This is a genomic window from Chitinophaga silvatica, assembly GCF_003419895.1.
GTDB lineage: Bacteria > Bacteroidota > Bacteroidia > Chitinophagales > Chitinophagaceae > Chitinophaga > Chitinophaga silvatica.
Map to the genome: position 1 here is coordinate 57,672 of NZ_QPMM01000002.1, position 57,671 is coordinate 115,342.

Annotated in this window: 54 protein-coding genes (2 of these 54 cut by a window edge); 38 read left to right on the forward strand and 16 right to left on the reverse strand. The window is 41.0% G+C overall.

Annotated features, from left to right (window positions below; all coding sequences use genetic code 11):
• Positions 1-242, forward strand: partial view of a lipid-A-disaccharide synthase gene (gene lpxB, locus DVR12_RS04550; protein ID WP_116974294.1) — the final stretch only. It extends 862 nt beyond the left edge of the window; the window shows 242 of its 1,104 coding nt (coding positions 863-1,104); the start codon falls outside the window, past its left edge; the stop codon is at positions 240-242.
• Here the strand turns inward: lpxB and DVR12_RS28055 are convergent.
• A complete protein-coding gene (locus tag DVR12_RS28055) occupies positions 239-409 on the reverse strand; it encodes a DUF6728 family protein (protein WP_317126735.1) in 171 nt (56 codons plus the stop codon). The genes lpxB and DVR12_RS28055 overlap by 4 nt on opposite strands.
• Before the next feature lie 61 nt (positions 410-470).
• On the opposite strand from DVR12_RS28055, the gene DVR12_RS04555 reads away from it, so the two are divergent.
• The 6 genes from DVR12_RS04555 to DVR12_RS04580 all read left to right on the forward strand — a co-directional run bounded on the left by DVR12_RS04555 (position 471) and on the right by DVR12_RS04580 (position 8,554).
• On the forward strand, positions 471-1,823 hold the full coding sequence (locus DVR12_RS04555; protein WP_116974295.1) for a hypothetical protein: 1,353 nt from the start codon (positions 471-473) through the stop codon (positions 1,821-1,823).
• Between the two features lie 286 nt (positions 1,824-2,109).
• Entirely contained in the window at positions 2,110-2,853 is a 744-nt protein-coding gene (locus DVR12_RS04560; protein WP_158563199.1) for a response regulator transcription factor, read from the forward strand.
• A gap of 165 nt (positions 2,854-3,018) precedes the next feature.
• A complete protein-coding gene (locus tag DVR12_RS04565) occupies positions 3,019-5,265 on the forward strand; it encodes a RelA/SpoT family protein (RefSeq protein WP_116974297.1) in 2,247 nt (748 codons plus the stop codon).
• A 166-nt stretch (positions 5,266-5,431) separates the two neighbouring features.
• Positions 5,432-6,703, forward strand: a complete 1,272-nt coding sequence (locus DVR12_RS04570; protein ID WP_116974298.1) for an adenylosuccinate synthase — start codon at positions 5,432-5,434, stop codon at positions 6,701-6,703.
• Positions 6,704-6,796: 93 nt separating this feature from the next.
• Entirely contained in the window at positions 6,797-7,240 is a 444-nt protein-coding gene (locus DVR12_RS04575; RefSeq protein ID WP_116974299.1) for a hypothetical protein, read from the forward strand.
• A 72-nt stretch (positions 7,241-7,312) separates the two neighbouring features.
• A complete protein-coding gene (locus DVR12_RS04580) occupies positions 7,313-8,554 on the forward strand; it encodes an anthranilate synthase component I family protein (protein ID WP_116974300.1) in 1,242 nt (413 codons plus the stop codon).
• On the opposite strand, the gene DVR12_RS04585 is transcribed toward DVR12_RS04580, so the two are convergent.
• Positions 8,544-9,458, reverse strand: a complete 915-nt coding sequence (locus DVR12_RS04585; RefSeq protein ID WP_116974301.1) for a TIGR01777 family oxidoreductase — start codon at positions 9,456-9,458, stop codon at positions 8,544-8,546. The genes DVR12_RS04580 and DVR12_RS04585 overlap by 11 nt on opposite strands.
• Positions 9,459-9,637: 179 nt before the next feature.
• Between DVR12_RS04585 and DVR12_RS04590 the strand changes: the two genes are divergently transcribed.
• The 5 genes from DVR12_RS04590 (at position 9,638) to DVR12_RS04610 (ending at position 15,628) form a co-directional block, all read left to right on the forward strand.
• Positions 9,638-11,161 carry a hypothetical protein gene (locus DVR12_RS04590; protein WP_116974302.1) on the forward strand — a complete coding sequence of 508 codons (1,524 nt, stop codon included), beginning with the start codon at positions 9,638-9,640 and terminating at the stop codon, positions 11,159-11,161.
• A gap of 15 nt (positions 11,162-11,176) precedes the next feature.
• A complete protein-coding gene (locus DVR12_RS04595) occupies positions 11,177-12,154 on the forward strand; it encodes a hypothetical protein (protein WP_116974303.1) in 978 nt (325 codons plus the stop codon).
• A 179-nt stretch (positions 12,155-12,333) separates the two neighbouring features.
• Entirely contained in the window at positions 12,334-13,026 is a 693-nt protein-coding gene (gene purQ, locus DVR12_RS04600; protein WP_116974304.1) for a phosphoribosylformylglycinamidine synthase subunit PurQ, read from the forward strand.
• A gap of 41 nt (positions 13,027-13,067) precedes the next feature.
• Positions 13,068-13,523 (forward strand): protein-disulfide reductase DsbD domain-containing protein, encoded by a 456-nt coding sequence (locus DVR12_RS04605; RefSeq protein WP_116974305.1) that lies wholly within the window; start codon positions 13,068-13,070, stop codon positions 13,521-13,523.
• Between the two features lie 104 nt (positions 13,524-13,627).
• Positions 13,628-15,628 (forward strand): protein-disulfide reductase DsbD family protein, encoded by a 2,001-nt coding sequence (locus DVR12_RS04610; protein WP_116974306.1) that lies wholly within the window; start codon positions 13,628-13,630, stop codon positions 15,626-15,628.
• A gap of 61 nt (positions 15,629-15,689) precedes the next feature.
• Here DVR12_RS04610 and DVR12_RS04615 read toward each other — a convergent pair whose 3' ends face one another.
• Genes DVR12_RS04615 through DVR12_RS04625 form a run of 3 tightly spaced genes read right to left on the reverse strand, consistent with a single transcriptional unit; the run spans position 15,690 to position 17,589 of the window.
• Complete coding sequence (locus DVR12_RS04615) at positions 15,690-16,085, reverse strand: DUF1634 domain-containing protein (protein WP_116974307.1); 396 nt, start codon at positions 16,083-16,085, stop codon at positions 15,690-15,692.
• Positions 16,086-16,091: 6 nt separating this feature from the next.
• Positions 16,092-16,925, reverse strand: a complete 834-nt coding sequence (locus tag DVR12_RS04620; RefSeq protein WP_116974308.1) for a sulfite exporter TauE/SafE family protein — start codon at positions 16,923-16,925, stop codon at positions 16,092-16,094.
• A gap of 10 nt (positions 16,926-16,935) precedes the next feature.
• Complete coding sequence (locus DVR12_RS04625; RefSeq protein ID WP_116975104.1) at positions 16,936-17,589, reverse strand: FadR/GntR family transcriptional regulator; 654 nt, start codon at positions 17,587-17,589, stop codon at positions 16,936-16,938.
• Between the two features lie 543 nt (positions 17,590-18,132).
• On the opposite strand from DVR12_RS04625, the gene DVR12_RS04630 reads away from it, so the two are divergent.
• The 3 genes from DVR12_RS04630 to DVR12_RS04640 are packed head-to-tail and all read left to right on the forward strand — an operon-like array spanning position 18,133 to position 23,509.
• Positions 18,133-21,213 carry a SusC/RagA family TonB-linked outer membrane protein gene (locus DVR12_RS04630; RefSeq protein WP_199417042.1) on the forward strand — a complete coding sequence of 1,027 codons (3,081 nt, stop codon included), beginning with the start codon at positions 18,133-18,135 and terminating at the stop codon, positions 21,211-21,213.
• Between the two features lie 11 nt (positions 21,214-21,224).
• Positions 21,225-22,559 (forward strand): RagB/SusD family nutrient uptake outer membrane protein, encoded by a 1,335-nt coding sequence (locus DVR12_RS04635; RefSeq protein ID WP_116974310.1) that lies wholly within the window; start codon positions 21,225-21,227, stop codon positions 22,557-22,559.
• Between the two features lie 26 nt (positions 22,560-22,585).
• The gene (locus DVR12_RS04640; RefSeq protein ID WP_116974311.1) at positions 22,586-23,509 is read left to right on the forward strand and encodes a cyanophycinase; all 924 of its coding nucleotides are present in this window, start codon (positions 22,586-22,588) and stop codon (positions 23,507-23,509) included.
• A gap of 134 nt (positions 23,510-23,643) precedes the next feature.
• Here DVR12_RS04640 and hisS read toward each other — a convergent pair whose 3' ends face one another.
• Both hisS and DVR12_RS04650 read right to left on the reverse strand, forming a co-directional pair.
• Entirely contained in the window at positions 23,644-24,993 is a 1,350-nt protein-coding gene (gene hisS / locus DVR12_RS04645) for a histidine--tRNA ligase (RefSeq protein ID WP_199417043.1), read from the reverse strand.
• An 18-nt stretch (positions 24,994-25,011) separates the two neighbouring features.
• Positions 25,012-25,449 carry a low molecular weight protein-tyrosine-phosphatase gene (locus DVR12_RS04650; protein ID WP_116974313.1) on the reverse strand — a complete coding sequence of 146 codons (438 nt, stop codon included), beginning with the start codon at positions 25,447-25,449 and terminating at the stop codon, positions 25,012-25,014.
• Between the two features lie 563 nt (positions 25,450-26,012).
• Between DVR12_RS04650 and DVR12_RS04660 the strand changes: the two genes are divergently transcribed.
• The 21 genes from DVR12_RS04660 (at position 26,013) to DVR12_RS04760 (ending at position 46,796) form a co-directional block, all read left to right on the forward strand.
• Complete coding sequence (locus DVR12_RS04660) at positions 26,013-26,927, forward strand: substrate-binding domain-containing protein (protein ID WP_116974315.1); 915 nt, start codon at positions 26,013-26,015, stop codon at positions 26,925-26,927.
• A 37-nt stretch (positions 26,928-26,964) separates the two neighbouring features.
• Entirely contained in the window at positions 26,965-28,713 is a 1,749-nt protein-coding gene (locus tag DVR12_RS04665; protein ID WP_116974316.1) for a tetratricopeptide repeat protein, read from the forward strand.
• 164 nt (positions 28,714-28,877) lie between these two features.
• Complete coding sequence (locus tag DVR12_RS04670) at positions 28,878-29,273, forward strand: NADH-quinone oxidoreductase subunit A (protein ID WP_116975105.1); 396 nt, start codon at positions 28,878-28,880, stop codon at positions 29,271-29,273.
• Positions 29,274-29,299: 26 nt separating this feature from the next.
• Positions 29,300-29,863, forward strand: a complete 564-nt coding sequence (locus tag DVR12_RS04675; RefSeq protein ID WP_116974317.1) for an NADH-quinone oxidoreductase subunit B — start codon at positions 29,300-29,302, stop codon at positions 29,861-29,863.
• A gap of 44 nt (positions 29,864-29,907) precedes the next feature.
• Entirely contained in the window at positions 29,908-30,423 is a 516-nt protein-coding gene (locus tag DVR12_RS04680) for an NADH-quinone oxidoreductase subunit C (RefSeq protein WP_116974318.1), read from the forward strand.
• Between the two features lie 12 nt (positions 30,424-30,435).
• Positions 30,436-31,656 carry an NADH-quinone oxidoreductase subunit D gene (locus tag DVR12_RS04685; RefSeq protein WP_116974319.1) on the forward strand — a complete coding sequence of 407 codons (1,221 nt, stop codon included), beginning with the start codon at positions 30,436-30,438 and terminating at the stop codon, positions 31,654-31,656.
• 41 nt (positions 31,657-31,697) lie between these two features.
• A complete protein-coding gene (locus tag DVR12_RS04690) occupies positions 31,698-32,201 on the forward strand; it encodes an NADH-quinone oxidoreductase subunit NuoE family protein (RefSeq protein WP_116974320.1) in 504 nt (167 codons plus the stop codon).
• Positions 32,201-32,413 carry a hypothetical protein gene (locus tag DVR12_RS04695; protein WP_116974321.1) on the forward strand — a complete coding sequence of 71 codons (213 nt, stop codon included), beginning with the start codon at positions 32,201-32,203 and terminating at the stop codon, positions 32,411-32,413. The genes DVR12_RS04690 and DVR12_RS04695 overlap by 1 nt, the downstream gene beginning before the upstream one ends.
• 65 nt (positions 32,414-32,478) lie before the next feature.
• A complete protein-coding gene (nuoF, locus tag DVR12_RS04700) occupies positions 32,479-33,837 on the forward strand; it encodes an NADH-quinone oxidoreductase subunit NuoF (protein ID WP_116974322.1) in 1,359 nt (452 codons plus the stop codon).
• 78 nt (positions 33,838-33,915) lie between these two features.
• Positions 33,916-34,293 (forward strand): GxxExxY protein, encoded by a 378-nt coding sequence (locus tag DVR12_RS04705; RefSeq protein WP_116974323.1) that lies wholly within the window; start codon positions 33,916-33,918, stop codon positions 34,291-34,293.
• Between the two features lie 66 nt (positions 34,294-34,359).
• Complete coding sequence (locus DVR12_RS04710; protein WP_116974324.1) at positions 34,360-35,457, forward strand: 2Fe-2S iron-sulfur cluster-binding protein; 1,098 nt, start codon at positions 34,360-34,362, stop codon at positions 35,455-35,457.
• A 27-nt stretch (positions 35,458-35,484) separates the two neighbouring features.
• Complete coding sequence (gene nuoH, locus DVR12_RS04715; protein WP_199417045.1) at positions 35,485-36,540, forward strand: NADH-quinone oxidoreductase subunit NuoH; 1,056 nt, start codon at positions 35,485-35,487, stop codon at positions 36,538-36,540.
• A gap of 46 nt (positions 36,541-36,586) precedes the next feature.
• A complete protein-coding gene (gene nuoI / locus DVR12_RS04720; RefSeq protein WP_116974325.1) occupies positions 36,587-37,093 on the forward strand; it encodes an NADH-quinone oxidoreductase subunit NuoI in 507 nt (168 codons plus the stop codon).
• A gap of 18 nt (positions 37,094-37,111) precedes the next feature.
• Positions 37,112-37,609 (forward strand): NADH-quinone oxidoreductase subunit J family protein, encoded by a 498-nt coding sequence (locus tag DVR12_RS04725; protein ID WP_116974326.1) that lies wholly within the window; start codon positions 37,112-37,114, stop codon positions 37,607-37,609.
• A gap of 41 nt (positions 37,610-37,650) precedes the next feature.
• The gene (nuoK, locus tag DVR12_RS04730; protein ID WP_116974327.1) at positions 37,651-37,968 is read left to right on the forward strand and encodes an NADH-quinone oxidoreductase subunit NuoK; all 318 of its coding nucleotides are present in this window, start codon (positions 37,651-37,653) and stop codon (positions 37,966-37,968) included.
• Positions 37,969-38,021: 53 nt separating this feature from the next.
• Positions 38,022-39,917 carry an NADH-quinone oxidoreductase subunit L gene (nuoL, locus tag DVR12_RS04735; protein WP_116974328.1) on the forward strand — a complete coding sequence of 632 codons (1,896 nt, stop codon included), beginning with the start codon at positions 38,022-38,024 and terminating at the stop codon, positions 39,915-39,917.
• Between the two features lie 33 nt (positions 39,918-39,950).
• Complete coding sequence (locus DVR12_RS04740) at positions 39,951-41,387, forward strand: complex I subunit 4 family protein (protein WP_116974329.1); 1,437 nt, start codon at positions 39,951-39,953, stop codon at positions 41,385-41,387.
• Positions 41,388-41,456: 69 nt separating this feature from the next.
• On the forward strand, positions 41,457-42,830 hold the full coding sequence (locus DVR12_RS04745) for an NADH-quinone oxidoreductase subunit N (protein ID WP_116974330.1): 1,374 nt from the start codon (positions 41,457-41,459) through the stop codon (positions 42,828-42,830).
• A gap of 206 nt (positions 42,831-43,036) precedes the next feature.
• Positions 43,037-44,311, forward strand: a complete 1,275-nt coding sequence (locus DVR12_RS04750; RefSeq protein ID WP_116974331.1) for an ABC transporter permease — start codon at positions 43,037-43,039, stop codon at positions 44,309-44,311.
• A gap of 57 nt (positions 44,312-44,368) precedes the next feature.
• Positions 44,369-45,682: a gluconate:H+ symporter gene (locus DVR12_RS04755; protein ID WP_116974332.1), complete on the forward strand. Its 1,314-nt coding sequence runs from the start codon at positions 44,369-44,371 to the stop codon at positions 45,680-45,682.
• A gap of 13 nt (positions 45,683-45,695) precedes the next feature.
• Positions 45,696-46,796 carry a D-TA family PLP-dependent enzyme gene (locus tag DVR12_RS04760; RefSeq protein WP_116974333.1) on the forward strand — a complete coding sequence of 367 codons (1,101 nt, stop codon included), beginning with the start codon at positions 45,696-45,698 and terminating at the stop codon, positions 46,794-46,796.
• Here the strand turns inward: DVR12_RS04760 and DVR12_RS04765 are convergent.
• The 8 genes from DVR12_RS04765 to DVR12_RS04800 all read right to left on the reverse strand — a co-directional run bounded on the left by DVR12_RS04765 (position 46,793) and on the right by DVR12_RS04800 (position 54,039).
• A complete protein-coding gene (locus DVR12_RS04765) occupies positions 46,793-47,182 on the reverse strand; it encodes a hypothetical protein (RefSeq protein WP_116974334.1) in 390 nt (129 codons plus the stop codon). The genes DVR12_RS04760 and DVR12_RS04765 overlap by 4 nt on opposite strands.
• Before the next feature lie 47 nt (positions 47,183-47,229).
• Positions 47,230-47,949 carry a hypothetical protein gene (locus tag DVR12_RS04770; protein WP_116974335.1) on the reverse strand — a complete coding sequence of 240 codons (720 nt, stop codon included), beginning with the start codon at positions 47,947-47,949 and terminating at the stop codon, positions 47,230-47,232.
• 45 nt (positions 47,950-47,994) lie between these two features.
• Positions 47,995-48,618 (reverse strand): rhomboid family intramembrane serine protease, encoded by a 624-nt coding sequence (locus DVR12_RS04775; protein WP_116974336.1) that lies wholly within the window; start codon positions 48,616-48,618, stop codon positions 47,995-47,997.
• A gap of 33 nt (positions 48,619-48,651) precedes the next feature.
• Positions 48,652-49,500, reverse strand: a complete 849-nt coding sequence (locus DVR12_RS04780; protein ID WP_116974337.1) for a hypothetical protein — start codon at positions 49,498-49,500, stop codon at positions 48,652-48,654.
• A gap of 133 nt (positions 49,501-49,633) precedes the next feature.
• Complete coding sequence (gene rplI, locus DVR12_RS04785) at positions 49,634-50,080, reverse strand: 50S ribosomal protein L9 (RefSeq protein ID WP_116974338.1); 447 nt, start codon at positions 50,078-50,080, stop codon at positions 49,634-49,636.
• A gap of 6 nt (positions 50,081-50,086) precedes the next feature.
• Positions 50,087-50,359 (reverse strand): 30S ribosomal protein S18, encoded by a 273-nt coding sequence (rpsR, locus tag DVR12_RS04790; protein WP_073077706.1) that lies wholly within the window; start codon positions 50,357-50,359, stop codon positions 50,087-50,089.
• A gap of 4 nt (positions 50,360-50,363) precedes the next feature.
• Complete coding sequence (gene rpsF, locus DVR12_RS04795) at positions 50,364-50,714, reverse strand: 30S ribosomal protein S6 (RefSeq protein ID WP_233522128.1); 351 nt, start codon at positions 50,712-50,714, stop codon at positions 50,364-50,366.
• A gap of 208 nt (positions 50,715-50,922) precedes the next feature.
• Positions 50,923-54,039 (reverse strand): endonuclease/exonuclease/phosphatase family protein, encoded by a 3,117-nt coding sequence (locus tag DVR12_RS04800; protein WP_116974340.1) that lies wholly within the window; start codon positions 54,037-54,039, stop codon positions 50,923-50,925.
• A 128-nt stretch (positions 54,040-54,167) separates the two neighbouring features.
• Between DVR12_RS04800 and htpG the strand changes: the two genes are divergently transcribed.
• Positions 54,168-56,000 carry a molecular chaperone HtpG gene (gene htpG, locus DVR12_RS04805; RefSeq protein ID WP_116975107.1) on the forward strand — a complete coding sequence of 611 codons (1,833 nt, stop codon included), beginning with the start codon at positions 54,168-54,170 and terminating at the stop codon, positions 55,998-56,000.
• Positions 56,001-56,130: 130 nt separating this feature from the next.
• Positions 56,131-56,907, forward strand: a complete 777-nt coding sequence (locus DVR12_RS04810) for a carboxylesterase family protein (protein WP_116974341.1) — start codon at positions 56,131-56,133, stop codon at positions 56,905-56,907.
• Position 56,908: 1 nt separating this feature from the next.
• Here DVR12_RS04810 and recJ read toward each other — a convergent pair whose 3' ends face one another.
• Positions 56,909-57,671 carry the final stretch of a single-stranded-DNA-specific exonuclease RecJ gene (gene recJ / locus DVR12_RS04815; RefSeq protein WP_116975108.1) on the reverse strand. 947 nt of this gene lie beyond the right edge of the window, so the window shows 763 of its 1,710 coding nt (coding positions 948-1,710); the start codon falls outside the window, past its right edge — the gene reads right to left on this strand; its stop codon occupies positions 56,909-56,911.

Below are 57,671 nucleotides of genomic sequence, written 5' to 3' on the forward strand. Positions count from 1 at the left end.
ATCTTATCAAGGTAAAGTATATCTCACTTGTTAACCTGGTAATGGATAAATTAGTTGTGAAAGAACTTATTCAACATGATCTTACTGAAGAGAATTTGTTGAAGGAATTGGGACTTTTATTGAAAGATGAAGCTGTGAGAAACAGGGTAAAGAAAGATTATGCAGAGTTATGGCATAAATTAGGAGAAAAAGATGCCTCCCGCAGAGCTGCCGACATTATTTACGAATATGCAATCAGTTAATGATGCTTTATAAATCTTACCAGCATTAGTATTAGAGCCAGCAAAAAAAGAATTATTGATATCCTGTTCATGCCATGCATCATCGACAAATATGTTGATTTTGGGGCATTAGGATCTTTTTTACCTATATAAAAGTATCGTAGTATTTGTTTGAATATACTTTTCATTTTGTAAAGATAAGTTATCCCTATCTTGATTATTAATCAATCTAAATATTCCATTTGTTTTATGCGTTACCTATTATTATCCCTATTGTGTGCTGTTTCAGTTACAGTTTGTGCCTATGCCCCGGGCGATTGGCAGCTTCTTGGCTCTACTCATGCCGCTTCTGCACCCAACGATTTTTACTACTACAAAGTAGCACAGATCAATAATGCATCAGATACCTATGCTTCAATACTGGAAATAAGTATACAGGGAGATCCTAAATTTTATGAGCAGCAGGGTACTTTTGTTGTGCGTATTGATAAAGCGGCTGCAACAACTACCCGGTTCGATGGACTGGAAGTCAGGTGTACTTCAGGAAATGCTGCTGCTGCATCTTTCTATATTTACAATAATGCGCTTTGGTTAAGAGCGAATTATAAAGGTGGAAATATTTACTACCGTTCGGCGGCCGATTTTAATAACTCTCCGGTTACCGCATCGCCATTTAGTCAGACAACTACTGCACCTACAGGGTTTGTTAAATCTATAAATGGATTTGGGATGAAATGCGATTTTATTAACAGTGTTTATTATCCGTTGCCGTATGTCGATAAACAGGGAAATTATTATGTTGGAGGGAAACTGGGAGTAGGGATGGATACGGCTACGGCCCCGGTTCATATAATAAATGGGAAACAGGAAATTCGCCTGGGTACAGGTACCAGTACATCTGGTTACAAACTGGATATCGGAGTGAATGATGATGGCGTCAATTTCTTTAATAATTCAATAGTAAGAGGCTATAACTTTAAAGGTAATACTTCGACACTTTTTTCAATAAATGAATATGGAAATATATCTATTGGGAAACCATCTACAAGAGCTTTAAGATTGGATATGGACGGGATTTTACGAAATACAGGGCCTGTAACCTTTTTTGGGCCCGGAACTGTTAATGATTCTACCGGCGGCACACTGAAAAGAGGATTGCATGTAGATAATGGAGCCAATACCAGTTGGGATTTACTGACACTAAAAAATAATACCAGTACGATGTTGAGAGTGGATGGAGCCGGAAATGTTAGTATAGGTGCCGGCAATAGTAAAGCTTATAAACTGGCGGTGGATGGAACTTTGGGGGCAAGAAGGATTAAAGTTGAGCAGGTTAGCTGGGCAGATTTTGTATTTGATGAAGATTATGTTTTGCCTTCATTGCAGGAAGTATCTGCATTTATTAAGCAGCATAAGCATCTTCCCGGAATTCCCGCTGCTGAGGAGGTAAAGAAGGAAGGGGTGGATCTTGGAGAAATGAATAAAAAATTATTACAAAAAGTAGAAGAATTGACCTTATATCTGATAGAATTAAAAAATGAAAATCGTCAGCAACAGGAAGATCTGAATAAGTTAAAAGAGCAACTGAAAAATGGCAAATAAAGCCCCTGGATGCGCTATTCCGGCATTCAATTTTCGATAAAAAAAATATGTTCAGTTAAATGTGGATAACTGAAGGTTTTGTTCACTGTTTATCACTTGTCTAATTGTTTGTGGTAAAGGGTTTTGTATGGATGATTATGAGGTTGTTGGCCTGTGGAAAAGCATGTGGATATTGATGAGTTTGTGTGGATTGATGTTAGTAACAAAAAAAAGTTCGGAGCACATTACCCCGCACCGCTTTTTTTCAGGTTTATATATTCATCACCGTCACACAAATGGCCGCATTATGAATAGGAACCCAAGAGTATTGCTTGTTGAAGATGATAAGGTTTTCGGAGGAACAGTAAAACATTATCTGGAAAATTCCGGTTTTAATGTGGAACATAGCCTCGATGGCTTGGATGCCTGGAACCTATACGATAGGAACAAATATGATATTTGTCTTATCGACATTGTAATTCCTAAGAAAAACGGATATGACCTCGCAAAGGAGATCCGTCAGAAAAACATGGTAACGCCCATTTTCTTTCTGTCTTCTGAAAAAATAGGGGATGAAGACAGAATTACCGGCTTTAGCGCCGGGGGAGATGGTTATCTGGTGAAACCTTTCAGTTTCGAAGAACTGATCAAAAGGATGCAGGTAATCCTGAAATGGACCCGTCCTAACAGAACTGAGCTGCTGATTGGTCACGAAATCGGGAAATATACTTTCCATTACAGAAAGCTGAAGATTTATGAAACGGAAACAAAAATGGTAAAAGGGAAAATCTCCCCTATCGAATCCAAAATGTTACGTCATTTCTTTAGCAGACCTAACGTAATTGTCCAGAAAGAAGAAGTACTGTTGCGAATTTGGCACAAGGATGACTTTTATGCCAGCCGTAGTATGGATGTCTTTATCGGCCGTATCAGGAAGTTGCTCAAACAACTTACCCCCCACGTTGAACTGGAAACCGTTTATAATGTCGGCTTACGCCTGAATGTACCTGAAGAGCTATTGCCAGTCAAACTCACAGTGCCTTTAAGCTAATTTGCTGTCAAATATTCTTTTATTTTAATGTGCCCCTGCGATTTAGTTGCCTGAACCGTAGCGCAACTCCGCTTGTTCCGCCCCAAAAGCGCGGTACAGGCGGTTTTGTGCTTCCTACCCTTTCGTTATTTTATTCAGATTAGATAAAATCGTAACTTTATACCGATGGAAACAGTGGTTGTTCAAAAATATAATTTAGACGAAGAGCAGGAAAAGAAAGAAATCGTTCGGCACTATCGCGCTTTACTACGAGCATTAAAACCCCGTTTGAAAAAAGGCGACAGAGAGTTGGTACGTACTGCATTCGAAATGGCAGCTGATGCTCATAAGGAAATGCGCCGCAAATCAGGTGAACCTTACATCTTGCATCCGCTGGCCGTAGCACAGATATGCGTGGAAGAAATCGGACTCGGTGTCCGTTCCGCTATCTGCGCCCTATTACACGATACCGTTGAAGATACCGAAGTAACATTGGAAGATGTTACTCGTGAATTTGGTACCGAAATCGCTCATATAGTAGATGGCCTCACAAAAATATCTACCGTAATAGATTCCAGTACCAGTACCGCTCAGGCAGAGAATTTCAAAAAAATTCTACTCACCCTGGCCGATGACCCAAGAGTCATCCTGATCAAACTGGCCGACAGGTTGCATAATATGCGGACCCTCGACAGCATGAGCAGAGAAAAACAACTCAAAATTGCCTCTGAAACTGTATTCATCTATGCGCCATTAGCTCACCGCCTCGGATTATATAATATCAAATCCGAGATGGAAGATCTGGCCATGAAATATACCGAAGAACAAACTTATCGTGAAATCGCCCGCCGCCTCAAGGAAACAAAGCGCGAACGTACCCGGTATATCAATGAGTTTATAAAACCTATCAAGGAAGTTCTTCAGGAAGAAGGCTTTATGTTCGAAATATACGGTCGCCCGAAATCAATTCATTCTATCCACAATAAAATCAAAACAAAGAATGTTGCTTTCGAAGAAGTATACGACCTTTTCGCCATTCGTATCATCCTTGATTCTCCGATAGAAAAGGAAAAAGCCGATTGCTGGAAAGTATATTCCATCATCACCGACTTTTATCACCCAAGCCCTGAAAGAACCCGCGATTGGTTAAGTAACCCTAAATCAAATGGTTATGAAGCCCTGCACGTTACTGTAATGGGGCCCCAGGGTAAATGGGTGGAAGTGCAGATCCGTTCCAAAAGAATGAACGATTATGCCGAAAAAGGTGTGGCTGCTCACTGGCGTTATAAAGAAGGTAGTGCCACCACCGCCCAACAGGAGTCGAAATTCGATCAGTGGTTCATGCAAATCAGAGAAATCCTGAGCAATCCTGATTCCAATACGCTCGACTTCCTGGCCGATTTTAAGAGCAATCTCTTCACCGAGGAGATCTACGTATACACCCCGAAAGGTGACCTGAAAATACTGCCTGTAAACTCTACAGCCCTGGATTTTGCTTATGCTATTCACAGTGCCGTTGGTAACAAATGTATAGGTGCTAAAGTCAATTACAAACTGGTGCCGCTTAGCCATAAACTGAGAAGTGGCGACCAGGTTGAAATTATTACCTCCAATAAACAAAAACCATCCGAAGATTGGCTCAACTTTGTTTTAACCGCCAAGGCTAAATCAAAGATTAAAGATGCGCTGAAAGAAGAGAAGCGAAAAGTGGCCATGGATGGTAAAGCCGCTCTGGAACGCAAGTTGGGGCATATGGATATTACCCCAAGCAGTTATAATATCAATGAACTGGTTCAGTTTTACAAACAATCTTCTCCTTTGGATCTGTATTATCAGATTGCTGTGAAGAATATTGATTTGAAAGAATTGAAACAGTTTACAGTTCTGGGCGATAAATTAGAACCTCCAAAACCTGTAAAACAGCCGGAACACGTATCGGAAGAACAGGTTAAACATCAGATACCTTCCAAGAAGGATGCTGAACTGATAATTTTTGGTGAAAGCTCAGATAAAATTGCCTATAAACTGGCAAACTGTTGCCGCCCAATACCCGGTGACGATGTTTTTGGATTCATTACTGCCAGTGAAGGTCTGAAAATTCATAGAACCAATTGCCCGAATGCCGCTCAGCTACTGGCAAATTATGGACATAGAGTGGTGAAAACCAAGTGGGTGAAAAACCGCGAAATATCCTTCCTGACTGGTATGCGTATCATCGGTATGGATGATGTTGGTGTTATTCATAAAATTACCAATATCATTTCCGGTGAATTAAAGATCAATATTTCTGCACTGAGCATCGAATCAAAAGAAGGCCTGTTTGAAGGACTCATCAAAGTGTATGTACACGATAAAGAAGAATTGGATGAACTGGTAGAAAGGCTTAAAAAGCTGGATGGTATTCAGACAGTACAACGATTGGAAGAAAATTAATTGTATTTTATAGATTAAAATGTGGCGCCGTAGAGTTATTGCTTTGCAGCGCCACATCTGTTTAAAAACATTCTCCTTTGGTGCGAAAATTTGTATTTGTAATTATTCGCCTTAATTTTGCGACTTCTTTTAAACGCAACAACCTCCGATAATTAATTAAATCATTATGGTAGACGTTTTGTTAGGCCTGCAATGGGGCGACGAAGGTAAAGGTAAAATTGTGGACTATTTTGCCGGAAAATACGACGTAATTGCCCGCTTCCAAGGTGGCCCGAATGCCGGTCATACACTCTACGTAAACGGCCAAAAAGTTGTATTACGTACAATCCCATCTGGTGTATTCCATGATAAAACCATCAACCTTATCGGTAATGGTGTGGTATTAGACCCTGTAGCTTTCAAGAAGGAAAGTGAAGATATCGCTATTCTTGGCGTAGATCTTACCAAAAAGCTGTTTATCGCAGAAAAAACGCATATCATCGTTCCTACTCACAGAGCCCTTGATAAAGCGTCTGAAATCGCAAAAGGTAATGATAAGATCGGTTCTACCCTTAAAGGTATTGGTCCGGCATATATGGACAAAACCGGTAGAAATGGCTTACGCGTTGGGGATGTTTTAGCTCCCGATTTTAAAGAGCGCTACGAGAAATTAAAGAAAAAACACCTCGATCTCCTCTGCCAGTACGATATCAGCGAATTTGAAGCAGATATCGCTGCCTGGGAAGCAGAATTCTTCGAAGCTATTCCTTTCCTCCGCACTATGAACATCGTAAACGGAGAATACTGGATCAACAATAAATTGAAAAATGGTAGCAAAATCTTAGCTGAAGGCGCTCAGGGTAGTATGCTGGATGTTGATTTTGGTACTTATCCTTTCGTAACTTCTTCTAACACAATATCTGCCGGCGTTTGTACTGGCCTGGGTATTGCTCCTAAATGGATCAAAGAAGTAATTGGTGTTACCAAAGCATATTGCACCCGCGTTGGTGGTGGCCCTTTCCCTACTGAATTACACGACGAAACCGGTGAAAAACTCAGAGCAGCCGGCCACGAATTTGGCGCCGTTACCGGCCGCCCTCGCCGCTGCGGTTGGATCGACCTCGTTGCACTGAACTATACCTGCATGCTTAGCGGTGTTACCCAATTGGTAATGACCAAAAGCGATGTTTTAGACGAATTCGATCAGGTTTTGGCTTGTACCGCCTATGAAATTGATGGCCAACAAACCAAAGAAATGCCGTTCCAATTAAATGGTCTGGAACTGAAACCTGTCTACGAAACATTCAACGGCTGGTCCGAAAAAACAGCTACTTGCAAGCATTTCAATGAGTTACCTGCTGAAATGAAATCATTCGTTACTGCGGTAGAAAGTTATCTGGGCGTTCCTGTGAAATACGTTTCCAACGGACCTGGACGCGACCAAATCCTGGATAAGTAGAAGGAAAAAAGTAAGAAAAAAAAACGGCAAAAAAAATTTGGCGAATAAAAAAAACTATTAAAACTTTACGGCAAAGAAATAAGGTAACCTATTATGAAATCAAAATCTGATAAAGAGAAAGAGACCAAAAAAACTACTTCTCCTAAGACTGCAAAAGACGCTCCTAAAGCTGCGGCTAAGCGCAAGAAAGAGGTGGATGACGACGATGATGATGAGGATGATGAGGAAAACAAGCCTTCGAAATCTTCTTCAAAAAAATCAGATAAATCTGCATCAAAATCTAAAAGTCAGGATGATGACGATGAAGATTTTGATGGTGACGACGATGATGAAGATGTAGAAGATGCATGGGAAAAAGGAGAAGATGATGATTACGATCCTGACTTCGAGGAGTTCGACATGCCTAAATCTAAAGGAAAACGTGGTCGCCCTAGTACCAAAAAAAGCGACGATGATGACGATCTGGGAATCGATGATGAATTCAAAGACATGGATTTATTCAACGATCGTTTCGATGATGATGATGATGATTTTTAAGCATTAAACACGATTGTTATCAGGATATTTCACACATTCCCGGTTGATGATCGGAGGATATTTAAACAACAAATGTTGAATTGGGCCAACCAGTTCAACATTTGTTGTTTTTTAGACAATAACAACTACTCCTCTCACTGGCACCAATACGAAGCCATTCTGGCCTTTAATGCACTAGATGCTATCAGCGCACCCGCAGGTAATGCATTTCAGGCACTGCAAACTTTTCATGATGCCAACCCCGATTGGATTTTTGGTCATCTGGCCTACGATTTAAAGAATGAAGTGGCTCCACTACAATCCCAACACCCCGATGGGATTGGATTTCCGGATCTCTTCTTCTTCCGGCCGGAAATAATATTCCTACTCCGAAATACAACCGTAGAAATCGGTGGAATTAACCTGACAGCAAACGCAGCAGAACAACTCTACAACGATTGCTGCAATTTTATCTCAGACTCTCAACCCATTTCCGATTCCCCGCTCCCTCCTGTACAAAGCAGGTTACCTAAACAGGATTATCTGGATGCCGTAAAAGCACTCCGCCTGCATATTCAGCAGGGCGATTGTTATGAAGTCAATTTCTGCAGGGAAAACTTTATAGAAAATGCTAACGTTTATCCACCTGCGTTATTCAGACAGTTAAATAATATTTCGCCGGCACCGTTTGCTGCCTATTACAGGCTCAACGATCGCTACATGGCTTGTTCAAGCCCCGAAAGATACCTTCAGAAAAAAGGAACTACCGTTATCTCTCAACCCATTAAGGGTACCAGCCGGAAAGATCCTGATCCCGAGATCGATCGGGCTTTGCAACTGGAACTCTTCAATAATCCTAAAGAGCGGTCTGAAAACGTAATGGTGGTGGATCTGGTACGAAACGACCTCTCACATACTGCGGTGCAGGGATCTGTAGAAGTCTCAGAACTCTTTGGAATTTACGGATTTGCGCATGTGCATCACATGATTTCTACTGTCAGATCTGTTGTCGATCCTGCTACTCCATTTGCTGAAATACTGAAAACAACCTTTCCTATGGGTTCTATGACCGGTGCTCCCAAGCTTAGGGTGATGGAACTGATAGAAACCTATGAACGCTCCAAAAGAGGGCTATATTCCGGCGCATTAGGATATATCACCCCGGAGGGCGATTTCGATTTTAATGTTGTAATCAGAAGCATTTTATATAATGAAAGCAGCCGGTACCTTTCTTTCCAAACAGGATCTGCTATCACATTTTACTGTGATCCGGAAAAAGAATGGGAAGAATGTATGCTTAAGGCAGCGGCATTAGAGAAAGTACTTATAGGCTAAACAATTGCTCCATTGCCTGTTCTATTGTAGGATAAGAAAATTGAAATCCGGCTTTTTGTACTTTTTCGGGAGAGGCTTTAACACTTTTCAATACTTCAATACTCATTTCTCCCAACATCGTCCTTAATACAAAAGTGGGAACATAGGTTGTCATAAAACTTTTACCCTTAACTATTCTCGCCATTGTGAGAATTAATTCCTTATTGGTAACCGGGTTTGGAGATACGGCATTAAAAATACCTTCCATATTATCATCTACGATGGCACTGAAATAAAGACGCACTAAATCATGAATATGAATCCAGGGAACAAACTGTTCTCCTGATCCTAAAACAGTGGCAAAACCAAACTTCAATGGCTTATAAAACTCTTTAAGCGCACCGCCTTCACGGCTCAACGTAATACCTGTACGTAGTATTACAAGCTTTTTATCTAGTGAAGTAACTTTAGAAATATGTTGTTCCCACAGCGCTGTAGTTGTACCTAAGTAATCGGTAGCTGGTGGGTCTGTTTCAACAAATGAATGATCCTTATACTCGCCATAATAACCTGTGGCAGAGGCACTGATCACTTTTTTTACTTTATTGGGAAATGTTTTTAATGCTGTATAAATCAGTTCACTACTTTGGGTACGACTTTCTACAATTTCCTGTTTACGTGCGGTTGTCCATCTTTTCTCTCCAACATTGGCTCCTGCCAGATGCACGATATAATCGGCCTCCTGGATCGCCATTTTGTCGATCGTCTGGGTTTTAATATCCCAGTGCGCATATGTAACAGCTTTGTTGGTGCCTGCTTCAGGCTTGCGGGTTAGTATAATAACTTTATAGCCCCTTTCAACCAACCATGCTGTTAATGCACTGCCTATTAACCCTGTTCCTCCTGTAATAGCAACCGTTTCCATCCTATATTTCCTTCAATTAAAAAATTTTAATAAAAGTACACAATAAAACAGTCGTTTTTGAATTTAAGTAAAAGCATTAGTTAACTCATCCAAATTGAAAAATTTTGATGTAAGTTTGAAAAAGGTCCATGTATTATGTGCCAACATTATTAATATAGCTTTGAAATCCATATTTCCACATGCATACGCTATACCGTTTATCGCTGTTTTTTTTATTGCTGATGGCAGGCACCGCTGTCTCCGCACAAAAAATAACCTACTCTGAGCCGGATAGAGACGATTATAAAAGCACCGAATTTGAGATTATTGGCAGAGTAGCCGGTAATATCCTGGTTTATAAGGCTGACAAAGGCGATTATGTTGTTTCTGTGTATGATAACAGTATGACAATGATTGATCGGGTAAAGCTGGATTTTTTACCCCGTAAGGTCATTTCAATGGATTTCGTTGCCTATCCCAATAAAGTACTGATGTTCTACCAATTTCAGCGTAAGGATGCAGTATTTAGTTTCTGTGCCACAATGACTCCGGATGCTAAATTTTATGATGCTCCGATAATGATAGATTCTACACGTATAGGCTCCTATACAAAAGAAAATAAAGTTTACTCGCTGGAGGTATCTGAAGATAAGAACAGGATAATGGTTTATAAAATCAATCAGGATAATGAATCCAATAATGTTTTCTATACTTTCCTGTACGATAGTGCCGTAAGCCTGGTAAATAACAGTCGCCTCTCTTTACCCATGCAATCGAGAAAGCAGTTTCTGAGCAATTTTAACCTCAGTAATGCCGGTGATTTCATCTTTAATAAGTTGGAGCGTACCAGTAACAAGGATTATGTTGTAAGTGGCAGCATGATCGTTAAACGTCCATTGATTGATAGCTTTGAATTGTCGCCAATGACGTTTAAATCTCAGTTGATCGATGAGGTGAAAATGAAGCTTGATAATGCCAGGAACACAGCCCTAGTAACTGCCTTCTATTATAAACAGAAAAGAGGGAATGTAGACGGATTGTATCTCTACAAATACAATTATGGTACTCATACCCCTGTTTACGAAAAATCGCAGCCATTCTCCGAAGAACTGAAGGCTAACGCACGCGGAGAGTCGAGCACCAATGCTGCGTTTAATGATTACTTTATTCGTAAGATCATCAATACCGCTAACGGAGGCTTTTTGCTGACTGCCGAATCTTTTTCAACTTCCTCCAGGTATCAGCCATGGAACCGTTGGAATTATATGTATGGAAGCCCTTACGGCGGAATGTATTCGCCATACTACTATTCTCCCTATTCTTCAATGTATTACAATCCGTACAACTGGAATAATTCACAAGGTTTGAGATATCACTACGATAATGTGGCTGTCTTATCGTTCGATGACGAAGGAAATATGCAGTGGAATAACTTTGTGCATAAGAGTCAGTACGACGATAATGCAGATCTGTATTTATCCTACCTGATGGTGAATGTCGGAAGTGAGTTGCGCTTTTTATTCAATGAACTGGATAGAAGAAACTACATGCTTACGGATGTTAGTTTAGCCCCTGGTGGTAAAGTTAACCGTATGCCTACATTGCGGAATCTGGATAAAGGTTTTACCTGGATGCCCCGTTATGGAAAACAGATCAGTGGCCGTACAGTTGTAGTACCTTGTATTTACAGGAATTATATTTGCTTTGCTAAAATTGACTTTTAATCACACCTTTGTACTGTGATACGTTTTTTCCGTTCAGGCAATCCGTTAACGGTATTGCTGCTGTTATTATATACACTACTGGTTAAGTTTTATTATCTGTTGCATCCGTCTACTTTCCTGGCGGATGGTTCAGAAGGATTGTTATACCATCTGCTGGTGCAATGGTTGCAATCTGTAGTAGGGGCAGGACCTTTGTTTTTTACTTCTCTGTCTGTCTTACTCCTCCTGCTTCAATCGTTGTTCTTTACCAGAATAGTTAATCATCATCGCCTGTTTTCCAAGCCTACCTATTTGCCGGCGATGTGTTATCTGCTGTTTACCTCTTTGCTGGAAGGCTGGAATGTTTTCTCTCCTGCATTATTGGTAAACCTGATTATGCTCTGGGTATTTTCGAGCATAACAGAATTATATACACGAACTTCTGCCCGGGATGTGGTTTTTAATATTGGGTTTGCTTTAGGGGTTTGTGGATTGTTTTATTTCCCTTCAGTAATTTTTTGCCTGTTACTCCTGGTAAGCATGCTTATCATGAGAGCGTTTAGGCTGGCTGAATGGATAATTGCAGTTTTAGGCCTTATTTGCCCTATTTACCTGATGGGAACATATTTGTTCCTTACCAATCAGATGGGGCTATTAATCAAAATCCCTAATATTGGGTTAGTCCAGCCTTTTATATCAGATTATAAGGTTTGGGGAGCGTTTATCACCTGTTTGTTCTTTTTTGTACTGGGATGGCTGTTATTACAGCGACCATTGAAGAAGATGCTTATTCAGGGCCGGAAAATATGGGCAGCTTTAATTATATATGTTTTAGTAGCCATATTGGTTCCTTTCTTCAATATACATTTTTCTCCTTCCTATTGGGTTTTGGCAGTTTTGCCTATCTCAATGTTTGCAGGAAATGTATTTTGGTCGATTACCAGCGACACTTTTGCCAACATAATTCACATTCTGGTACTTGGATATGTTATAGTTATGCAATATTTCAGCTAAAATGCCACTTCCAAGGGGCTGATTACCAGTAATTTGTTAAATCAGGACAAACGGCAATGGAAAATTGCGAACGGCTAAGTAATTTTGTCCTTTCCCGCTAGCTTTGCTAATTGGTAAAAATTGCGGGAAAAATGAGTTTTAAGCATTATTTACACACATAAACACAAAATAATTTTCAGATGAAATTTGGCGTTGTCACCTTTCCCGGTTCTAATTGTGATCATGATATGATTGATTCCCTCCGTAATGATTTAGGGCAGGAAGTAATTGAACTATGGCATAAGGAGAAAGACCTGAGCGCATTCAATACAACCGACTGTATTGTATTACCTGGTGGATTTTCATATGGCGATTACCTGCGTTGCGGAGCAATTGCCAGATTTAGTCCAATGATGCAAAGTGTTATTGAATTCGCTAATAAAGGTGGTCGTGTGATCGGCGTATGTAACGGATTTCAGGTATTGTGTGAAGCTGGCCTGTTGCCAGGTGTATTATTGCAAAACCGCCATCAGCAATTCATTTGCAAAAATGTTTATCTGAAGAGCGAAAATACCTCTGCTTCCCTGACTAAGGATGTAGTAGGCCGCCCGCTTATGATACCAGTTGCTCACGGTGAAGGTCGCTATTATGCAGATGATGCTACCCTGGAAGAGCTTTTCAACAACAATCAGATACTTTTCCGCTATTGCGATGAGTTTGGCAATATTATTGAACCTGCTAACCCTAACGGAGCCATCCATAATATCGCAGGTATCTGCAACAAAGCCAGAAATGTCTTTGGAATGATGCCTCACCCGGAAAGAGCTACCAGCCTCGCCCTGGGAAATACCGATGGACAGCTGATCCTACAAAGTCTTATTAATAACAATTAATAGATTAAATCAAAACGACCAACCAATTAAAAAAGAAAAGCATGAAAAGATTATTAACAGCACTGGCTTTGTTTGCGCTGCCTATCCTGGCCAGCGCTCAGATAGAGAATCCGGTAAAATGGAGCTTTACAGCTAAGAAAGTAGATGCTACTACCTACGAGGTGCATGCAACTGCTACCATCGAAAAAGGATGGCATCTGTATGCACAGGAAGCCGGAGAAGGTCCTGAACCAACTTCCTTCAAATTCACTAAAAATCCATTAGCAACTCTACAAGGTAAAGTTGAAGAAGTGGGTAAACTGCATAAATCGTTCGACAAAAACTTTAACTCTGAACTGAAATACTACGAAAACAATGTAGATTTCGTGCAAAAGGTTACTGTGAAAGGTAAAGCGGCTACCAAAGTAAAAGGTACTGTTACATTTATGGTTTGTGATGATCACCAATGTTTACCACCGAAGGATATTGATTTTGCGGTAAGTGTAGGAGGAAAATAATTGAATCCGCTATCAAATAACAATATTTTTAGAAACGAGTTCCTCTATCCGGGAACTCGTTTCTCGTTTACTCAGAATGATATTATTTAAAGCCTATTGACTTTATGAAGCATTTGCTTTCGTTTTTTATAGCCGTCTTTGCCAGTTTTTCTTTATCAGCTCAGGCCCAGGAAAATAATCCCCAACCTGTTAAATGGGAATTTTCTGCCGAGAAGAAAACTGATAAGGAATATATCCTGCATCTGAAAGGAACAGTAGAAAAGGACTGGATACTTTTTTCTACTACCATGGGCAACGATGATCCTAATACCCGCATCGTATTGGATAGTACCACCGCGTCTGTTGCTCATATTACCGGTATTACAGAAAATGGTAAACTGGAACAACGCAAAGAAGCGTTGTTCGACAGTTTAAATATCAAATATTTCGAAAATACTGTTGATCTGGCAGTGTCGATCGAAAGTTCTAAACCTCTGGAAACAGTTGGAGGAACAGTTACCAGTATGGTACTGAAAGGAGAAGAAGCAATTCCTGAAGAAGCTAGCTTCAACACTAAAGTTATCGGAGGTACTTCCGCCGCAAGTGGAGATGTTGCCGCAGATGATGCTTCCAACAAATCTTTGATGTGGATTTTCCTGGCGTGCTTCGGTGGTGGTTTTATTGCCCTGATTACCCCATGCGTATTTTCTATGATTCCTATCACTGTTAGCTTCTTTACAAAACGTAGTGCTACCAGAGCCGCAGGAATCAAGAATGCATTCATTTATTCATTTTCTATTATCATTATCTATACCTTCTTAGGGTTCGTTATCACCAAGGTATTTGGTGCAAGCGCCCTGAACTCGCTGGCTAGTAATGGTATTGCCAATCTGATATTCTTTGCCATATTCCTGCTTTTTGCATTCTCCTTCCTCGGTGCATTCGAAATTTCTCTGCCTAGTAACTGGGCAAATAAATCCGATTCTAAAGCTGGTATGGGAAGCTTGTTTGGAATCTTTTTTATGGCGCTTACCCTGGCTATTGTTTCATTCTCCTGCACAGGCCCAATCATCGGTAACTTGCTGGTATTGGCTGCTAAAGGTGGAAACTCTGGCCCGCTGGTAGGTATGTTCGGATTCTCATTGGCATTGGCTATTCCATTCTCTTTATTCGCGCTATTCCCAAGCCTGCTGAATAAGATCGGTAAATCTGGTGGCTGGCTCAATGCAGTGAAAGTAACTTTAGGTTTTGTGGAACTGGCACTTGCCCTGAAATTCCTGTCGAACGTAGATATGGCTTATCACTGGAACCTGTTAGACAGAGAAATATTCCTGGCTCTGTGGATTGCAATCTTCGGTTTACTCACGATGTACTTGCTTGGAAAACTGAAATTCAGCCATGATAGTGATGTTCCATTCTTATCTGTTACTCGTCTCTGTTTCGCGATAGTTACCTTCACTTTCGTTGTATATATGATTCCTGGTATGTGGGGAGCTCCTCTGAAAGGAATCAGCGGATTCCTACCTCATGAAGGATCTCAGGATTTTAATCTGAACAGATCCCTGATCGATATTCAGGCTTCACTCGAAAGTGGTGGAGGTAATGCTGGTGGTGGACAAGCAAATACAATTAAACCTAAAAAACTGGTAGATGTACTGCATTCCGAAATTCCTGGTGTTGAAAATGTTTTCTTCGACTATGAAGAAGCTATTGCAGCTGCTAAGGCAACCAATAAACCACTGTTGATCGACTTTACCGGCCACTCCTGTGTAAACTGTCGTAAGTTTGAGAAATCTGTATTGTCTGATAAAGCTGTAATGAAAATATTGAGAAATGATTTCATCGTAGCTTCATTGTATACAGACGATAAAACACCTCTTCCACATGAACAACAAACAGTTTCTAAAGTAGACGGCAGCAAGATTAAGAATGTGGGAAATTTCAATGCAGAATTCCAGGTAATGAATTTCAACCGTAATTCTCAACCATATTATATTCCGGTTGATTTACAAGGTAAAGCCCTGATGAACGCCGGTTATAGCTATGATCCGAAGAACGATGTTAACGCATTCGTTAAGTATCTGGAAGATGCTAAAGCTGAATTTGCGAAACGTAGCGCTAAGTAATAAGTACTGATAACATAAATAGTAGAGCGTCTCAATTGCTTTTGAGACGCTCTTTTTTTACCTATATCTTCAATCCTCCAAACATACTAAAGAGGATAATTCCCAATACTATGGTGGTAATAACTACATACAACCAATCCTTTTCCAGGGCAAATGCCAACAATGAAAAGAAAACCCTGAATATTGGTGTAGCTAGTAATACCAGCACTCCCAACTGAATGATCTCTGTGGCACTGCCTTCGGCTACCCCTTTAAATATCCCGTGAAACGTGGTGTAACCGGCCTCCTCACCGGTGAAGTGACTATAATCAGGCATATCGGCTGCACCGCTTTGCACAAGGTACCAGAAACCACCTATCAGAGCAATACTGCAGGCAGTTAATACACCTATGCGAAGAAAACGACCTATGAAGAGGGCTATATCTCTGTCGCCCACTAAACTTTTTAGCTGTTTCATAATGCATTAAAACTGGTGATTAAATCCGTTGTAAATCATTTCCAGTGCTACAAAAGAAATAGCTACACAAAAAATGATACGCAGGGTACGGGGGTTCATTATGGTTAGCAACCTGGCGCCGGAAAAGGCACCGCCCAATACACCGAGTACTACCGGGAAAGCAATACCAGGATCGATGTAGCCTCGTTGAAGGTATACCACCGCACTGGCTGCCGCTGTAACGCCTATCATGAAGTTACTGGTAGTAGTACTAACCTTAAAGGGTATACGCATGGCTCCATCCATCGCCAGTACTTTCAGTGCGCCGGAGCCAATGCCTAACAGGCCGGATAGTACTCCCGCCAGCAACATAATGGAAAAACCTCCGCCTATATTCTTCAGTTTATAAGCTACTTCTCCGTTGGCAGTAGGATAGGTACTGTTTAGTTTCAGGGCATATGACAATTTGCTTCCTGTTTCTTCCGGATGTTCATTTTTCTTGCGTACCGTCATCAATGCAGAAAATATCAACACTACTCCAAACAGAATGGCAATAGTATTTACAGGTGTAAAAACCGCTATCAACGCACCTCCTACAGCACCTGCAGTTGTTGCTATCTCCAAAAACATTCCTAAACGAACATTGGTAATACCTTCTTTGATATAAGCTGTTGCTGCGCCGGATGAATTAGCAATGGAGGCCAGCAATGCAGCCCCTATAGCATACCGGATATCCACATGAAATACTAATGTCAACAATGGAATTACTACTACTCCTCCTCCAAGCCCGGTAAGTGAACCCAATAAACCGGCTGCATAGGCGCCTATCAAAAGGATAAGGCTGAAAATCAGCATACTCATATAAATCAGATTAATAATTATTGTCGAGGATATCCTCCATCACCTGCCTCGACAGGCGTTGATTTCCATTTTTTATAGCTTTAAACAGTTGTTCATGTAAATGATGGCTGATGGCGAAATGACTGATACTTTGGGTATCTCTTTTTGCAAAGAAATTTCTGATAACCAAGGTAAATGACTGGTAAAGATCTGCCATCACCTGGTTGCCACAAGCTCTCGCAATGGCCATATGGAACGCAATATCCGCTTCTACACAGGGTTGGTAAGCCTGATCGAGGATCGCTTTTTTACGGAGATTCAATTGTTTCTCCATCTGTTGCATATCTTCCTCCGTACGGTTGGCTGCTGCCAGTTTTACGATCTCGAAATCGAGCATCCGCCGTACCTGGTTGATCTCCTCAAAATCGGCCCGCCGCAGACGCTGGTCCAGCGATTCGGCTGTGATTGCTTCATTTACAAAGGTGCCTGCCCCTTGTTGCACACGCAGCACTCCTGATATCGCCAATGTTTTAATGGCTTCGCGGATTGTGCTCCGCCCTACTGCATATTGTACCATCAGCTCTGGTTCTGCCGGAATCTTCTGACCTGGCTTATATTTTCCCTGTGAAATGTCTTTCTGAATGGCAATGATGACCCTGTCTGAAAGTTTAGACGCTTTTTCCATAAATACCGGTAAATTGACATAAAGGTATGATGTTTTATTAAACATCTGATGTTTTATTTTTTGCAACAACAAATTTGTCCTTTACTGGAATATGATTTCTGCCAGCTTGTTTTCAGTTTTTTAACTAACTCCGTAGGCTGCACGTCAATTAATAAATCATCACTTTGGCTGCCAAACCTTACTACATCTGTTCTTTCCGGGTTATCAAATTATTTTTTGCGAGATTTTTCTTTCATTTTCTAAAACTATTTACTAGCTTTACCCTACAAATACAGTAGACTATTTACGCCGCAGAACAATACAGTATTTATCACTTAATAATTTTTTGTATGCGAATGTTTTACGCCACCTGTTGCAGTTATTTAACAAACTGCTGATTGTATTGTCTTTTGCCTTTGTTACTATAACTCCTACCACCAAGGAACAGCAGTATTAAACTACAGAAGCTATCAGCCATTTATCCGGCCATCAGGGCCGAGGGATTCTTATGTCCATTCATTTCTTTACGTGATCCGTGAAATACCGGAATCAAAATCTTATTGCATGTACCGAATGTCATCAACGGCATGGAGCAGCCGTTTATTTATCATTTTTCTATTTATTTTATCTGCGTCGTATGTATCCGCACAACACCAGAACATTTCCATTTCAGGAACCGTAATAGATGCCACTACCAGAGAACCATTAGTAAGCGCTACTGTGCGGCTCAAAAACACAACTCATCAGGTATTGACCGATGAAAAGGGTGGATTTAAGTTCCTGACAGGACAGGAATTTCCTGTTACTGCTGTTATCAGTTATGTGGGATATAATGCCCGGGAAGTAGTGATTCCAAGTAATACACCGGTAACGGTTTTATTGGAAGCAACCAACAGTAAGCTCAATGAACTAACGGTTGTAGGATACACACGTACCCGTACTAATGCCCGCAATGGTGCTATCACCAGCATAAAGGCAGATGACTTTTCTAAAGCTCCCGTTACCAGCATTGTGGAAAAAATACAGGGAGAAGTACCGGGCCTGATGATCTCTGCCAACTCAGGGGTTCCGGGAACGTCAGTACTGGTAAGACTTCGTGGGGCTACTTCTATTACTGCCGGCAATAATCCGCTATATGTAGTAGACGGAATATTTATGAACACCGGAGATATGCAGAACCTCGGTAGAGGGCTGGGTGGACAACAGTCTAACCCCCTTGCTGAAATCAACCCGGAAGATATCGCCAACATTACTGTTTTGAAAGATGCCAATGCCACCGCTATTTATGGTGCCAGAGGCGCTAACGGCGTTATTCTGATTACTACCAAACGGGGTAATAAAAACTCTCGTACCCGCGTCAACGTTAATGCCCAGCAAGGATGGGCTACTACTCCTAAAGTCTGGGATTTGGTTACCGGTCCTGAACATGCAGCATTGGTAAATGTTGCCTCATCTAACGATGGTATTGCTGCCGATAAATTACCTTTCAGACCTAAAAGCCAGGAGGTATCAGGATTCCCGGCTTATGGCACACCCGAAGAACAACAAACCTACGACAGATTATCCCCGATTTTCAGAACGGCAATCAATCAGAAATATAGTGTAGCCGTTACCGGTGGAGATAATAAAACAAACTTCTACCTGGGTGGCGATTATGAAAAGTCGCAATCCACCTTGCGGTTGCAAGACTTTACCCGGTATTCATTTCGTGTAAACCTCGACCATAGTATCTCTGATCGTATTAAAATAGGAACCAGTAATAGCATCTCTTATGTTCCAAGAACAGTAGTAAGAGTAGGAGATGGCCCTGCCGGCCTGTTCCAGGCTGCCTTGCATACTCCGGTTTTTTATCCGCTATATAACTCAGATGGCAGCTATTATAAAGTAGGTGTATTTGATAATGTATATGCTATTCTTAATAATTCAGACAACCACGCTTACGCACTCCGTAGCTTGAACAGTGTTTTCGCATCTGTGAACCTGGCATCAGGGCTTACCTTTAAATCTACTCTCAGTAGTGATTATTCCAACTATCATGAGAAGGCCTATTACAATACCAACCTGGTATACGGGCAACCAGCCGGCGAATCCAATGATGTTACTACTGCCAGAGAAACCATCCTGGCAGAACAGTTGTTCAACTACAATAAAACCTTTGGCAAAGACCATGACTTGTCTGTTGTTTTGGGAAATACTTTGCAGTTCGACTCCCAGGAAAGCGTATCGCTGACTGGTACCGGGTTTCCTAGTAATCAGTTTAAACGCATAGCATCTGCAGCTGTGCAAACAGGTTCTTCTACCGGTACTACCTCCCGGTTAGTTTCATTCTTTACGGGTGCCAACTATCTCTACAAGGATAAATATAGCCTGGATGTGAATATCCGCGCCGATGCCTCTTCCCGTTTTGGTCGTGATCATCGTTGGGGATATTTCCCCGCAGTAGGTGCCGGATGGAATATCAGTCGGGAAACCTTTTATCCTGCCCAGGCTTTGATCAATGATCTTAAACTGAAAGCCAGCATAGGATCAACAGGTAACCAATATATCGGCGATTTTGCATCAAGAGGTTTATGGAATGGTGGTCGAAATTATCTCGACCAACCGGGTACTGGCCCCAGCCAGCCGGCCAATCCCAATCTTAAATGGGAAACTACCAGACAATTTAATATAGGCGTTGCCGGTAGTTTGCTGGATGGAAGAATTAATCTCGAAGCAGATTATTACGATAAATATACCAGCGACCTGTTGCTCCCTGCTGCTATACCAGTGATTTCAGGATACAGCTCTATCACCAGTAACGTTGGCGCCATGAGCAACAAGGGTGTAGAATTATTAATCAATAGCCAGAATATTACCAATGAACGCTTCACCTGGAAAACTACATTTACGGTTTCCAGAAACCGTAACAGGGTAGAAAAGCTGATAGCCCCCATTACTGATGGTAGCTATGGTATGTATCGTATTGAGCAGGGGTCTCCACTCTATTCGCTTTACCTCTGGAATGAACTGGGAGTAGATAAGGAAACCGGAAATGTAATAATCGAAGACATCAGCGGACCTAAAGGTGTACCTGATGGTAAAATCACTCAGGACGACAAAAAGATTGTAGGCGATATCTGGCCTAAAGCAGAAGGTAGCCTGAGAAACTCCTTCAGTTACAAAGGTTTTAATCTTGATGTGAATATCTTTTATAAGTACGGCAACAAATTATATAACTATACCCGCTACTTCCTGGAGTCGGGTGGCACCCGCGGCGTAACCCGTTCTATCCAGAAAAGCTCGCTCAACTATTGGAAAAAGCCCGGAGATGAAGGGGTATTGCCACGCCCTACTTCTTTGCCCAACCCTGATGGTAGCAACAACTACAACAGCGCTACCAGTCGATATATGGAAGATGCGTCCTACATCCGGTTGAAAGATGTAACACTGGGGTATACACTCCCTGCAAGTCTGCTGTCACGGTGGAGAATCAACCAGGCTAATATTTATCTAACCGTAAGCAACTTATTCCTTATCACCCGTTACACAGGTCCTGATCCGGAAGCCAATAGCGCTGGAGATACCAATGGTATTGTTCAGGGGCTCGACTTTAACACTACGCCGCAACCACGAACCATTACTGCGGGTATCCGTCTTACACTTTAATAGCATCAACCATGAAACGACTTAATATTTTAGGAATATTTGTGCTGGTAATCTTTTCGGTATCCTGCTCTAAACTATTGAACACCGATCCACAAACCAGTATCTCTGATGAAGAAGCAATCGTAGACGGAAAGTCTGCACAGGCTGCACTTACGGGTGTGTATGACGGGCTTCAGCGATATGCCAGTTCTCAGATCATAGCACTAGACCTGGCTGGCGACAATGTAGTAAATTATAACAACCAGAATATTGTGGTGGCCACCAAAACTGCGGCTAGTACCGGTGGTGGATTTTCATCCATCTATACCATGATTAACCGTGCGAACTTTGTTATTACAAAGGTACCAACACTGGCAGACGCATTATTTGCAACCGGACAAAAGAACCAGATCCTTGGGCAGGCATATTTTCTCAGGGCTCTTGGCTATTTCGACCTTGTAAAAACCTATGGCGGGGTGCAGGTAGTATTGGACCCGCTGAAGTATACAGGTATTAAACGCAGTACAAAAGACCAGACTTACGATCAGGTATTATCAGATCTGGATAAGGCTGAGCAGCTGTTGACAGAAACGGTAAACCGCAATATTGCCAACCGCTTCAGTGTTTATGCTCTGAAAGCGAGATTATACCTTTATCGTGAGCAATGGGATAAAGCAGCAGAGTACGCAACCAAAGTAATCAGCAATAACAACTTTGTGCTGGTAAAACCTTTCTCGTCTTTCTTCACCGGAAAAAATACTACAGAATCGGTCTTTGAACTGGCATTCAGTACAGCAAATAAAAATACCTTCTTTACCAACTGGCTGTCGGCTGCCGAAGGTGGGCGCCGTGACTATGTACCGGCAAGAGATTTTACAGCTCTGTTGCTCGACGCAACAAAGGCAGGAAGCAGACGTAGTCTGATCAAACAACTGCCAGATGCTTCCTGGGAAGTAGTGGAATACGGAAAGCAGGATGGTACAAGTTCTATTTTCATCCTGAGGATTGCGGAGCAATACCTGATTCGCGCCGAAGCCCGCGTAAAACAAGCAACTCCCGATCTGAAAGGTGCAGTAGCTGATCTGAATGAAATTCGTGGGCGTGCCGACCTTATATCATTTGAACTCACAACTACTACCAAACCAGCTGAAGTATTACAAGCTATTGAGAGCGAAAGAAGATATGAACTGGCATTTGAAGGTCACCGCTTTGTGGATATAGTAAGAACTGGCCGTGCTGCCGAAGTATTCGGACCTTATAATAAACAGCTGACAGATTCGAAGTTCTGGATTTTTCCAATTCCTGCCAGTGCTGTATTGAATGATCCTGCAAACCTGGGTGGAGAAAATCAAAATCCGGGCTATTAATTAATTCATCAACATAACAATACCTCATGAAAAAACATCTATTACCCCTGCTATTGCTGATAGGCATGCAGGTAGTGGCGCAACAACCTCCTGTTAAAATAAAAAAAGGTACTACCCGTCATGGGCCCGAAAACGGCACACTATTGATTATTGGTGGTAATGTCGGAAGTACAGCTTCCGTATGGGAAAAATTTACAGAACTCGCTGGTGGGAAAGAGAAAGCCAGGATAGTAGTAGTAACCACTGCGTCAGGCGATTCAGCAGCCTTTGATCAGAAAGATGTGGAGATAGTAAAAAAGGAAACAGGTATCCGCCAGGTAACGTTATTACATACATCAGATCTGAAAGAAGCCAACAGCGAGAAGTTTATTGCACCCCTTAAAACAGCTACGGGAGTATATTTCGTAGGAGGACGCCAATGGAGAATTGCAGATTCTTACCTGAATACACTTACCCATCAGGCATTTCAGGATGTGCTGGAGCGGGGTGGTGTAATTGCCGGCAGCTCTGCCGGTGCTTCCATACAGGGTTCCTTTCTATGGAGAGGCGATACCAAAGGACCGGAAATTCTGGTGGGAGATCATACCCAGGGCTTAGGTTTTCTGAAAAATTCGGCTATTGACCAGCATTTGCTGAAACGGAACAGAGAATTTGACCTGGTCGATTTTATCAGGAAATCTCCCCAGCTCATCGGGCTGGGATTAGATGAAGCTACGGCTGTAGTGGTACGTAAGGATACGCTGGAGGTAATCGGAAAATCCTACGTGGTAATCTATGATCATAATACGATCGTAAAAAGTGATAATAAGCATATCTCTACCGATAGTAAAGAAGATTATACTGCTTCTTCGGGGCCATTCTTTTTACTGAGCGCCGGGCAGCAATATGATCTGGCCAACCGTAAAGTTGTTCAAACAGAAAAGAAGCGAAACAATACGTCGGAAGAATAAATAGAAATGGCTGTATCAGAAGTAAGCTGAAGGACTTGAGAATTGTGTGCATGAAATTCTCTCCTTCAGATACCCGGAAACGGGTAAAATTACTTTTGATACAGCCTTATTAAGTTTTTAGGTTGATGATTATGTTAGAATGAATATGTTAATAATTCATCTCCATTAATCTTCTCCTGCTTTCCATTTTTTAAATCTTTTATGCTGATGCAGTTTTCTGCCAGCTCAGACTCTCCCAGAATGGCCACAAACGGAATACTGCGTTTATCGGCATGTTTCATCTGTTTATCCATTTTGCTGCTTTCATGATAAAGTTCAGCTGCCACCCCCTGCTTACGCAATTGCATTACATATCCGAAAGCCTTCTTTGCGCTGGCTTCTCCCAGGTTAAGGAACAATACGCGGGTCGACTGTTGTGCTGTTTCAGGAAACAGGTTCAGTTCTTCCAATACGTCATAAATTCTATCTACCCCGAATGAAATACCAACACCTGAAAGTCCTGGCAATCCGAATAACCCGGTGAGATCATCATATCTTCCACCACCACCGATGCTGCCCATTTTAACGGTAGCAGGAGCTTTAACCTCTACAATCAGCCCGGTATAATAATTCAGGCCACGGGCAAGGGTCAGATCAAGGATAGGAGTGGTGTTATAGGTAGTATAACCGGAATGCAGTACAAAATCCAATTCCTCAATACCTTTCATACCTACGGGCGAATTGGCTAGGAGGGTTCGGAGTTGTTCGAGTACCGATTGGTTATCACCTTTAATGTTCAGGAAGTTTTCAATGATACGGATATCATCGGCAGTCAGGCCTCTTTCAAGTAATTCTTTTTCTACACCTGCCATTCCTATTTTATCCAGCTTATCGATGGAAATAGTGATATCAGTAAGTAATTCCGGTTTTCCTACCAATTCGGCCAGGGCTGCCAGAATTTTACGGTTATTGATGCGCAGCTCATAGCCTTGCATTCCTAATTTAGTGAATACGGTATCATAAATAAGGAGCAATTCCACTTCATTGAGTAAAGAGTTGCTGCCAACAACGTCGGCATCGCACTGATAAAATTCTCTGTATCTGCCTTTGGCCGGGCGGTCGCCTCTCCAAACCGGTTGCATTTGGTAGCGTTTGAAGGGGAGAGCCAGTTCGTGTTGGTTCATCACCACGTAGCGGGCAAAAGGAATGGTAAGGTCGTATCTTAATGCTTTTTCTGTGATGGCATTAACCAGTTCTTTATTATCCTTAGCTTCTTTAGCTCTGTCGAAGATTTCGCCATTATCCAGAATTCTGAAGATAAGTTTATCGCCTTCTTCACCGTATTTACCGGTGAGTGTGCTGAGGTTCTCCATTGCCGGGGTTTCGAGGGGTTGGAATCCAAAAACCTCAAAAGTTTCCCGAATGGTTTGAAAAATATAATTCCGTTTTCTAACTATCACGGGGCCAAAATCACGGGTGCCTTTAGGAATACCTGGCTTTATCATTATAATAAGTTTGAACGTTTATTGTTGGTTGTCTGCAATTTGCTTGCAGGCATTGTAGATCAGTTTATATACGGGAGCAAACAGGGCATCGTCGAACCAGGGATCCGGAACTTCCTTTTCGTCTGGCAGGAGAAAGGCAACTTTTGCTTTTTGGGCGTCGTTGGCAGCTTTGCGTAATACATCATTATAATTGCTGCGATCCATCACAAATATCTTGTCAAACAGTTCGAAATCGGCAGTTTGAAATTGTCGGGCTCTGAGCATAGAGATATCCACACCGTTTTTCTTTGCTTCTTTAATAGCCCGGTGGTCGGGAGGATGACCAACATGCCAGTTACCGGTGCCGGCGGAGTCTAATTCCCAGCCAAGCTCCTGGTTGTCCGACAAGTGTCTCATAATTCCTTCAGCCAGGGGAGAACGGCAGATATTCCCCAGGCAAACCATCAAAATTTTCATGTATCGGGTATTTTGCTATCCGGCCGCAAACCTACAAGATATTATGGAAATCTGCATCCCTTTGCATCTTAATAGTGTAGATTATCTTCTAGGAATGAGTTTTTTATAACAATAGCATTATTGTACATTAATTATAAAATAATCGAAATGATGCTGTTGTGAATCAAAAAATTATTTGATGTTGAAAAAATACTTGAAATTGCGTCTGGTTGCGGAAAAGGGCATGATTTTACGGTAGTTTTTTAACATTCCTCTAAAAATCACATTTCAAGATTAAAAATATTTTTTTTGTATAATTGTAATTTAACAATGGAAACGCACGAAGAACATACACGCAAGAGACTGGAGAATAGGTATCGGCCTATTAGTGAATTGATAAGGGGGATATTCTTTATTCTCTTTGGTTTATTCGCAATATTTGCGGAGAAGCTGGGATTGGGAGAATTTCGTATATCTCATACTACGATGCTGATAGTAGGGTTGGTTTTAGTAATTTACGGCCTCTTTAGAGTAGTTAACGGTGTTAGAAAACTTTTTTTTCACAGGAACTAAAGAGGAGATATATGTTTTTCACAATTAATAAGCTGAATGCTGTATATTTAGCAGCAATTGCTTTAATGTTTGCCGCTTGTGGTCAGAATACGAATACCAAGAAATTGGATACGGCAACAGAAGGAACAATCCACATCAGTGTTGATGAAACATATCAACCTTTGATGGAAGCTGAGATTAAAGTTTTCGAGTCGTTGTATCCGAAAGCTCATATTATAGCCTCCTACAAGCCGGAAGCGGAATGTTTTAAAGATCTTTTAGACGATAGTGCCAGAATGATTATCGTTACCCGCGATTTCAATCAGGAAGAACGTGAGTATATTAAAAAGCAAAAAGTAACACCTAACAGTTTGTTACTCGCGTGGGATGCTTTAGCATTGATAGTGAACAAAGCCAATCCTGACTCTATTCTTACTATGGATCAGGTGAGGGGTATCATGGCAGGTACCAACACAGAAAGAAAATGGCAACTGGTGTTTGATAATGCCAACTCAAGCACAGTACGTTATATCATGGATTCCATTAATAAAGGAAAACCTTTGCCGCCTAATACAATGGCTGCCAAAACTAATCCTGAAGTGGTGGACTATGTGTCTAAGAACAAAGATGCAATTGGGGTAATTGGTGTTAGTTGGATTTCAGACCCTAACGATTCTCTTTCAATCGCTTTTACTGAAAAAGTATCTGTTGTGAGATTGAGAGCCGATTACGGATCAGAGTTCGTAAAACCTTACCAGGCCTATATTGGCATTGGTTCTTATCCATTAAAACGTGGCTTCTTCTTTTGTCTGAAAGAGCCGTATCACGGCTTAGGCACAGGATTTGCAACTTTTCTGGGCAGTTATGAAGGACAACTTGTTATCAAACAGTTTCGTCTATTCCCTGCCAGATTAAATGTAGTATTCAGGGAAGCCAATCTTAAGTAGTAGAAAAAACACAACTAAAACTAAAAAACCAGATTGCATGAACAAACGGAAAAGTTTAATCGTAGCATTGCTATGCGCTGCATCAAGTAGTGTAATGGCTCAATCTGTGGAAGATGGAGTGAAAGACCTATATTATGGTAAATATCTGTCTGCCAAACAGAACTTAGAGAAAGTGATAGCGGCGAAACCAACAGATGACAAAGCTTATTATTATCTCGGCATAGCCCAGTTAGGCCTTGAAGACGTAGCTGGTGCTACTGCTACCTTCCAAAAAGGCTTACAGGCAGTTCCAACTTCCAACTTATTACAAGTGGGTATGGGGCGTATCGACCTGATTAATGGTAACGCTGCAGCTGCGAAACAAAAATTTGAAGCTGCCAGCACTGCTACCCAGGGTCGTGATGGTGATGTTGCCCGCGCAATTGCTGACGCAAACACCGAAGTTAAAGGTGGTGATCGCGGATATGCTCTCGCTGTAATGGAAAAACTCCTGAACAACGAAGGCCGTAAGAAAAAAGAAGTTTACACCGCTACTGCTGCCGATTACATCGAACTGGGTGACGCTTACCGTTACTTAGGTGGTGAAAATGGTGGTAAAGCCATTACCAGCTACGAAAAAGCATTGGACCTCGATCCTAATAATGCTGAAGCTGTAATGAAACAAGGATTAGTAAACTACAACGCTCGCCTGAAAGCTGAAGCTGTGGCAGATTATGCTAAGGCTACAAACATGGACCCTAAATACGGTCCTGCTTATTACGAGCTGTTTAATTTCTATATCACTCCAAGAAAAGATCAACTTTCCTGGGATAATGCAGCTCAATATCTCCAAAAATACATGGAAGTAGCTGATCCTGCTGATAAAACCAAGAACGAATATCTGTCTGCATATATCTCTTTCTTCAAGAAAGATTATGACAATGCAATCTCTAAAGGTCAGGCTGCTATGCCAGGTGCTAATGAGTACTATACCAATAAGTTGAGCCTCCTGGTAGGTGATGCTTATCTTCAGAAAGGCGACTCTCTGAATGCTCAGAAGACTATGGATGAGTATGTTAGCAAAGTAGGTGAAAGCAAATTGGATTCCAACGACTACAAATTGTTGAGCAATATCTACATGCGTTTAAAATCCAGCGATGAAGCTACTCAGGCACAGTACTCAGATAAAGCAGTTGACTACTTACAGAAGTATGCTAATTCCATCACTTCTAAAGATGCTGAAACTTACAGCCAGATTGCAGAAGCGCTGAAAAATGCTAAGAAATACGCTGCAGCCGGTGAATGGTACCAAAAGGCAATCGATATGATGATTGCTAATAAGGAGCAACCAGGTGCATTGGATTACTACAACGTTGGTTTGTATAAATATTATGGTGCTCTGGCATCAAAACCTGCAGACCAGGCGCTCTTAACACAAGCTGACGAAGCTTTTGGTAAAGTAATTGAGCTGAAACCAGACCTGGGTAGTGGTTACTACTGGAGAGGTATGGCTAATTATGCAAAAGATCAGCAGGCACAGGAAGGGTTGGCAAAACCTTATTTCGATAAATACATCGAGATTTCTGGTGGCGATCCTGCTAAAAACAGATCTACCCTGATCAATGCATATACTTACGAACTACTTTATCATTATTTTAAAGAAGATAAGGAAAATGTGAAGGTTTATGCTGAAAAACTGCTTTCTGTTGATCCAAACAGCCAAACTGTTAAAGAAATCACAGAAAACATGGCGGCTCGCGAAAAAGCAGCTAAACCGGCAGCTAAGCCAGCACAAAACAAAAAATAGTATTACTGTATTTTACAGTTTATATAAAAACCTCCTGTACCAACAGGAGGTTTTTTAGTTTCCGGTTGGTAAAAAAAGATAATATTTTAACTTCAGATAGATTTGATATTTGGTTTACTTACAGTATTTTTGCGCATTCGGACAATGTTTATATCGGGAAGCTTATGTATACAGAAACTGTATTTTTGTCAGCAACGACTACTCCTTTTAGCTATCTCCCTATAGTACTGCAATTAATTGCTGCACTGGGTTTTGTGGGTATTACCATGTTAGCCACACACTTTCTTGGCCCAAAGCGTAAAACAAGCGATAAGCTTATTAACTTCGAGAGCGGAATTGAGCAGAAAGGAAATGCTCGTCAACCAGTGGCTATTAAGTACTTTTTGACAGCTATTCTATTCGTATTATTCGATGTGGAGGTTATCTTTTTTTACCCTTATGCAGTCAACTTCAGAGAGTTAGGACCAGAAGGATTCTTTGCTGTTTTGATGTTTGTGGGCTTCTTTTTGTGTGGATTTATATATATCCTGAAGAAGGGTGCTTTGAAATGGGAAGACTAATATTTTAAAACTCTAAACTTAATTCAATGGCTCGTCCAGTTCAATATAATACCAAAGTGAAGATGGTGGAAATCCCTGATGGATATTCCGGTGAAGGATTTTATGCCACCTCTTTTGATAAGGCAATAGGATTGGCTCGTAAGAACTCAATCTGGCCTTTACCATTTGCCACCTCCTGCTGCGGTATTGAATTCATGGCTACCATGGCGGCTACTTACGATCTTGCACGTTTTGGTGCAGAACGTATGGCTTTTACACCCCGCCAGTGTGACCTGCTGATGGTTATGGGTACTATTTCCAAAAAAATGGGCCCTGTTGTTCGCCAGGTATACCTGCAGATGGCCGAACCACGTTGGGTAATGGCAGTAGGTGCCTGCGCTTCCAGCGGTGGTATTTTCGATACTTACTCTGTGTTACAAGGTATAGATCAGGTAATCCCTGTTGATGTTTATGTTCCGGGATGCCCCCCAAGACCAGAAGGGATCATCGATGGATTCATGAAAATTCAGGAATTAGTAGGCCAGGAAAGCCTTCGTCGCCGCAACTCCGACAGATATAAAGAACTGATGGAGTCTTACGGTATCAGATAAGGATTGAGAATGGTTAATTGTAAACCGTAAATTTCAAATTGTTAATGTCTTTAACAAACGAACGCATACAGCAACGCCTGACGGAGAAATTCGGGGAAGCGCTAACCGGCTTTGAAGAGCCGTTTGGAATGCTCACATTTACTGCAGAAAAAGATTCTAACCTTAAAATAATGCAATTCCTGTTTGATGACGAGGAATTGCGTTTTCGTTTTTTAACGGATGTCACAGCAGTGCATTATCCTGAAAGAAAAAATGAAGAATTGGCAGTTGTTTATCATCTTCATAATCTGCAGGATAACGTAAGATTACGACTCAAAATATTTGTACCGGTAGCTTCACCTAAAGTTTTTACTGCTACTAAACTTTATGAATCTGCCAACTGGATGGAACGCGAAACTTATGATTTCTATGGAATCGAATTCGTAGGCCACCCTAACCTGATCCGGGTGCTGAATGTGGATGAAATGACCTATTTCCCCATGAGAAAGGAATTTCCACTGGAAGATGCTTCCCGTATAGATAAAGATGATGAAATGTTTGGAAGGGGAGGAACCATTTAATACTACCAGGTTATGCTAGATCAGAAACTACATGTAAAACTGCCGGAAGGCTCAATAGAAAAGGATACTACAACGCTGAACCTCGGGCCTACACACCCCGCAACTCACGGTGTATTCCAAAATATTCTGGAAATCGATGGTGAACGTATCGTTTCCGCTGTTCCTACAGTAGGTTACATACACCGGGCTTTTGAAAAAATCGCAGAACGCCGCCCTTACTATCAGATCACTCCACTTACCGACCGTCTTAACTACTGCTCTGCCCCAATTAATAATATGGGATGGTTGATGACCGTAGAAAAACTCCTGGGTATCGAAACCCCTAAAAGAGTTGATTACCTGCGTGTTATCATCATGGAACTGGCCAGAATTGCAGACCACCTTATCTGTAGTTCTGTAATGGGCGTAGATACCGGTGCCCTCACCGGTTTCGTTTATGTAATGACCTACCGCGAATTAATCTATGAAATCTATGAGGAAATCTGCGGTTCCCGTCTTACTACCAATATTGGCCGCATCGGTGGTTTCGAAAGAAACTTTACCCCCGCTGCTTTCGCAAAAATTCAACGATTCCTCGACGAATATCCTGCTGTTCTGAAAGAATTTGAAACCTTACTTACCCGTAACCGTATCTTCATGGATCGTACACAGGGTGTAGGTGGTATCAGCGCAGAAAGAGCCCTGAACTACGGCTTTACAGGCCCTAACCTCCGCGCCGCCGGTGTGGATTACGACCTGAGAGTTGCTAACCCTTACTGCTCGTATGAAGATTTCGACTTCTCTATCCCTGTAGGAACGACCGGCGATTGCTACGATCGTTTCCAGGTTAGAAATGCCGAAATGTGGGAAAGTATCAGCATCATTCGTCAGGCAATGGAAAAATTAAAAGGATTACCGGAAGATGTTTATCATGCCGATGTTCCTGCTTATTACCTACCCGACAAGAAAGATGTTTATACCAAGATGGAAGCACTCATTTATCACTTTAAAATAGTGATGGGTGAAACAGATATCCTTCCTGGTGAAATATATAACGCCGTAGAAGGCGCAAATGGTGAATTAGGCTTTTACCTGATCAGCGATGGTGGCCGCAGTCCTTACCGCCTGCATTTCCGCCGTCCTTGTTTCATTTACTACCAGGCTTATCCCGAACTGATTAAAGGCTCAATGCTCAGCGATGCTATCGTTGTTATGAGTAGCCTGAACCTGATCGCGGGAGAGCTGGATGCGTAATTGTCTATTGATATTTGAAGATTTAAGCTGATTAAAATATAATGGCTGTGGTTCAATTTTCTGAAGAGAAACTGAATAAAGTAAAAGAAATCATCGCACGCTATCCGCAAGGAAAGCAGAAAAGTGCGTTGATCCCGGTGCTACACCTGGCCCAGGAAGCATTTGGTGGATGGCTAAGTGCAGAAACAATGGACTATGTTGCTGCCCTCTTGCAACTGGAACCAATCGAAGTGTATGAAGTAGCTACTTTCTATAGCATGTTTAACCTGAAACCAGTAGGCACCTATATGTTTGAAGTTTGCCAAACTGGCCCTTGCATGGTAAGTGGCTCCGATCAGATCATTGACTATATAAAAGGTAAACTGGGTATAGGAGTTGGTGAAACAACCGCAGACGGACTGTTTACACTTAAAACAGTTGAATGCCTGGGGGCTTGTGGTTATGCTCCAATGATGCAATTGGGCAAACATTACCGTGAGCATCTCACTCCTGCCAAAGTGGATGAAATAATTGCTGAATGCAGAGCTAAAGCAAACGCTAATTAATGCTTCAGCTGTTTTCTATATTCATTCGCTTAAAGGAAATATACCTGCGACATAAACTTCAGATCATCGAAGTTTTACTGCTGGTAGGATTACTTTCCGCCCTGTGGCGCATAGATAATTCCTTTATTTCCTTTATCTGCGGACTAAGTGCCGGATTATTATTCTATCGTATCGGAGAAAGAATTTCCAATCACGGCATTCGTAAGGCATAAAAGATATATACAAAAATCTGTTAGCAGGTTGGAAAACCTATCTGTTAAACACCATAAGGAAGAAAATGGGACGCAAATTATTGTTAGATAAAGCACATATTGAAGGTATCCGCTATTACGATACCTATCGGAGCAATGGCGGTTATGCTGCTGCTGAAAAGGCGCTGAAAAATCTGGGCCCTGACGGCGTATTGGACGAGGTAAAGAAAAGCGGACTTAGAGGTCGCGGTGGTGCTGGTTTCCCTACCGGCATGAAATGGAGTTTTATTGCAAAACCAGAAGGCGTACCTCGTTACCTGGTATGCAATGCCGACGAATCCGAACCTGGTACCTTCAAAGATCGTTACCTGATGGAATTTATCCCTCACTTACTGATCGAAGGTTTACTCATCTCCAGCTTCGCACTCGGCGCTAACAGTTGCTATATCTATATCCGTGGCGAATATGCCTGGATCCCTGAAATTCTGGAACAAGCTATCGCTGAAGCTAAAAATAAAGGCTGGTTAGGAAAAAATATCCTCGGTACCGGCTTTGATCTCGAAATATATGTACAACGCGGTGCCGGTGCTTATATCTGTGGTGAAGAAACTGCCTTGATAGAATCCCTGGAAGGTAAACGCGGTAATCCTCGTATCAAACCTCCTTTCCCTGCTGTAAAAGGTCTGTACCAATGCCCAACTGTTGTAAATAACGTTGAAACATTAGCTGCCGTAGTACCTATTATCAACATCGGTGGTGACGAATATATTAAATTCGGTACTGGTAAATCTACCGGTACTAAACTCATTTCTGCCTGCGGAAATATCAATAAACCAGGTGTTTATGAGATAGAAATGAACATTTCAGTAGAGGAATTCATTTACTCTGACGAATATTGCGGTGGTATTAAAAACAACAAACGCCTGAAAGCTTGTATTCCGGGTGGCTCTTCAGTTCCGGTATTACCTGCAAACCTGTTGCTGAAAACAGCTAAAGGCGAAACCCGTATGATGACTTACGAAAGCCTGGCCGATGGCGGATTCGCTACCGGTTCAATGCTCGGATCAGGCGGATTTATTGTAATGGACGAAGACCAGTGTATTGTTCGTAATACACTCACTTTTGCTCGTTTCTACCATCACGAAAGCTGCGGCCAATGTAGCCCTTGCCGTGAAGGTACCGGTTGGATGAAAAAGGTATTGCAGAACATCGAGTACGGAAAAGGAAAAATGAGCGATATCGATTTGTTATGGGATATTCAACGCAAAATTGAAGGTAATACTATCTGTCCGCTGGGTGATGCAGCAGCATGGCCTGTAGCAGCAGCTATCCGTCACTTCCGCGATGAATTCGAATGGCATGTCTTAAATCCTGAAGAATCTCAGAAACGCAACTTCGGTTTAGCTCATTACGCTGATCCAATCCCTGCACCAGCTGCAGTGTAGTTGCTCGCAGAGAAGCAGAGATCAATTAAGATTCATAAGATGTTTTCTGATAATTGTTAACCTAAATAAATTTCATCCATGACAGAAAATGAAATCTCTAAGGAGATTGTAGATGTTTGTTTCAAGATTCATCAGAAATTTGGACCAGGTTTGTATGAATCTGTGTATGAAGAACTGATAGATTATGAATTAAAGAAGAGAAATCTTATTTGTGAAAGGCAGTTGGAAGTGAAATTGATTCATGAAAATTTGATTTTCGAAAAGGCATTTAGAACGGATTTATTGATTAATAAAAAGGTCTTAATAGAAGTTAAATCGGTTGAGGAACTGAAAAATTTACATTATAAACAAGTACTTACCTACTTGAAGTTAATGGAGTTGAAATTGGGATTACTGGTAAACTTCAATGTTCCTCTGATAAAATTGGGAATACACAGAATAGTTAATAATCTCTAGAAAAAGCTTCGCGAGCTTAAAAGTCCTTAAAAACTTTGCGAGCAAAAGCAAAAATATATAAGTAAGATGGCGGAGGATAAAAAAATGTTTAAGGTTAAAATCGATAACATCTCAGTAGAGGTGGAACCCGGTACAACCATATTGAATGCGGCCCGGTTGATTGGAGGAGAAGTGGTGCCGCCAGCCATGTGTTATTACTCTAAACTTGAAGGTAGTGGCGGTAAATGCCGTACCTGTATAGTAAAAGTAACTAAAGGCTCAGACGCAGACCCGCGCCCAATGCCTAAACTGGTAGCCAGCTGCCGTACCACCGTTATGGATGGTATGGAAGTCGCTAACATTACTTCTCCTGAAGTACTGGATGCCCGTAAAGGTGTAGTAGAATTCCTGCTGATCAATCACCCGCTCGATTGCCCTATCTGCGATCAGGCCGGAGAATGCCACTTACAGGATCTTGGCTACGAGAATGGTTCTGAAGCTACCCGTTACGAATTCAAACGCAGAACTTTCGATAAAGTAGATCTGGGCGATAAAATCAAATTACACATGACCCGTTGCATTCTCTGCTACCGTTGTGTGTTTACGGCCGATCAGCTTACCCAAAAAAGAGAACATGGTATCCTGGGTAGAGGCGATGCTGCCGAAATCGGAACCTATATCAAACAATCACTTGATAACGATTTTATCGGAAACGTAATTGATGTATGCCCTGTTGGTGCGTTAACTGATAATACTTTCCGCTTTAAAAACAGAGTATGGTTCCTGAAACCTGTAGATGCCCACAGAAATTGCAACAACCCTAAATGCTGCGGTAAAGTAGTATTGTGGATGCGTGGTGATGAAGTGTTCAGGGTAACTGCCAGAAAGGATGAATACGGAGAAGTGGAAAACTTCATTTGCGATGAATGCCGTTTCGAGAAGAAAGATAAAAATGATTGGGTAATTGAAGGCCCTCGTAAAATAAATCATCATAGCGTTATTTCTCAAGGCCAGTACGTAAATACCGTGAAACCTCTGGATCCATTGGTGGATGTACTGGATGGTAGAAAACCAAAGTTGCTGTTTAATATTCACTCTGAAAGTCAGGTTAACAGACCGGAAATTGATTTGTCGAAGATTGAGGGACCGGCACATTCTGATGATTTTATTATAAAGAAATCGTAATTCGTAAATCGTAATTCGTAAAAGGAGATGACCTTATTAAGCATAGATTGGTTTTTTTTAATTGAAAAGATATTGCTGATTTCAGTGATACTGGTTCTTTCATTGGTAGTAGCCATGTATGCTACCTGGGGAGAAAGAAAGGTAGCAGCCTGGATTCAGGATCGTTTAGGCCCTAACCGTGCAGGTCCTATGGGGTTATTACAACCTTTGGCTGATGGTGGAAAGCTCTTTTTTAAAGAAGAGATCATTCCTACCTCCGCTAACAGGTTTATGTTCGTATTAGGCCCTTCCATTGCAATGGTGGTAGCTTGTATGACCAGTGCCGTTATTCCATGGGGAGGTACGCTTACCATCGCTGGCCGTGAAGTTTCTTTACAGGTAGCAGATGTAAACATTGGTATCCTTTACATCTTCGCGGTTGTGAGCATGGGTGTTTATGGTATTATGATAGGTGGATGGGCATCGAATAACAAATATTCCTTGCTGGCTTCTGTTCGTGCTGCATCACAGATTATCTCCTATGAGCTGCCAATGGGTCTTGCACTGATTGCTTTGTTAATGACCACTGGAACGCTTAGCCTTAAAACAATTGTAGAACAACAGATTAACAGTGGTGTTTATAATGCGTTTATACAACCTTTAGGCTTCTTAATATTCCTGATCTGTGCTTTTGCAGAATGTAACCGTGCACCGTTCGACTTACCGGAAGCAGAGAATGAACTGAATGGTGGTTATCACCTCGAATACTCTTCTATGAAACTGGGCTTCTTCCTGTTTGCAGAGTATATCAATATGTTTATTAGTTCTGCATTGATGGCAACTCTTTACTGGGGTGGTTATGGTTTCCCTGGTATGACTTCATTGGCATCTTCATTATCACCAAACCTGATTACAATAATAGGATTCCTGGCTTTGTTTATAAAAACGCTCATCTTCATATTCATCTTTATGTGGGTACGTTGGACAGTTCCAAGATTCCGTTACGATCAGCTGATGCGTTTGGGTTGGAGAGTATTGATTCCTTTATCATTGGCTAATATGCTGATTACCGGAGCAATCGAGTTGTTCAGACATCATTCTTAATTTTTAATTCATTCCACTTTAATGTGGTTTAAATAAAGCATTCATTATGCAACCATTAACTAACAGGGCAAAGCAAGTAGACCGCCGGCCGATGACGCTCGCAGAGAAGTTATACCTTCCTGCTATTGGAAAAGGTATGGGTATTACTTTTAAGCACATCTTCAAGCGTAAGGCTACAGTAAGCTTCCCTGATCAAACACGTGAGTTTAGCCCGGTATTTCGTGGATTACATATCCTGAACCGTGACGAAGAAGGACGCGAAAGATGCACTGCCTGTGGCTTATGCGCTGTAGCTTGTCCTGCTGAAGCCATTACCATGGAAGCGGCAGAGAGAAAACCAGGAGAAGAAAATCTTTACAGAGAAGAGAAATATGCAGCAAGATATGAGATCAATATGTTGCGTTGCATTTTCTGCGGTTTCTGTGAAGAAGCCTGCCCTAAAGATGCTATCTACCTTTCTGAAACATTTGCTCCGGCAAACTATCAACGTAAAGGCTTCATTTATGGTAAAGACGATTTGCTGATTCCTGATCCTAAAGCACAGGGTAAATAATAAAAAACAAAAGCAGAGATGGGAAGTATCCAACAAATAATTTTCATGGTGCTGTCGGTGGTTGCGCTGGCTTCAGCGTTAGGAGTGGTGTTGAGTAAAAATCCTGTGACCAGTGTATTGTGCCTCATTATTACATTTTTTGCCATCGCTGGCCATTATATAATGATGAATGCTCAGTTTCTGGCAGTAGTACATATCATTGTTTATGCAGGTGCAATCATGGTATTGTTCCTGTATGTATTAATGTTGATGAACCTTAATGCCGAACTGGAACCACAGAAACGTAACTGGTTAAAGTATGCAGGAGCCATCAGTGGTGGTGCATTACTGGTAGTATTGGTAGCTGCATTGCGGGATGCAAGTATGCCTGCCCTGAGTCCGGAAGCTAATGAGATTGGCCTGATTCATAATCTTGGTCTTGCATTATTCAAACAATATGTTGTTCCTTTTGAAGTAAGCAGCATCTTGTTTCTGAGTGCAATGATAGGAGCTGTAGTAATTGGTAGAAAAGACTAGCACTTACAGTCATTCGTAATTCGTAAATCGTAACTTATTTTATGCCTGTTCAATATTACATATTTCTGAGTATCGCCTTATTTTGCATAGGTGTGATGGGTGTACTGATGCGCAGAAATGCGATCATAATTTTTATGTGCATAGAGCTGATGCTGAATGCTGTAAACCTCTTAATGGTTGCTTTCTCCAAAATGTGGGCAGATGCAGGCAGGGTTGATGCCTCTTCAGCTCAACTGTTTGTATTTTTTATAATGGTGGTAGCCGCAGCCGAAGTAGCAATTGGCCTGGCTATTATTACTATGGTCTACAGAAACACACGCTCAGTAGATATTAACATTCTTAACAGGTTGAAAAATTAATAATTCGGATTCCTGATTATTAAATTTTTCGTCGTCGTAAATAGAATTGATAAATGATTAATCTAGTTTGGCTGGTACCATTTTTACCACTATTGGGTTTTCTGGTGAATGGATTAGGACGCAGATCTTTATCCAAGTCGTTGGTTGGAATTGTCGGAAGTGGCGCAGTACTGGCGTCCTTTGTGATTAGCTTATTAATATTTTGGGAAGTTAAAACCCCGGGATTCTCTGCACAGGTTGTTCACCTGTTCAATTTTATTTCTGTAGGTTCCCTCCAAATTCCTTTTGCCTTTCAGGTAGATCAGTTAAGCGCTCTTTTCTTGCTGATCATTACAGGTGTTGGTTCTTTAATTCACATCTATTCCACCTCCTACATGCATGATGAAAGTAACGAGAGCTTTGCCAGATATTTTGCATATCTGAACCTCTTCGTTTTTTCAATGCTGATCCTCGTATTGGGAGCTAACTATGTAATGATGTTCATAGGTTGGGAAGGTGTAGGTTTATGCTCTTATCTCCTCATTGGATTCTGGTTTAAAAATATCGACTATACAAATGCTGCAAAAAAAGCATTTGTGATGAACAGAATTGGCGACTTAGGTTTCCTGATCGCAATCTTCTTTATTATTACCCAGTTCGGAACAGTTACTTATCCTGAAGTATTCTCTAAAGCAGCGGCATTAGGCATGAATAACGGAGTTATCTGCATCATCGCTTTATTGTTGTTTGTGGGTGCTACTGGTAAATCTGCTCAGATTCCGCTCTACACCTGGTTACCGGATGCAATGGCGGGTCCTACTCCGGTTTCTGCATTGATCCACGCTGCCACGATGGTTACTGCCGGTATCTATATGATTGCCCGTAGTAATATCCTATACACACTGGCTCCTCATGTTCAAACTGTTATTGCTATTATAGGTTTGGCAACTGCATTGTTTGCAGCTTCTATTGCCTTAAAGCAAAACGATATCAAAAAAGTATTGGCTTACTCCACAGTTAGCCAGTTAGGATATATGTTCCTTGCATTGGGTGTTGGTGCCTATGGTGCTGCCGTATTCCATGTAATGACACATGCCTTCTTCAAAGCATTGTTGTTCCTGGGCTCCGGTTCAGTTATTCACGCAATGGGCGGAGAACAGGATATTCGTAAAATGGGTGGACTGAAGAAATTCATGCCTACCACTAATTGGACTTTCCTGGTTGGATGTCTGGCAATTGCCGGTATTCCAGGTTTCTCCGGCTTCTTCTCTAAAGATGAGATTCTTGCTTCAGCTTTTGCACATAATCCGGTTCTCTATGTATTAGGACTGGCAGGTGCATTAATGACAGCTTTCTATATGTTCCGTTTGTACTACATCACCTTTGCCGGTAAGTTCCGTGGTACACACGAACAGGAACATCATTTACATGAAAGCCCTGCAGCCATCACTATCCCTCTGGTAATTTTGGCTATTCTGTCTATCGTCGGTGGATATGTTGGTTTACCTGAAGTATTTGGTAAGAACTTACTGGCAGAATATCTGGCTCCGGTTTTTGCTCCTTCTGTTCCTTTTGCTGTGGCTCATCACTTGTCACACGGTACCGAATGGTTATTGATGGGAATCAGTAGTGCTTTGGTTATTGTATTCATTTTGTTGGCTCGTCAGAGATTTGCCAACTATGAAGATAATGGAAAAGAAAGCACAGGCGTGGCCAAAGTGCTCGAAAACAAATGGTATGTTGATGAAATATATGATGCAATCATTGTAAAACCTCTTTACGAGCTTTCCCGCTTCTTCCGTGATACTATCGAAAAGTCTGGCATCGACAGACTGGTAAATGGCATCGGACGTGGTGTACAATGGGGCGGTCAGAAAATCCGCCTTGTTCAAAGCGGACAGGTAGGATTTTACATCTTCGCCATGGTAATTGGTATGATCGTATTATTTGTGATCGGATTCTTATTATAAATCAATAGCTGAAGTTACAAGCGCAGATAAATTATGTTGACAGTTTTATTAATATTGATTCCTCTCATCGCGGGCCTTATTACATTTGGCCTGAAGGGATCCGGACCAAAAGTGCTGAGCATTATTTCATCGCTGGCAACAGTGGTGTTAGCAATCGGTGCTTGGTGCCGTTTTCGTACAGCTCCCGACAGTCTTAATGTGGTAGCTAACTGGATTCCGCAATTGGGAAGTCAATTTCGCGTAGGGTTAGATGGAATGGGTGTGATGCTTTGCTTACTTACAGCGATTGCCTTTCTACTTGTTTTTATTACTATCTATAGCCGTAAATTCGAACGACCAGGTAGCTTTTACGGTTTGATGTTATTAACGCAGGCCGGGTTGACGGGTGTTTTCACCGCTTTCGACGCCCTGCAGTTTTATATTTTCTGGGAGCTGGCCCTGATTCCCGTTTATTTCCTTTGCTCTATCTGGGGAGGAGAAAAACGTATAGCCGTTACCTTTAAATTCTTCGTTTATACTTTCCTGGGCTCACTGCTGATGATGGTAGGTATTATCTACCTTTATTTCCAAACTCCTGATCATTCGTTCAGTTGGACATCATTCGCCAGTCTGCAGTTGAGTCAGGATCAGCAAAATTGGCTCTTCTGGCTATTCTTCATTGCTTTTGCCATTAAAATGCCAATTTTCCCTTTCCATACATGGCAACCAGATACCTACGAACAATCTCCAACTCCTGTAACCATGATCCTTTCTGGTGTAATGGTGAAAATGGGATTATTTGGTTTGTTGCGCTGGTTATTACCAATTCTGCCTCATGGAGTGATGATCTGGTCTGATGTAGCAATTGTATTGTGCATCATCGGTATCATCTATGCTTCCTGCATAGCTATGGTACAAAGCGATCTGAAACGACTGATTGCCTATTCTTCTATCGCTCACATTGGTCTCATGGCCGCTGCAATTTTTGCCAACAATGAGCAAAGCCTGCAAGGTGCCCTGCTTCAGATGTTCAACCACGGTATCAATATCGTTGGTCTCTGGATTATCGTGGAAGTGATTGAGCAACGCCTGGGTGTTAAGAATATGGACCAGCTGGGTGGCATGGCCCGCAAGGCTCCACGCATGGCTATTTTCTTCGTAATTATTTGTCTGGCTAACATTGGTTTACCATTAACCAACGGGTTCATTGGTGAATTCCTGATGTTTAGCGGATTGTTCCAATATAATCACTGGATGATGGCATTTGCCGGATTAGGTATTATCCTTTCTGCTATTTATACCCTGGGTATGATTCAGAAAGTAATATTTGGTCAGGAAAATGAACTGACAGCTACTACTACAGATTTAAATGCCGGTGAAATACTGGCACTGAGCCTGATCGTAATTATGATCATCGTTCTGGGTGTTTATCCACAACCTATGCTGGATCTGGTAAGTAACACCACTGACGTAGTGAATAAATTATTTTGATAACTCCGGTTCTGTAACCGGAGATATCAAAACCATAAAATTTGTAACGGGGTTTTGTAACGCAAAAATATGAATGCACTAATTTCTACTGCTTTATCGGGCGTTGTAATGATGTTTGTTGGGTTATTTGTACGCAATAAGCAGAATATTAAATTTTTTGCCATCGCGGCCATTATTGTAGCATTTATTGCTAATCTGGCCCTGTATCCTACTGTTGAACATGGTGGATACATCGTCTATGGCATGATTGAAGTGACTAAATTTAGTGTGGTGTTCAATGCTGTTGTTTTGGGCGCTACTTTGTTATATTTCCTCTTATCAGGTAGTGAGTTTGAAAAGGTAGGAGAGCATGTAGCAGATTATTTTGCACTGATATTCTTTATTCTGGCAGGTATTACGCTTGCTTCCAGCTTCAGCAACCTTCTAATGCTGTTTCTGGCTATCGAAATTTTATCTATTCCTCAATATATTCTCGCAGGAGCTGATAAAAAGAATCTGAAAAGTAATGAGGCTTCCCTGAAGTACTTCCTGATGGGATCTTTCTCTACCGGTATATTGTTGATGGGTATCACCCTGATTTATGGTGCTGCCGGTTCTTTCAATATTACAGAACTCGGACTGGGTTCGGATCCTGTACATCCTTTGGCATTGTGCGGTATCATTCTGCTGGTATTTGCTCTGGCATTTAAGGTTTCTGCTGTGCCTTTCCATTTCTGGACTCCGGATGTTTATGATGGCTCACCTACTGTATTCACCTCATTTATGTCTACAGTTGTGAAAGCCGGAGGTTTTGTTGCATTCCTGAGAATGTTCCATGTAAGTTTCGCTGGTGGTGCTATCAGTCAACATTGGACTCTTATCCTTGCTATTATCACCGCTGCAACCCTTATCCTGGGTAACTTCAGCGCCGTGTTTCAGCAAAGTGTTAAGCGTATGCTGGCCTACTCCAGTATCGCTCAGGCAGGCTTTATGTTATTTGCTGTTATTTCATTGAATAACATGGGAGCTCAAGGTATTATTCTTTATGCTGCTGCTTACAGTATCGCTACCATCGGCGTTTTTGCTGTGTTGATGAAACTGAAGGATTATACCTTTGAAGGATTTAACGGCCTTGCCCGTAAAGAACCTTTACTGGCCTTCACCGTAGCGGTATGCTTGTTCTCATTGGCTGGTATTCCGGTAACCGCAGGTTTCTTTGCAAAATATTTTGTGCTTTCAGCTGCCATCCAACATGGTAATCTTCTGTGGTTAGTAATACTGGCGGTGTTATGTGCTGCAGTAAGTGTGTACTACTATTTCCGTGTAATCATGGCTATGTACTTCAAACAGGGAGAACCTGAAGTATTACCTGTTTCCGGAGGCTTTAAAGCTGCTTTGATATTAACTGTTGTGCTGATCCTTGCCCTGGGAATATTCCCTAACCTGCTGCTTTGCTGGTTATAGAATAGTTGCTCGCAAAGTCGCGGGATTAATATTAAGACACAGGAAAATTTTTATAGAAGCGAATATTTTTAAGATCATTTCCCGATTCTTAAAAATATTCGCTTCGCTTTTATATCAATCCAAATACTTACCCTCCTTTGCCTCCTATCCCTTCATCGCGAGAAAATTCCGAGAGAAAATGCTAACTTTAGGACTAACCCGTCTATATGCAGTCAAAAGATATTTTTTCCCTGGCATACCGCTCTGTTACCAGTAATAAACTGAGAACTGGTCTCACCGTCTCAATTATCGCATTGGGTATCACAGTATTAGTAGGTATTCTTACGGCTATAGACAGCATGAAAGCTAGTATCTACAGTAGCTTTGCCAGTATGGGGGTTAATAGCTTCTCTATCAGGAATAAAGCCATGCAGGTAAGAATGGGGGATGATAATGGAAAAGCATCCAAAGGCAATAAAAGAGATAAGAAAGTAAGACATTCTATCAGCAACAAACTTATCACTTACCAGGAAGCTTTGGAGTTCAAAGACAGGTTTAAATTTCCTGCTACTGTTAGTATTTCTGTACAGGCTACCGGAATTGCCACTGTATATAAAGACACCAAAAAAACAAACCCTAATGTTAGAGTCTATGGGGGCGATGAAAATTATCTGAAATTCTCTAACTACGAAATAGCAGAAGGCAGAAACTTTAATCAGCTGGATGTGCAGTCTGGCCGTAATGTTGCCTTGTTAGGAACTGATGTTGCTGAAAAGTTGTTTGGTAAAAATCTAAAAAACGTTGTCAATAGCTCTATCAGAGTAGGTGATGTACGTTACAGAGTTGTAGGTCTGCTGGCCCCTAAGGGTAGCAGTAAGATGATGAGTTCCGACAACGTTATTATCACCACAGTGAATAACGTAAGACGGGTGTTTAATCGGAACTTTAGCTACCAGATTGGCGTTTCCGTGAATGATATTAAACAGATGGAGGCTGCTCAGGGAGAGGCTACAGGAATTTTCAGAATAATACGCGGATTAGCGCTGAATGAAGACAACAATTTCGAGATGAGTAAAAGCGATAATATCGCTGAAATGCTTTTTAGCAGCTTAAGTAAAGTTAACCTCTTTGCAGTAGTTATTGCTTTTATCACCTTGTTCGGTTCGGCCATCGGATTGATGAACATCATGCTGGTTTCCGTAGCAGAAAGAACCCGCGAAATAGGCGTTACAAAGGCTCTTGGCGCTACAAAAAAAGTGATCCGTACCCAATTCCTTTATGAAGCAACCATTATCAGCGTAATGGGTGGAATTATCGGAGCGTTAGTTGGAATGCTACTGGGCAATGTCGTTTCCTTAATCCTCAGTTCTCCTTTTGTAATTCCCTGGGTTTGGATTATGATAGGAATCACTATCTGTGCCATTGTAGGGCTGGCATCCGGAAGTTACCCGGCTTATAAAGCTGCAAAATTGGATCCTATTATTGCCTTACGTTACGAGTAATATTACCGGGCATTTTTGTTATCTTGTTATTTTCCACGTTTGTAAACAGTCAACCGTATGCCATTATTGATCGTAATTGCGGCAATATTACTGTTAGTAATTCTTGTTACCTGGTGCCGCCTGAACACCTTCCTGTCTTTTCTCATAGTATCGTTACTCATGGGATTGGCCTTGCAAATGAAAATAACAGATATTACCAAATCTATTCAAACAGGTATTGGTAAAACCCTTGGCTCACTCATTGTAATCATTGTATTTGGTAGTATGTTGGGTAAGTTGGTAGCCGAAAGCGGCGCAGGACAACGAATTGCTACAGGATTAATGAACTTATTCGGCCGGAGGTATGTACAATGGTCGCTGATGCTTACAGGCTTTATAGTTGGAATACCTCTGTTTTATAATATTGGTTTTGTGTTGATGGTACCACTGATTTTTACAGTAGCTGCCCGCACTAAATTGCCGGTAGTGTACTTGGGAATTCCTATGTTGGCCTCTCTCTCTGTAACACACGGATATTTGCCTCCTCACCCTTCGCCTACGGCACTTGTTGAGCAATTTCACGCAAATATGGGGTTGACTTTGGTATATGGACTCATGGTAGCTATCCCTGCAATTATAATAGCCGGACCGGTATTTTCACGTTTTTTAAGAGGGTATACAAGTCCACCGTCTAAAATGTTTGTGATCGAACCGTTGCCAGACGATCAGTTGCCAGGGATGTTTGTTAGTTTGTTTGCTGCTCTGTTACCAGTTTTTCTGTTGGCTGTAACTGCCAGTATAAAATCACTTACAGCATCAGGTACTTTTATCAATGAAGTGGTAACATGGTTGGGAGATCCGCTTATTGTAATGCTATTGGCTGTGCTTAATGGAATGTATTGGTTAGGTTTAAGACGGAAAATGCCGGTTAAAAAGGTAATGTCCATCATGGATGATGCAGTTAGGGATATTGCTGTAATTATCCTTATTATTGGTGGTTCCGGGGCATTTACACAACTATTGAATGATAGCCAGGTGAGTAAGTACATTGCAGAAACCTTGCAGGGGATGCATTTACATCCCTTGATTCTGGCCTGGGGTATTGCCGCGATAATAAGGGTTTGCATTGGATCAGCTACGGTAGCCGGACTTACCACAGCCGGAATAGTAGCTCCATTAATTGCAGCATCCGGAGTTAAACCTGAATTGATGGTATTGGCCACCGGTGCCGGAAGCCTAATGTTTTCGCATGTCAACGATGCAGGTTTCTGGATGTTCAAAGAATACTTTAACTTGTCGGTGAAAGACACCATCAAAACCTGGTCTGTAATGGAAACTATTGTTTCAGTAACCGGGTTGATTGGTTGTTTATTATTAAGCTTCATCGTATAAAACGGAAACACCGATGGAATGGTATCAGCTTTCTAATGTAGAACAGGTAGATTCACCTGCCATTATCCTTTACAGGTCACGTATCGAAGAGAACATCGAATTACTGAAAACGATGATCGACGACATAGGCAGATTACGCCCTCATGTTAAAACGAACAAGATTTCCGAGGTAGTGGAGCTTATGCAGCAGGCCGGGATAAGCCGCTACAAGTGTGCTACCATTGCAGAAGCAGAAATGCTGGCTATGGTGAATGCAGACGATGTATTTTTGGCATATCAGCCAGTAGGGCCCAAAGTAACCCGGTTGCTCGAATTGGTACTGAAGTATCCGAAAACCAGATTTGCCTGCCTGGTAGATAGTGCAGATGCTGCACAGGCCATCAGCCAGGTATTTGATGCACAATCACAACATCTCCAGGTATATATCGATCTGAATGTTGGTATGAACCGTACTGGAATCGTACCTGTTAAGGCTTTCGGGCTATATAAAAAAATATTAACGCTTCCTGGTATTAAACCGGTTGGATTGCATGTCTACGACGGACATATTCATGATACAGATATGGGTATACGAATAGAGCGTTGTGATGCTGCTTTTGCATTGGTGGAAAATCTGGCAGATCAGATTATGGAAGCCGGATTTCCTGAACCGGAGATCGTAGCAGGTGGTACTCCAACCTTCCCGATTCATGCCCTTAGATCTGGTATTCAATGTAGCCCGGGTACCTTCGTATTCTGGGATTGGGGTTACGCCAATAACTTTCCGGAACAAACATTTCAGTGGGCAGCTGTTGTCATTAGCCGCGTAATTTCAGTAATTGATTCTAATCACCTCTGTCTGGACCTTGGGCATAAATCCATAGCCGCAGAAAATCCGCAGCCCCGCGTATTTTTTGTAAATGCACCTGAAGCTGTTCCGGTTTCTCAGAGCGAAGAGCATTTGGTGCTGAAAGTGGATGATATCAGTAAATATCCTATTGGCACAGTGTTCTATGGCATACCAAAACATATTTGTCCGACTGTTGCCCTTTATGAAAAGGCTTATGTTGCCAATTCAGGAGAAATTGTCTCAAACTGGCAAATAGTAGCTCGCGACAGGCAAATTATTGTTTAGTAGAATAGCTGTGACAGTACATTCGTTTCATCAAAAGTTTTAGGTTTGAGCGAAAGAAATTCGCTATACTGGTTTAATGACAGTAAGGGTTTTAGCTTTGATTGCAAGCCATTTTGCATGCTATTTAGCTTGGTTGTATATGCTTTTTCGTTAGTTTTTTGAAGATCCTGAATATTTATTTTCTGCCGGAGATAATTAGCAACAATTGTGGATAACTTAGGTTTCTGGACTTCTGATAATATAAGTGCTTTATCCAGTTTGCTGACAATAGATGCCGCAGTACCTTCAATATTCATTGTAGGAGCCTGGCTATAGGCAGTAAAAGATAAAGCACTGAAGATGATTATTACACAGCTGGTAAATAATTTTTTTAATGTCGATTTCATGGTGTGGAATTTAGGGTTGATGTCTATTTAAATATACTAAATAGTCATCATTGCATCACCATTTTAACATACTGAACTTGTGTATTTCCGTCGTCATTTACGGTAATATATTCAGAGATGAGCGTGTTGTTGCTAATCCATTGAACAAGGCCAGGGCCCCACTTTTCCAGATTTGCTTCTCCTATTTTCTTTATGTCGTTGTTGTTGATGCTGAATAGCTCAAATCCGTTAGGATCGAATGCTGCTACCAGATCCATGGAGGCAGTGATTATATATTGCTTGTCCGGAGAAATAGCAGGAGCAGCCCAGGTGATCATTGAGTCGCCATTTACAGTACTTACCAGTGCAAAACCACTTCCTTCATAATAAGAGAGATGAAATCCTTTTCTTTTAATAGAAGGATAATTAGCTATATAGCTATAGTCTATAAAATTTTCTTCATCATGAATATTGCTGGTCAGAATTCTTTCTTTCCCATTTTCAAGGCGTATAATGAGCTTCCCATTGTCGCGCTTTACAGTTGAATCTTTTGCCAGGGCAGCAGCTTCACTAGTGTCCATAGCTGGATATGGATACTTATCAAAATCGGCCTTTTCAATAAAATAAACTAGAAAGGTTTTGTTACCAATTGATACGGTATCGTCTGGTGTGCTGTGTATGGCAGGTGGAGTAGAATCGTTGGCGACGCTGCTTTGATCGTGAGATTTGTTTTTGCAACCAAATACTATTAAAGTAGCGCATAGTAAAAGCCATAACTTATTAAACATTGCTAGCTGATTTAAGTACAAATGTAATTATTTAATTTTTTGGGATTATTCGATGATTTTTTTTCCATCTTCTTTACTCAATATAAAGTAGCATATATATCCCAGTATTATTCCACTTAGAAAGCCACCAAGGTGTGCTATATTGTCCATATCTTCTGCAATTAATGCGGTAATAGCATTGAGAAGAATAAACAAGCCTATGTATGCTAAAAAGGTTTTTCTTATGGTTGATGGAAATAAATTCGTCGTTAATAATGCAATGAAAACTCCATAGATCCCGAAAATTGCACCAGAGGCGCCAACACCGATTGTAGTTCTATGGTAGTAGATACTGATGAAATTAGCGATAATACCGGTTAGCAGATAAAGTGTTACAAATTTCCATCTTTTTAAAACAGGCTCTAAAAAATAACCACCCACTATTAATCCAATCATATTAGTTGTCAGATGCATAATTCCTGCATGTAAAAACATACTTGAAATTAGCCGCCAGTACTCGTTGCGCAGTATTGTGAATGGCCAGTAATTAGCACCATAATGTAATAGCAGCAAACCATTTCCTTTCCAAAAATCTGCACCTTTTAAAGTAATAAGAATGAAGGCAATGGTGTTCACTCCTAACAAAGTAAGAGTAACCGGAATTTGTCGCAATTTGTCGCTGCCCTTCATTACCTAAAAGGTAACGAAAAAACAGGAGTGAAATTATTCATATTTATAAAACATAATGAAATTTGCATCTGTATCCAGGTTGGTAGACCCCTGACAACTTAAATGCACCCATGCTTTATCGGGGTAGCTGCTGGCATTTTTGTGGGAATAGAAGTATTGATAAGTACTATGACTTTCAAATTCCTGGTTCACCTTTTTTTCCCGTTCTGCAATTTTTACCAGGTAAGGACTTTTATTGCTGACATTTAAGAACACGTTTGATAAATCTCCAACCGGTGTAATGCTGGCAGGAGCGGCAGTTTGACAGATAATGATCTGATTTGCCAGCGGTTTAAGGGGATTCAGAGAATCCTCCATTTCATACTGTGTTGTTTTTAGTGTTACAAAAGGAGAAACAGCAGTACCATTGGAAGAATCTATATAGATATCTTTTCGCTGAGGATTTTTCTGATCATTGTTCCAGGCACAGGCTAATGTAGAATCTGAGAATTTCATAGCAACCGGCAATCCGTTTTTCCAGCGGATTTTCGCTTTTCTCAGTGGTTTATCCAGGGCATCATAATAGGTAATGGCAGCAACATTGCCGTTATTATCCCATTCTGTAACAGTTGCTTTAGCTTTTACTTTAGGGGAGGTTGATGATTGCTCCACAAATACAATATTGGTGATGCGGTTGGTATCGTCGTATTGAAAGGTAGTTTGATTACTATCACCATTGCAATGTTGGATCAGTTCAACCAGGTTTCCTTTCTCATTATATTGAAAGGAGTATTGCGGGGTTACTTCTCCCTGAATACCGATGGTTGTAATCCTTGGTGTTTTACGGGTATTACAGGCAGAAACCAGGATGGTAGCTAAAAGACAAAAAAGTACATTTCTCATGGTATGAAAATAGGTACTTGAAAGTACTAAATTTTCTTATGTATTCGGCAGCGCTTTTTGACTAGAGAAGAAGCAAAAAAAATCCCGGGCTTTTAGGCCCGGGAAGATCTTATATCCAAACAAAGTTGGAAAACTACTCAGCAACAACTTCGAATTCCAGTTCGGTTTCGTTTCCTTTACCGAAATCGAGGCGTGCTTTGTAAGTGCCAAGTTCTTTAACATCATCCAGGATGTGGATGCGGCGACGGTCAATTTCGTAACCTTTTTGTTCTTTAATTGCGCGAGCAATCTGAACACCAGTTACGCTACCGAAAATTTTGCCAGAAGTACCGGTTTTAGCACCGATTTTAACTGGAGAAGCTTTTAATACTTCAACCACCTTAGCAATTTCAGCCAGTAATTTCTCTTCTTTAACTTTCTGCACTTTCAGGCGCTCCTGAAGTTGCTTAAGATTAGAAGGGCTAGCCTCAACTGCAAACTTCTGTGGAATCAGAAAGTTTCTGGCGTAACCATTTTTCACGCTAACCAGTTCATTCTTCTGACCCAGGTTATCTACGTCTTGTATTAAGATAATTTGCATAACTTCTTACTTTAAAAGGTCAGTAACATAAGGCAATAAAGCCATTTGACGAGCTTTCTTAATAGCCTGGGCTACTTTACGCTGAAATTTCAGGGAGTTACCCGTAATACGACGTGGTAACATTTTACCTTGGTCGTTCAAAAATTTCTTCAAAAATTCCGCGTCTTTGTAATCTACGTACTTGATGCCCATTTTCTTGAAACGGCAGTATTTCTTCTGACGTTTCTCAGTTTTTACGGCTGTTAAGTACTTAATTTCTTGTTTAGGTTTAACTGCCATAATTTTAAGCTTCAGTGGTTTTAGATTCAGCATTTACGCCATTTCTTTTGCGGTTGTTATATGCATAAGCATATTTGTCCAACGCAGTTACCATGTGACGTAATACATTTTCATCGCGATTCAGCTGGATTTTCAGCTTCTCATTGAGGTCGGATGGCGCACTGTATTCCAGAACAACATACATTCCTGTAGTTTTCTTCCGGATTGGATACGCCAGTGATCTTAATCCCCAGGGATTTTCGTGCGTTACTTCTCCGCCGTTTTCTTTAATGAAATCAGCGAATTTCTTCTGAGCCGCTTTGAAATCGTCTTCAGAAAGCACAGGGGTAAAGATCACCATCAATTCATAGTTCATAATTTCCCTGTTTAAATGGTTTAAAAATTAGGACCGCAAAGATACAGAACTATTCCTGATTTCCACACCTTTTGCCCCCTTTTCCTTAAATATCTTATGATATTTATATTGATATATATAAATGAATATAAATCAATCTATTAAATAATAAAAAACCGTCTCTATCAAGTAGAGACGGCCTCTCGTCTGCATGGTTTTTTCAAAAAGATCAGTGGTTAACGAGAATCCTCATGACCAAATCTTGCCCCCCGGACTTCACCCTTAAAAAGTAAATACCTGTAGGCAACTGGTCTATAACAATTGTTTTGTAATTATATCCTTGCTCCAGGTTTGTAATCTCCTGGTAACTTATTCGTCCATGCAGGTCTATGAGCTGAATAGAAACTCTTTCTCGTTGTGTCCAATCTATCCAGTATTGCAGTTGGCCGCCAAATATACGCCATATGCTTTTTAATGTCCTGTCTTTATCTGGTTTGAAAACAAAGATAGGGGATGTATATCGTAATTCATTATTCGTACCCCTTATTTTCAAACGATAATAATTAATTCCACTATGCGCCTCCAAATCCCTTACCCAGTAGTGATTTTCCTGCTTCGTACTTCCGTTAATTGTACCTGGTAGGACCGCTACCGATTCATAAAATCTATCCCTCTGCCGCTCTACTGTAATATTTTCGCAGTTGATCTGATATGGCATATCCCATCTGATAATAATATGATCATCTTCAGCCTGTGCCGTTAAATCCCTTACCGGATAAGGGTTACCCATTATCTCCCAATTATAGTATGTAATAATCGGATAATGATCCGAGGTAGTTGTTCCATAAGCAAATATCCAATCCTTCACTTCCTTCCCAACTTTTGCAACTCCTCTATCAGCCACCATTAACCCATTTGTTGCAATTACATGATCTATCATTGAAGGAAATGCAATGGTTGATTGCTCAGCCTTCATACTTAGTGGCAACGTAAGCGCCAGGTACTTCTCATCTTCCAGAAAATCTTTCCAGGAACTTCCTGTTACCATATTTCCATTAGCAATACTCTTAGTCAGATCATCATTAAAATCGCCCAATAACAAAACATTCGCCGTAGCGAAATATCTATCTAAGGTATCTTTCAATTCCCTTACCCCATCTTTTCTCCTTTGCCAGGCTGCCACCTGATCTCCTGTATTCGCCTTCGCATGAACCAATACCAGATTTAAAAGCATAGTATCCTTTTGTTCATGCACTTCCACCTGCATTAAAAATGGAAACCTGCCCGATGCCCAATTGTAAAATGCCTTATCACTGCTATTATATCGCAGTAAGTTCCTTGCTCCGATAAAACGACAAACCCCTGTTTTATAAACAAATGCCAGTTTTTGTAAAGGCCCCGACAAACTGTCGGCATACGAAGAAATAACATACTTATAACCCGGTAATTGTTGAACAACTTCTCTTAACCTGTTGGTATCCACTATTTCTGCTAACCCATAAATGTCTGCATCCAGCTTTTTCAAAATCGTAAATACGTTAGCTTGCTGTAAACTATCGTTATCTGGCTTCGCCGACGGGCTTCCAAACCATTCTATATTCCAGTTTACTACTTTTAATGACCGGTAAGTATTGCCTTTCAACCGGAGCGCGCCCAACTTCAAATCCTTATACCGAAATATCAGCTCGCCCGACCAGGATTTGTTTACCTCCCTTGGAACGAACCTGATATAGAGCGTGTTTGCACCCACAGACCATTTAATTCTATTAGTAAAATGCTCCCCATCGATCGATAATTCAAACCCTTCAGGGGCCTGCAACTCAATATTGGTCAGTAAATTTTCAACATAACAATGCACTATTTCAGTACTTGGGTTTCCAGTTTTCACAGCACCAAAATCTATCTCGTTTCTATCCAGAGTAAGACAGGGTAAGGGCTCAGCAACAACATCTTTTACGGATATTTCTGCCACCGACCATCTGGCAGCCTGTTGTATTTTATCTGAGTTATATACAAAAGCAATACGAATTTTACTATTCTTAAACGCGGCCAGATTAATATCCTTGATCTTCATAAATCCTGAATCTGCATTAACAGGCCATCGACTATAAACTCCTTTCCAGTCTGCCATTCGCGGATCTCCATCTTTATATGTTCCAGAGATATTTAATTCCAAATCTGGTCCTTCAAACTCTTTTTTTGCAGTATAACTTAGCACAGGATAATTAAAATTGCTGATATCCAGTTCTGGTGAAATCAACCAATCTTCATTCTCTATGGGCTTATTTTCAAACCCATTCATTTGGATGATATTTCCTTTGCAAACCCAATGCTGTGGGCCTTTTACACTGAAGGAACTGTAATTGTTTCCGCCACAATCATCAAACGAAAACAAATAATCGGTCAAATCAGTATTAAAATTCCAATTCGTTTCCTTACCAATACCATTAAAACTATTTCCATAGAAATCCTTTACAATACCACTATCTGTAGTGATTTGATATTGATGTTTGGAACTTAAAATTCTTTTAATGATGATTGTTTGGTCTGAAATGGTAATCGATTTATCTTTTATATTCAGTGTATCTGTCTTTTGGTTTGTCAGATCAGTTATATAGATGTTGCCATCCCCAACCTGTAAAGGCTCATCGAATTCGGCCTGTAAAATACTTACCGGATAAACGCTTGTCTGAAAAGGTGATATCTTTATCAAATCCGGTGCTGTACTGTCTTTTCCTGCACTGTAAATAAAAATATTATCTATTTCAAATGCAGGTCTGTTTCCTGTTCCGCTAAGATCTTTCGATAACCATCTGAGTTGTATCAATGCTTTATTGTTACACGCATAAGGAAGAGTAACCTTTATGGTTTTAAATGCACTTAGAGTATCAGACAGATATTTGCTATTATTTAGGTTGATAAATTGATTTGTTTCATTAACCTTATATTGAACAATAGCTTCATTAATCCTTGTGTTTTTTAAATTGTCATAAGGATTCCTTATTGTTTTAATATCGTATTGCAGAATGATATTTTCAGTTTTTGATGAATTTATGGCAAGCGTAATAGCATAGTCGTTGGTGTTAGTATTAAGCCATCCGATGCCTGAGCCATAATAATAAATCCCACCACTGGTAGAATTGGCGGTTCCTGCACGCAAAGCTAACTGGGTTAGCGTAGTATCATTGATGCCGTGAGAAAATGCCAATCCCTGCCATCCTGCCGGATAAATCAGATGTTGGTTGGAAAGTTCGGAGAAATCCTGTTGATAAGGTAATGGTTGTTGGGCATTGGCCGGGCATACAGAAATAATGCACAGCAAGGCTGATAATATAGGTTTTTCCATGATTGAAGGGTTAACGTTTGATCAGAATTCTAAAGTTATTGATATCTTAGGAAAAAATAGTTGACATCTTGTCAGCCATTTGGCCACTGGCATACACTTTGAAAAAAAACAAAAAAATCAGATTACCAATGCAAAAAGGAGCAATTCGTGTTCAGACAGAGAATATATTTCCTATCATTAAAAAGTTTTTATACTCCGATCATGAGATTTTTATCCGTGAGCTGGTAAGTAATGCAGTTGATGCAACTCAAAAACTTAAAACACTTGCCAGTGCTGGAGAATTTAATGGGGAGTTGGGCGATTTATCCATTGAAGTGAAGGTAGATAAAGAGCAGAAAACCATTACTATTGCAGACCATGGTATTGGTATGACTGCTGAAGAAGTAGATAAATACATTAACCAGGTTGCTTTTTCAGGGGCAGAAGAGTTCCTGAAAAAATATAAAGGCCAGGAAAATGGTACAAACATAATCGGCCACTTTGGCTTAGGATTCTATTCTTCATTCATGGTAAGTAGTAAAGTTGAAATATTTACTAAATCATGGAGAGAAGATGCAAACGCCGTACGTTGGGAATGCGACGGAAGTCCTGAATACACCCTGGAAGATACCAGCAAGGCAGAACGTGGTACCTCTATCGTAATGCATATCAATGAAGAAAGCGAGGAGTTCCTGGAAGATGGCAGAATCAGAAATATCCTTGAGAAGTTCTGTAAATTCCTGCCAATTCCAATTATGTTTGAAGGCGCGCAGATTAATAACACCTCTCCTGCGTGGACCAAGAAACCTAGCGAATTAACCACTGAAGATTATCAGAACTTCTATAAAGAACTTTATCCATTCTCAGAACCACCATTATTCTGGATTCACCTGAATGTTGATTATCCATTTAATCTGACAGGTATCCTGTATTTCCCTAAGATTTCCAAGAGCTACGAAATACAGAAAGATAAAATCAGCCTGTACTCCAACCAGGTATATGTTACCGATGAGGTGAAAGATATCGTTCCGGAATTCTTAATGCTTTTACATGGAGTTATCGATAGTCCGGATATTCCGTTGAACGTTAGCCGTAGCTATTTACAGGGCGATCCTAATGTGAAGAAAATTAACGGCTATATCACCAGAAAAGTGGCTGATAAATTAGACGAAATTTTCCGTAACGATAGAAAATCTTTCGAGGAAAAATGGGATTCAATCGGCTTATTTGTAAAGTACGGTATGATGACCGACGACAAATTCCTCGATAAAGCCAATAAGTTCATGATTTTTGAAGAGGTAGATGATAAGAAATTCTATACGCTTGAGGAATATCGTGAAGCTGCATCTGCATTGCAAACCAATAAGGAAAATAAATTAGTAATCTTATATGCAACGAATCCGGTGCAACAGGATAGTTACGTTCAGGCTGCGAAGGCGAAAGGCTATAAGGTTGTAAAGATGGAAACATTGGTAGATGCAGCCTTTATCAACAATATGGAAATGAAGTGGGAGAATGTAGCATTCACCCGTGTAGATGCCGATATTGCTGATAACCTGATCGACAAGAATGATAATGAAACTACTGTATTGTCTCAGGAACAGGAAACTACGCTAAAAGGACTTTTCACTTCACAGATTACTCAGCCTAATATTAAAGTAGAGATGAAAGGCCTGAGTGCAGAAGCACAACCTGTAATAGTTACCCGTCCTGAATTTATGCGCAGAATGAAGGATATGGCAGCTGTTGGTGGAGGTTCAATGAACTGGTATGCAAGTATGCCGGATGAAATTAACATGACTGTTAATGCCAATCACCCTGTTTATACACAAATCTTAAAAGAGAATAATCAGGAACTTCAGGAAAAGCAAATCCGCAATCTGGCTGATCTGGCATTGCTTTCACAAAGCCTTTTAACAGGTGCTGATCTGACTGCATTTGTAAACAGAAGTGTGGAGTTGATGGGTATACAGAATAAATAGTACTCCGAATTATCTTCGAATTTTTTTTTGGAGATATAATAACAGTTATTACCTTACGTTTCTAAATAGAATTTATTGAAAACTGCTCCCCTCTACTCAGTAGAGGGGATTTTTAATTTTAACCATCTATATGAAAAAAAGAAAAAGTAAGAATTTTGTGTATGTATTTCTCTCTTTATTTTTAGTGCTTACGGCGTGTTCTAAAAATGAAACAAAGGATTTAGTAGACGAGGATAAGACACCTCCTCCAGTAGAAGACAAGTTTACACCTCAGGATGCAGGCTTTAGTTTTAAGAAGCTTGCTACAACAACAGATAATATTACAGACTATCTGATGTATATTCCTGAAGGGTATAACGAAAAAAAGACATATAAATGGCCTATAGTCTTTTTTCTGCATGGGGTAGGAGAGATGGGAGCAAATGTGAGTGTTCTCAAACAGGTAGGATTGTCGAAAGTGGTTCAGGGTAAACAGTTTATTATGATTGCACCTCTTTGCAACAAGGGGTGGTGGAATCCTGCAGCTTTAGAAAAACTGTACAAGGAAGTGATGGCAGAATTGCATGTAGATACTACCAGGGTTTATTTAACGGGTCTTAGTATGGGAGGCTATGGAACCTGGGATTGGGGTAGCTATTATGCAGAGCATTTTGCAGCGATGGTGCCAATTTGCGGAGGAGGATCAGTAGATAGAATGCAACGCCTGAAATCTATGCCTATCTGGGTTTTTCATAGTGCGGATGATGGTACCGTAAATGTATCGGAATCGCGGGTTCTGGTTGATGCATTAAAGAAATTAGGTTCAAATGTAAAATATACAGAGTATCCGGATGGAGGGCATGATGCCTGGACGCGTGCTTATAACACTACAGAATTATATACCTGGTTGTTGCAGCAACATAAATAACTCAGTGCTTAGCAGCACGTATATCAATTACTTTCATTTGTATGGATGTTTGGCCGTTCCACTCATTTTCATCGAGTGTAAATACCAGATCAAAGGGTTGTTTATTACTGATAAGATGAAACTTATCAGCCATATAAAATCCAATGCCATTTATAGTGGGTCCATACTTCCCTTGTTTTACAGCGAAGCGGATATGTTCATCTTTCACAATTTTGGAGAAGCCATTATCGGAAAGATTTCTTGCCAGAAAAACAGGTTTTTGATTTTCTGGGCCTAAAGGCTCGAATTGCTTAAGAATATTATAGAAAGGAGTAGTGATATCTGTAAATCTGATTTCTGAGTCGATTACTATTTCAGGCACGAGTTGGTCGGGCTGAATAGTATTCGCAACAACTTGTTCAAAACGTTCCTGGAATGCAGGAACGTTTTCTGTTTTCAGGGTCATTCCGGCAGCATAAAAATGGCCACCGTAGTTTTCGAGCAAATCTTTACATTGGTGAATTGCTTCGTAGACGTTGAAACCCATGACAGAACGTGCGGACCCAGCAACCTTATCATTAGACTGGGTCAGAATAATGGTAGGCCTGTAGTAATATTTATCAATCAATCTGGATGCAACAATTCCCACAACACCTTTATGCCAGTGTGCCTGATAGAGAACAGTGGATTTCCGGGTAGCGATTTCCGAATCGTTTTGCAGAATTGAAATGGCCTCCTGGGTGATAGTATTGTCAATTTCTTTTCTGTCGAAGTTATCGGCGTGT

Coding starts and splice junctions, on each gene's coding strand:
- DVR12_RS28055 (WP_317126735.1), bottom strand. CDS start 409: ATGAAAAGTATATTCAAACAAATACTACGATACTTTTATATAGGTAAA.
- DVR12_RS04555 (WP_116974295.1), top strand. CDS start 471: ATGCGTTACCTATTATTATCCCTATTGTGTGCTGTTTCAGTTACAGTT.
- DVR12_RS04560 (WP_158563199.1), top strand. CDS start 2,110: ATGAATAGGAACCCAAGAGTATTGCTTGTTGAAGATGATAAGGTTTTC.
- DVR12_RS04565 (WP_116974297.1), top strand. CDS start 3,019: ATGGAAACAGTGGTTGTTCAAAAATATAATTTAGACGAAGAGCAGGAA.
- DVR12_RS04570 (WP_116974298.1), top strand. CDS start 5,432: ATGGTAGACGTTTTGTTAGGCCTGCAATGGGGCGACGAAGGTAAAGGT.
- DVR12_RS04575 (WP_116974299.1), top strand. CDS start 6,797: ATGAAATCAAAATCTGATAAAGAGAAAGAGACCAAAAAAACTACTTCT.
- DVR12_RS04580 (WP_116974300.1), top strand. CDS start 7,313: ATGTTGAATTGGGCCAACCAGTTCAACATTTGTTGTTTTTTAGACAAT.
- DVR12_RS04585 (WP_116974301.1), bottom strand. CDS start 9,458: ATGGAAACGGTTGCTATTACAGGAGGAACAGGGTTAATAGGCAGTGCA.
- DVR12_RS04590 (WP_116974302.1), top strand. CDS start 9,638: ATGCATACGCTATACCGTTTATCGCTGTTTTTTTTATTGCTGATGGCA.
- purQ (WP_116974304.1), top strand. CDS start 12,334: ATGAAATTTGGCGTTGTCACCTTTCCCGGTTCTAATTGTGATCATGAT.
- DVR12_RS04605 (WP_116974305.1), top strand. CDS start 13,068: ATGAAAAGATTATTAACAGCACTGGCTTTGTTTGCGCTGCCTATCCTG.
- DVR12_RS04610 (WP_116974306.1), top strand. CDS start 13,628: ATGAAGCATTTGCTTTCGTTTTTTATAGCCGTCTTTGCCAGTTTTTCT.
- DVR12_RS04615 (WP_116974307.1), bottom strand. CDS start 16,085: ATGAAACAGCTAAAAAGTTTAGTGGGCGACAGAGATATAGCCCTCTTC.
- DVR12_RS04620 (WP_116974308.1), bottom strand. CDS start 16,925: ATGAGTATGCTGATTTTCAGCCTTATCCTTTTGATAGGCGCCTATGCA.
- DVR12_RS04625 (WP_116975104.1), bottom strand. CDS start 17,589: ATGGAAAAAGCGTCTAAACTTTCAGACAGGGTCATCATTGCCATTCAG.
- DVR12_RS04630 (WP_199417042.1), top strand. CDS start 18,133: ATGTACCGAATGTCATCAACGGCATGGAGCAGCCGTTTATTTATCATT.
- DVR12_RS04635 (WP_116974310.1), top strand. CDS start 21,225: ATGAAACGACTTAATATTTTAGGAATATTTGTGCTGGTAATCTTTTCG.
- DVR12_RS04640 (WP_116974311.1), top strand. CDS start 22,586: ATGAAAAAACATCTATTACCCCTGCTATTGCTGATAGGCATGCAGGTA.
- hisS (WP_199417043.1), bottom strand. CDS start 24,993: ATGATAAAGCCAGGTATTCCTAAAGGCACCCGTGATTTTGGCCCCGTG.
- DVR12_RS04650 (WP_116974313.1), bottom strand. CDS start 25,449: ATGAAAATTTTGATGGTTTGCCTGGGGAATATCTGCCGTTCTCCCCTG.
- DVR12_RS04660 (WP_116974315.1), top strand. CDS start 26,013: ATGTTTTTCACAATTAATAAGCTGAATGCTGTATATTTAGCAGCAATT.
- DVR12_RS04665 (WP_116974316.1), top strand. CDS start 26,965: ATGAACAAACGGAAAAGTTTAATCGTAGCATTGCTATGCGCTGCATCA.
- DVR12_RS04670 (WP_116975105.1), top strand. CDS start 28,878: ATGTATACAGAAACTGTATTTTTGTCAGCAACGACTACTCCTTTTAGC.
- DVR12_RS04675 (WP_116974317.1), top strand. CDS start 29,300: ATGGCTCGTCCAGTTCAATATAATACCAAAGTGAAGATGGTGGAAATC.
- DVR12_RS04680 (WP_116974318.1), top strand. CDS start 29,908: ATGTCTTTAACAAACGAACGCATACAGCAACGCCTGACGGAGAAATTC.
- DVR12_RS04685 (WP_116974319.1), top strand. CDS start 30,436: ATGCTAGATCAGAAACTACATGTAAAACTGCCGGAAGGCTCAATAGAA.
- DVR12_RS04690 (WP_116974320.1), top strand. CDS start 31,698: ATGGCTGTGGTTCAATTTTCTGAAGAGAAACTGAATAAAGTAAAAGAA.
- DVR12_RS04695 (WP_116974321.1), top strand. CDS start 32,201: ATGCTTCAGCTGTTTTCTATATTCATTCGCTTAAAGGAAATATACCTG.
- nuoF (WP_116974322.1), top strand. CDS start 32,479: ATGGGACGCAAATTATTGTTAGATAAAGCACATATTGAAGGTATCCGC.
- DVR12_RS04705 (WP_116974323.1), top strand. CDS start 33,916: ATGACAGAAAATGAAATCTCTAAGGAGATTGTAGATGTTTGTTTCAAG.
- DVR12_RS04710 (WP_116974324.1), top strand. CDS start 34,360: ATGGCGGAGGATAAAAAAATGTTTAAGGTTAAAATCGATAACATCTCA.
- nuoH (WP_199417045.1), top strand. CDS start 35,485: ATGACCTTATTAAGCATAGATTGGTTTTTTTTAATTGAAAAGATATTG.
- nuoI (WP_116974325.1), top strand. CDS start 36,587: ATGCAACCATTAACTAACAGGGCAAAGCAAGTAGACCGCCGGCCGATG.
- DVR12_RS04725 (WP_116974326.1), top strand. CDS start 37,112: ATGGGAAGTATCCAACAAATAATTTTCATGGTGCTGTCGGTGGTTGCG.
- nuoK (WP_116974327.1), top strand. CDS start 37,651: ATGCCTGTTCAATATTACATATTTCTGAGTATCGCCTTATTTTGCATA.
- nuoL (WP_116974328.1), top strand. CDS start 38,022: ATGATTAATCTAGTTTGGCTGGTACCATTTTTACCACTATTGGGTTTT.
- DVR12_RS04740 (WP_116974329.1), top strand. CDS start 39,951: ATGTTGACAGTTTTATTAATATTGATTCCTCTCATCGCGGGCCTTATT.
- DVR12_RS04745 (WP_116974330.1), top strand. CDS start 41,457: ATGAATGCACTAATTTCTACTGCTTTATCGGGCGTTGTAATGATGTTT.
- DVR12_RS04750 (WP_116974331.1), top strand. CDS start 43,037: ATGCAGTCAAAAGATATTTTTTCCCTGGCATACCGCTCTGTTACCAGT.
- DVR12_RS04755 (WP_116974332.1), top strand. CDS start 44,369: ATGCCATTATTGATCGTAATTGCGGCAATATTACTGTTAGTAATTCTT.
- DVR12_RS04760 (WP_116974333.1), top strand. CDS start 45,696: ATGGAATGGTATCAGCTTTCTAATGTAGAACAGGTAGATTCACCTGCC.
- DVR12_RS04765 (WP_116974334.1), bottom strand. CDS start 47,182: ATGAAATCGACATTAAAAAAATTATTTACCAGCTGTGTAATAATCATC.
- DVR12_RS04770 (WP_116974335.1), bottom strand. CDS start 47,949: ATGTTTAATAAGTTATGGCTTTTACTATGCGCTACTTTAATAGTATTT.
- DVR12_RS04775 (WP_116974336.1), bottom strand. CDS start 48,618: ATGAAGGGCAGCGACAAATTGCGACAAATTCCGGTTACTCTTACTTTG.
- DVR12_RS04780 (WP_116974337.1), bottom strand. CDS start 49,500: ATGAGAAATGTACTTTTTTGTCTTTTAGCTACCATCCTGGTTTCTGCC.
- rplI (WP_116974338.1), bottom strand. CDS start 50,080: ATGCAAATTATCTTAATACAAGACGTAGATAACCTGGGTCAGAAGAAT.
- rpsR (WP_073077706.1), bottom strand. CDS start 50,359: ATGGCAGTTAAACCTAAACAAGAAATTAAGTACTTAACAGCCGTAAAA.
- rpsF (WP_233522128.1), bottom strand. CDS start 50,714: ATGAACTATGAATTGATGGTGATCTTTACCCCTGTGCTTTCTGAAGAC.
- DVR12_RS04800 (WP_116974340.1), bottom strand. CDS start 54,039: ATGGAAAAACCTATATTATCAGCCTTGCTGTGCATTATTTCTGTATGC.
- htpG (WP_116975107.1), top strand. CDS start 54,168: ATGCAAAAAGGAGCAATTCGTGTTCAGACAGAGAATATATTTCCTATC.
- DVR12_RS04810 (WP_116974341.1), top strand. CDS start 56,131: ATGAAAAAAAGAAAAAGTAAGAATTTTGTGTATGTATTTCTCTCTTTA.